Annotated in this window: 49 protein-coding genes (1 of these 49 running past the window's edge); 31 read left to right on the top strand and 18 right to left on the bottom strand. The window is 69.3% G+C overall.

Going from position 1 to position 56509, the window contains the following annotated elements:
* Positions 1-447: 447 nt before the first annotated feature.
* Together ML539_RS15725 and ML539_RS13805 are read right to left on the bottom strand one after the other, a co-directional pair.
* On the bottom strand, positions 448-3519 hold the full coding sequence (locus ML539_RS15725; protein WP_243324809.1) for a BamA/TamA family outer membrane protein: 3072 nt from the start codon (positions 3517-3519) through the stop codon (positions 448-450).
* A gap of 4 nt (positions 3520-3523) precedes the next feature.
* The gene (locus ML539_RS13805) at positions 3524-3853 is read right to left on the bottom strand and encodes an STAS domain-containing protein (protein WP_243294925.1); all 330 of its coding nucleotides are present in this window, start codon (positions 3851-3853) and stop codon (positions 3524-3526) included.
* 176 nt (positions 3854-4029) lie between these two features.
* Here ML539_RS13805 and ispG point away from each other — a divergent pair, with 176 nt between their 5' ends.
* The 4 genes from ispG (at position 4030) to ric (ending at position 8787) form a co-directional block, all read left to right on the top strand.
* Positions 4030-5136 (top strand): flavodoxin-dependent (E)-4-hydroxy-3-methylbut-2-enyl-diphosphate synthase, encoded by a 1107-nt coding sequence (gene ispG, locus ML539_RS13810; protein ID WP_243324810.1) that lies wholly within the window; start codon positions 4030-4032, stop codon positions 5134-5136.
* Between the two features lie 49 nt (positions 5137-5185).
* Positions 5186-5431, top strand: a complete 246-nt coding sequence (gene yidD, locus ML539_RS13815; protein WP_347710769.1) for a membrane protein insertion efficiency factor YidD — start codon at positions 5186-5188, stop codon at positions 5429-5431.
* A 42-nt stretch (positions 5432-5473) separates the two neighbouring features.
* On the top strand, positions 5474-7930 hold the full coding sequence (locus ML539_RS13820; protein WP_243324813.1) for an SIS domain-containing protein: 2457 nt from the start codon (positions 5474-5476) through the stop codon (positions 7928-7930).
* 140 nt (positions 7931-8070) lie between these two features.
* On the top strand, positions 8071-8787 hold the full coding sequence (gene ric / locus ML539_RS13825; RefSeq protein WP_243324815.1) for an iron-sulfur cluster repair di-iron protein: 717 nt from the start codon (positions 8071-8073) through the stop codon (positions 8785-8787).
* Between the two features lie 117 nt (positions 8788-8904).
* Here ric and ML539_RS13830 read toward each other — a convergent pair whose 3' ends face one another.
* Positions 8905-9123 carry a hypothetical protein gene (locus ML539_RS13830; RefSeq protein ID WP_243294919.1) on the bottom strand — a complete coding sequence of 73 codons (219 nt, stop codon included), beginning with the start codon at positions 9121-9123 and terminating at the stop codon, positions 8905-8907.
* Between the two features lie 45 nt (positions 9124-9168).
* Between ML539_RS13830 and ML539_RS13835 the strand changes: the two genes are divergently transcribed.
* Positions 9169-9915, top strand: a complete 747-nt coding sequence (locus ML539_RS13835) for a lysophospholipid acyltransferase family protein (protein WP_243324818.1) — start codon at positions 9169-9171, stop codon at positions 9913-9915.
* A gap of 4 nt (positions 9916-9919) precedes the next feature.
* Here the strand turns inward: ML539_RS13835 and ML539_RS15595 are convergent, their stop codons facing one another.
* The gene (locus ML539_RS15595; RefSeq protein WP_279341663.1) at positions 9920-12451 is read right to left on the bottom strand and encodes a serine/threonine-protein kinase; all 2532 of its coding nucleotides are present in this window, start codon (positions 12449-12451) and stop codon (positions 9920-9922) included.
* An 86-nt stretch (positions 12452-12537) separates the two neighbouring features.
* Between ML539_RS15595 and ML539_RS13855 the strand changes: the two genes are divergently transcribed.
* Entirely contained in the window at positions 12538-14103 is a 1566-nt protein-coding gene (locus ML539_RS13855; RefSeq protein WP_243324820.1) for a sigma 54-interacting transcriptional regulator, read from the top strand.
* A 30-nt stretch (positions 14104-14133) separates the two neighbouring features.
* On the top strand, positions 14134-14832 hold the full coding sequence (locus tag ML539_RS13860) for a YIP1 family protein (RefSeq protein ID WP_243324822.1): 699 nt from the start codon (positions 14134-14136) through the stop codon (positions 14830-14832).
* Here ML539_RS13860 and ML539_RS13865 read toward each other — a convergent pair.
* Positions 14792-15481: an enoyl-CoA hydratase/isomerase family protein gene (locus ML539_RS13865; protein WP_243324824.1), complete on the bottom strand. Its 690-nt coding sequence runs from the start codon at positions 15479-15481 to the stop codon at positions 14792-14794. The two genes, ML539_RS13860 and ML539_RS13865, sit on opposite strands and share 41 nt — an antisense overlap.
* Entirely contained in the window at positions 15478-16359 is an 882-nt protein-coding gene (locus ML539_RS13870) for an isopentenyl transferase family protein (protein WP_243324826.1), read from the bottom strand. The genes ML539_RS13865 and ML539_RS13870 overlap by 4 nt, the downstream gene beginning before the upstream one ends.
* 56 nt (positions 16360-16415) lie before the next feature.
* Between ML539_RS13870 and ML539_RS13875 the strand changes: the two genes are divergently transcribed.
* On the top strand, positions 16416-16811 hold the full coding sequence (locus tag ML539_RS13875) for a hypothetical protein (protein WP_243324829.1): 396 nt from the start codon (positions 16416-16418) through the stop codon (positions 16809-16811).
* Between the two features lie 132 nt (positions 16812-16943).
* Here ML539_RS13875 and ML539_RS13880 read toward each other — a convergent pair whose 3' ends face one another.
* Positions 16944-17279: a hypothetical protein gene (locus ML539_RS13880; protein ID WP_243324831.1), complete on the bottom strand. Its 336-nt coding sequence runs from the start codon at positions 17277-17279 to the stop codon at positions 16944-16946.
* Positions 17276-18061 (bottom strand): NRDE family protein, encoded by a 786-nt coding sequence (locus tag ML539_RS13885; protein WP_243324833.1) that lies wholly within the window; start codon positions 18059-18061, stop codon positions 17276-17278. Before ML539_RS13885 ends, ML539_RS13880 begins: the two co-directional genes overlap by 4 nt.
* 80 nt (positions 18062-18141) lie before the next feature.
* Here ML539_RS13885 and ML539_RS13890 point away from each other — a divergent pair, with 80 nt between their 5' ends.
* Positions 18142-18852 (top strand): hypothetical protein, encoded by a 711-nt coding sequence (locus tag ML539_RS13890; RefSeq protein WP_243324835.1) that lies wholly within the window; start codon positions 18142-18144, stop codon positions 18850-18852.
* A 6-nt stretch (positions 18853-18858) separates the two neighbouring features.
* On the opposite strand, the gene purF is transcribed toward ML539_RS13890, so the two are convergent.
* Both purF and ML539_RS13900 read right to left on the bottom strand, forming a co-directional pair.
* Positions 18859-20229, bottom strand: coding sequence for an amidophosphoribosyltransferase (gene purF, locus ML539_RS13895; RefSeq protein WP_243324838.1), 1371 nt, complete (start codon positions 20227-20229; stop codon positions 18859-18861).
* 95 nt (positions 20230-20324) lie between these two features.
* On the bottom strand, positions 20325-20939 hold the full coding sequence (locus ML539_RS13900) for a hypothetical protein (protein ID WP_243324840.1): 615 nt from the start codon (positions 20937-20939) through the stop codon (positions 20325-20327).
* Between the two features lie 23 nt (positions 20940-20962).
* Here ML539_RS13900 and ML539_RS13905 point away from each other — a divergent pair, with 23 nt between their 5' ends.
* A complete protein-coding gene (locus tag ML539_RS13905; protein ID WP_243324843.1) occupies positions 20963-21592 on the top strand; it encodes a haloacid dehalogenase-like hydrolase in 630 nt (209 codons plus the stop codon).
* On the opposite strand, the gene ML539_RS13910 is transcribed toward ML539_RS13905, so the two are convergent.
* Together ML539_RS13910 and ML539_RS13915 are read right to left on the bottom strand one after the other, a co-directional pair.
* Complete coding sequence (locus ML539_RS13910; RefSeq protein WP_243324844.1) at positions 21589-22845, bottom strand: hypothetical protein; 1257 nt, start codon at positions 22843-22845, stop codon at positions 21589-21591. The two genes, ML539_RS13905 and ML539_RS13910, sit on opposite strands and share 4 nt — an antisense overlap.
* 1 nt (position 22846) lies before the next feature.
* Positions 22847-23392 (bottom strand): TlpA disulfide reductase family protein, encoded by a 546-nt coding sequence (locus ML539_RS13915; protein WP_243324846.1) that lies wholly within the window; start codon positions 23390-23392, stop codon positions 22847-22849.
* A gap of 61 nt (positions 23393-23453) precedes the next feature.
* Between ML539_RS13915 and ML539_RS13920 the strand changes: the two genes are divergently transcribed.
* The 3 genes from ML539_RS13920 (at position 23454) to ML539_RS13930 (ending at position 26860) form a co-directional block, all read left to right on the top strand.
* Positions 23454-24296, top strand: a complete 843-nt coding sequence (locus ML539_RS13920; RefSeq protein ID WP_243324853.1) for a sulfurtransferase — start codon at positions 23454-23456, stop codon at positions 24294-24296.
* Between the two features lie 107 nt (positions 24297-24403).
* Positions 24404-25594, top strand: coding sequence for an MFS transporter (locus tag ML539_RS13925; protein WP_243324854.1), 1191 nt, complete (start codon positions 24404-24406; stop codon positions 25592-25594).
* A gap of 42 nt (positions 25595-25636) precedes the next feature.
* On the top strand, positions 25637-26860 hold the full coding sequence (locus ML539_RS13930; protein ID WP_243324855.1) for an ABC transporter permease: 1224 nt from the start codon (positions 25637-25639) through the stop codon (positions 26858-26860).
* Between the two features lie 3 nt (positions 26861-26863).
* Here ML539_RS13930 and ML539_RS13935 read toward each other — a convergent pair whose 3' ends face one another.
* Positions 26864-28498 (bottom strand): acyl-CoA synthetase, encoded by a 1635-nt coding sequence (locus ML539_RS13935; protein WP_243324856.1) that lies wholly within the window; start codon positions 28496-28498, stop codon positions 26864-26866.
* A 429-nt stretch (positions 28499-28927) separates the two neighbouring features.
* Between ML539_RS13935 and ML539_RS13940 the strand changes: the two genes are divergently transcribed.
* On the top strand, positions 28928-30772 hold the full coding sequence (locus tag ML539_RS13940) for a hypothetical protein (RefSeq protein ID WP_243324857.1): 1845 nt from the start codon (positions 28928-28930) through the stop codon (positions 30770-30772).
* Between the two features lie 84 nt (positions 30773-30856).
* Here ML539_RS13940 and rocD read toward each other — a convergent pair whose 3' ends face one another.
* Positions 30857-32065, bottom strand: a complete 1209-nt coding sequence (gene rocD / locus ML539_RS13945) for an ornithine--oxo-acid transaminase (protein ID WP_243324858.1) — start codon at positions 32063-32065, stop codon at positions 30857-30859.
* A 214-nt stretch (positions 32066-32279) separates the two neighbouring features.
* On the opposite strand from rocD, the gene ML539_RS13950 reads away from it, so the two are divergent.
* The 5 genes from ML539_RS13950 to ML539_RS13970 all read left to right on the top strand — a co-directional run bounded on the left by ML539_RS13950 (position 32280) and on the right by ML539_RS13970 (position 38180).
* Positions 32280-33020, top strand: coding sequence for a YIP1 family protein (locus ML539_RS13950; RefSeq protein ID WP_243324859.1), 741 nt, complete (start codon positions 32280-32282; stop codon positions 33018-33020).
* A complete protein-coding gene (locus tag ML539_RS13955) occupies positions 33021-34268 on the top strand; it encodes an efflux RND transporter periplasmic adaptor subunit (RefSeq protein WP_243324860.1) in 1248 nt (415 codons plus the stop codon).
* The gene (locus ML539_RS13960; protein ID WP_243324862.1) at positions 34268-35491 is read left to right on the top strand and encodes an ABC transporter permease; all 1224 of its coding nucleotides are present in this window, start codon (positions 34268-34270) and stop codon (positions 35489-35491) included. Before ML539_RS13955 ends, ML539_RS13960 begins: the two co-directional genes overlap by 1 nt.
* Positions 35492-35521: 30 nt before the next feature.
* Positions 35522-36880 carry an acyclic terpene utilization AtuA family protein gene (locus tag ML539_RS13965; RefSeq protein WP_243324863.1) on the top strand — a complete coding sequence of 453 codons (1359 nt, stop codon included), beginning with the start codon at positions 35522-35524 and terminating at the stop codon, positions 36878-36880.
* Between the two features lie 100 nt (positions 36881-36980).
* A complete protein-coding gene (locus ML539_RS13970; RefSeq protein WP_243324865.1) occupies positions 36981-38180 on the top strand; it encodes a VCBS repeat-containing protein in 1200 nt (399 codons plus the stop codon).
* A gap of 129 nt (positions 38181-38309) precedes the next feature.
* On the opposite strand, the gene ML539_RS13975 is transcribed toward ML539_RS13970, so the two are convergent.
* Positions 38310-38771, bottom strand: a complete 462-nt coding sequence (locus ML539_RS13975; protein ID WP_243324867.1) for an HSP20 family small heat-shock protein — start codon at positions 38769-38771, stop codon at positions 38310-38312.
* A gap of 192 nt (positions 38772-38963) precedes the next feature.
* Between ML539_RS13975 and ML539_RS13980 the strand changes: the two genes are divergently transcribed.
* The gene (locus ML539_RS13980) at positions 38964-40055 is read left to right on the top strand and encodes a trypsin-like peptidase domain-containing protein (RefSeq protein ID WP_243324869.1); all 1092 of its coding nucleotides are present in this window, start codon (positions 38964-38966) and stop codon (positions 40053-40055) included.
* Between the two features lie 9 nt (positions 40056-40064).
* On the opposite strand, the gene ML539_RS13985 is transcribed toward ML539_RS13980, so the two are convergent.
* From ML539_RS13985 to ML539_RS13995, 3 genes are all read right to left on the bottom strand, one after another.
* Complete coding sequence (locus ML539_RS13985; protein ID WP_243324870.1) at positions 40065-40499, bottom strand: AtaL-like protein; 435 nt, start codon at positions 40497-40499, stop codon at positions 40065-40067.
* 64 nt (positions 40500-40563) lie between these two features.
* Entirely contained in the window at positions 40564-41373 is an 810-nt protein-coding gene (locus tag ML539_RS13990) for an MqnA/MqnD/SBP family protein (protein WP_243324873.1), read from the bottom strand.
* Positions 41374-41411: 38 nt separating this feature from the next.
* Positions 41412-41933 carry a tetratricopeptide repeat protein gene (locus ML539_RS13995; protein ID WP_243317210.1) on the bottom strand — a complete coding sequence of 174 codons (522 nt, stop codon included), beginning with the start codon at positions 41931-41933 and terminating at the stop codon, positions 41412-41414.
* Positions 41934-41996: 63 nt separating this feature from the next.
* Here ML539_RS13995 and ML539_RS14000 point away from each other — a divergent pair, with 63 nt between their 5' ends.
* From ML539_RS14000 to ML539_RS14055, 11 genes are all read left to right on the top strand, one after another.
* A complete protein-coding gene (locus ML539_RS14000; protein WP_243324874.1) occupies positions 41997-43850 on the top strand; it encodes a tetratricopeptide repeat protein in 1854 nt (617 codons plus the stop codon).
* An 80-nt stretch (positions 43851-43930) separates the two neighbouring features.
* Positions 43931-45370, top strand: coding sequence for a Fe-S cluster assembly protein SufB (gene sufB, locus ML539_RS14005; RefSeq protein ID WP_243324875.1), 1440 nt, complete (start codon positions 43931-43933; stop codon positions 45368-45370).
* Positions 45371-45476: 106 nt separating this feature from the next.
* Positions 45477-46241, top strand: a complete 765-nt coding sequence (sufC, locus tag ML539_RS14010) for a Fe-S cluster assembly ATPase SufC (RefSeq protein ID WP_243324876.1) — start codon at positions 45477-45479, stop codon at positions 46239-46241.
* Complete coding sequence (gene sufD, locus ML539_RS14015) at positions 46238-47518, top strand: Fe-S cluster assembly protein SufD (RefSeq protein ID WP_243324878.1); 1281 nt, start codon at positions 46238-46240, stop codon at positions 47516-47518. The genes sufC and sufD overlap by 4 nt, the downstream gene beginning before the upstream one ends.
* A complete protein-coding gene (locus ML539_RS14020) occupies positions 47515-48762 on the top strand; it encodes a cysteine desulfurase (protein ID WP_243324879.1) in 1248 nt (415 codons plus the stop codon). The genes sufD and ML539_RS14020 overlap by 4 nt, the downstream gene beginning before the upstream one ends.
* Complete coding sequence (gene sufU / locus ML539_RS14025) at positions 48759-49208, top strand: Fe-S cluster assembly sulfur transfer protein SufU (protein ID WP_243324880.1); 450 nt, start codon at positions 48759-48761, stop codon at positions 49206-49208. Before ML539_RS14020 ends, sufU begins: the two co-directional genes overlap by 4 nt.
* A 121-nt stretch (positions 49209-49329) precedes the next feature.
* Positions 49330-49890 (top strand): NifU family protein, encoded by a 561-nt coding sequence (locus tag ML539_RS14030; RefSeq protein ID WP_243294882.1) that lies wholly within the window; start codon positions 49330-49332, stop codon positions 49888-49890.
* Positions 49891-50082: 192 nt separating this feature from the next.
* Entirely contained in the window at positions 50083-51837 is a 1755-nt protein-coding gene (locus ML539_RS14035; RefSeq protein ID WP_243287752.1) for a 30S ribosomal protein S1, read from the top strand.
* 225 nt (positions 51838-52062) lie between these two features.
* Positions 52063-53184 (top strand): exonuclease SbcCD subunit D, encoded by a 1122-nt coding sequence (locus tag ML539_RS14040; RefSeq protein ID WP_243324881.1) that lies wholly within the window; start codon positions 52063-52065, stop codon positions 53182-53184.
* A complete protein-coding gene (locus ML539_RS15600) occupies positions 53181-55973 on the top strand; it encodes an SMC family ATPase (RefSeq protein WP_279341664.1) in 2793 nt (930 codons plus the stop codon). The genes ML539_RS14040 and ML539_RS15600 overlap by 4 nt, the downstream gene beginning before the upstream one ends.
* A gap of 52 nt (positions 55974-56025) precedes the next feature.
* Positions 56026-56509: the start of a prolyl oligopeptidase family serine peptidase gene (locus ML539_RS14055; RefSeq protein ID WP_243324883.1), read on the top strand. 1880 nt of this gene lie beyond the right edge of the window; the window shows 484 of its 2364 coding nt (coding positions 1-484); its start codon is at positions 56026-56028; its stop codon lies off the right edge, out of view.

A 56509-nucleotide genomic window follows, 5' to 3' on the forward strand; every position in this document is an offset into this window, starting at 1 on the left:
GGCGATCGAAGGACTGGGTCATCCAGGACCGTGCGAATGGCCATGGAAGAACCCGAAACGAGGGTCGTCAATATGGGCCGCGACTCATCCTCATGCAGAAAAAAGAGGTGAACGGTTGATTTTGGCGGCCGAACGGTGATCTCCGCACCAGGCAGCCCGCCCCACCCGGACACAATGCTCAGCCCTCGCGACCCGTCAGGGCTTCGCCCCGGCGGTCGCATGGCATGACCTCCTCGCCGGGGCCCGACTCCGTGGATCCCCACCAGGCAGCCCGCCCCACCCGGACACGATGCTCAGCCCGACGGGGGCCCCGCTCGGAACGCTGCCTCGCAGCGTCCCTCGCGACCCGTCAGGGCTTCGCCCCGGCGGTCGCATGGCATGACCTCCTCGCCGGGGCCCGACTCCGTGGACGACATCAAGTCGTCCACTCCGTCACCCGGCGGTCGGTCAGAACTGGAATCCGGCCGAGATCAGCAGGCTCTTGAGCTGGGTGTCGCGTTCGTCCTGGGTGCGCGGGCGCCCCATGATGCGCTTCCAGTCGGCGGCGTACTCGAGCTTGAGGGGGATGCCCAGCTTCAGGATCAGGCCCACCCCGAGGGTGGTGCGGAGAGGCGGGAAGGAGGGCGGAATCCGCTGGAGGGTGACGGGATCGGTCTCGGCGGTGAGGCTCCGGTAGACCTGGCCGCTGTCGAGGAAGACCTCGGCCCAGACGCTCTGCATGCCGAACAGCGGAAAGCGGTACTCGAGGTTCACGACCGCCAGCCCCTGACCTCCGAGCGGGATGGGTTGGGGCAGCAGGTTGCCCAGGGAATCCGTGCGCCGGACGTCGCCCAGCATGTCCGGCTCCACGCCACGCACCGTGAAGGACCCCCCGCCGAAGAACCGCTCAGACAGCGGCAGGTCCTTGGCCGATTGCGCGGTGGGACGGGCCAGCCCCAGCCGGACGCTGGCCATGACCACCCCGTTCTCCGCATGGAAGCCCATGGGCCAGTTCCATTGGTGGCGCAGATCCAGCTTCACGAAGCTGCTGTTGATCGAGGTGCCGAAAACCTGGTTCGCCAGTTCCAGCCGGCCGAAGAAGAAGGTCCCCTGGGTGGGATCGAAGGGCTTGTCCCGGCGGTCCACGACCACCTGCAGGTAGGGGGCCGAGATGATGCTCCGGGCCGGCGTGCGCGCCAGGAGGAAGAGATCCTGGTCCGCGAGCAGGGGCACGCCGTTGCTGTCGGTGTTGGAGGCCACCTCCACGCGCTCGAAGCGGTAGCCGAGCTGCACGGATTGCACGGGGCTGATCTTCCACTCCAGGCTGGGCGTGAAGCGGCGCCGGCGGGCGAAGAAGGCCGCCTGGGCCTCCTCGATGTAGGCGCCCTCCGCCCGGAAGCGTGTGCGTGGGGCCAGCAGCGTGTCCAGCGAGCCGGGGAGGAACCATGGGTCGGTGTAGCCGATGCTGTAGCTGTCGACGGATCGCTTGATCTCACCCGTCGGGAAGGCCTTCCGCAGGAAGGGGCTGTCCAGGGTCTGGTCCCCGGCCCGCAGACCGAAGTCGAGGGCCCGGCCCATGCCGCCCACGTTGAGGCGTTGGGCATTCAAGCCGAAGTGGTAGCCCTGGGTCTTGTCGTAGCCGAAAGATTCGGTGAACACCCAGGGGCTGCGTTCCTGGAGGCGCAGGGCCAGATCCCCGCGCTCCCAGGGCTGGCTCTCCTGGCCCGGAAGGTCCTTCATGGTGAGCAGGTCCACCCGCTGGAAGGCCCCGAGGCCGCCGAGCTGGACCTGGCCCTCGTCCAGCTTCGCCGGGTTCAGGGGAATACCCGGGGCAAGCCCCGATTCGCGCAGCACCGCCTCGGCGCGGGTCCGGTCGCTGCCCTGCACGACCAGGCGGCGCGTGCGGTCGAGCGGCTGGGCGGGCACCTGGATGCGCACCACGGGGTGGATCTCATCGTCCTCGAAGGAGATCTTGGCCTGCGGGTTGGCCGATCCCACCGAAGAGAGGCGCTGGCGGAGGTCGGAGACCACCAGGGCCAGATCGTTGCGCACCAGGGGCAGCGAGGGTTTGAAGGTCAGGCGCGCGCCCTCGGGCGTGGTCTCGAGGGTGCCTTCGAATCCCTGGAGGTTCCTCCGGTCCGACCGGTAGCGTGGGGTGCCCCGGACGGACACCGGGTGGTCCGCCAGCGCGAGCAGCAGACTCCGTTCCAGGCGCTCCCTGGGAAAGGCGGGATCGGACGGAAGCTCCAGCACGAGGGCATCGAGGAACCGCCGGGATCCTTCTCGGATGATGAGGCGCACGTCCACCACGCCACCCTTCCCGACTTCGACGCGACGGCGGACCTGCACCTCGGGGAATCCGCGCTGGAGGTAGTGGGCCGTGAGGCGGTCCTCCAGAGCCTTCATGGCCTCGGATTTCGCGTGCGGCGGCAGGAAGAGGAACCGCTTGGGAAGACTCACGGCCCGCGACAGCTCCGCATCGGACAGCTCGTGGTTCCCCTCGAAGCGCACGGTGCCCAGGACGCGCCTGGGACCGGTCTCCACCGTGTAGGTGATGGTCACGGCCTCGGGCCGCTCGGCAGTTCCCGCCGTCACGACGCGCTCGTGGGACACCTTGACCTCGGGATAGCCCTGGTCCCGGTAGTAGGCGGCGATCCGCCCGTCTCCCTCGTCCAGCACGCTCGGCGAATAGCGCTCGGCCCGGGCCAGGGGAACGAACTCCAGCAGCCGGGGGCGCCCCCAGAGCACGGGGCCGAGCAGGTCCATCCCCTTGGCCTTCAGGGTGACCTTCGGTCCTGGCTTGATCTCCAGCACAAGGACGCTGCCCTCTCCGTCCGCGGGCGCGAGGCGGATGGAGCCCTCCATGCGGCGGTCCTTCACCAGCCGCTGGCGCAGGCGCCGCTGGGCCTCCCGCTGGACGATCGGGGTCCAGTGCGTGCGACCGGGCGTGATGCCCGCGACCTTCAGCAGGTATTCCCGTGTGTACGGTGCCGGATCGCCCTCCAGGCGCACCTCCTGGATGAGCCGCGGGGCCCCGAGGCTGAGGATCAGGTGAAGCTGCCGGCCCCCCTCGTCCACCACGGCCTTCACATCGGCCTGCCGGTACCCGGCCTCCCTCAGGCGCTGTTCAACGCCGCGTTCCAGCAACACCAGGCGCTGGGGCCCCAGCCGCTGCCCCTTCCGCACGTCCGGCAGGAGGGTCTTGCGCAGGTCGGCTGGCAGAGGATCCCCCTCCCAGCGCCAGGTCTCCATGGGCAGCAACGGGTCCAGGCGCAGGAGCACCTCGCCGTTCCCGCCGAAGGTCCCTTCCACCGTGCGGTAGCGATCCACCAGGCGCACGGCGGCCAGGGCCTGCTGGAAGGTCGCCGGATCCACCATCTGCCCGGGCTTCAATCCCAGGGCGGCCTGCGCGAAGCGCTGGTCATCAGCGCTTCCCCCCTCGATCCGGATCGTCGTCACCGCGCGGGCGGACGCAGCCTCCTGACCCACGAGGGGAGCCAGGGCCAGGAGGCTGCACCCGAGGGCGGCGCGGGGACGCACCGCCTCAGAATCCGGCCAGGGCCTCTTCCTCGGTGTCCTTCACTTCGAAGACCGAGTGCAGGCTGGTCATCTTGATGAGGCTGAAGATCTTGCCGCTCATGCCGCAGATGCGCAGCTCGCCGCCCTTGCCCTTGATGGAGGTGTAGCAGCCCACCAGCTCGCCCACGCCTGAGGAATCCAGGTAGCTCACTTTGCTGAAGTTGATCACGATCTTGCGGGAGCCATTGGTAAGCGAGGTGCGGACCGCTTCGCCCAGTTCCTGATCGCCATCACCCAGGGTGATCTTTCCCTCGGGGTATAGGATCAGCACGTCGTTGTGATTGCGTGAGTTCATGATCATGAGAGCCTCGGGGTGAGGGGCCAGTGTAGCAAGCCTTCCAAGGCTCAGCGCAAGCCCACGGGCGCATGGAATCCTCCGGCATGGGGCGGCCCCGGGCCTCCAGCACTGTCCCGGGCCGGGCCCGGAGGGTGCATAGGTGGGTACACTGGATTCTTTGACCTCGAGGCCCCATGTCCGACCAGGAACTCCAGCCCCTCGCCCCCCGCCGGAAGACCCGCCAGATCCTGGTGGGAAAGGTGCCGGTGGGCGGGGACGCCCCCATCACCGTCCAGAGCATGACCAAGACGGACACCCGGGACGTGGAGGCCACGGTCCAGCAGATCTACAACTACGCCAACGCCGGCTGCGAGATCGTCCGCGTGAGCGTGCCCACCAAGAAGGCCGGCGAGGTCTTCCACGAGATCTGCGACCGCAGCCCCATCCCCGTGGTGGCCGACATCCACTTCGACTACCGCCTGGCCCTGGTGGCCGCGGACGGCGGCGCCGCCTGCCTGCGCATCAACCCCGGCAACATCGGCGGCCAGGACCGCGTGAAGGCCGTGGTGGACAAGGCCGGGTCCAAGGGGATTCCCATCCGCATCGGCGTCAACGGCGGCAGCCTGGAGAAGGACCTGCTGGAGAAGTTCGGCACCGCCACGCCCGAGGCCATGGTGGAGAGCGCCCTGCGCCACATCGAGGTGCTGGAGCGAGAGGGCTTCCGCGACATCAAGATCAGCCTCAAGGCCAGCGACGTCATCCGCACCGTGCAGGCCTACCGACTGCTGGCGAAACAGGTGGACTACCCCTTCCACCTGGGCATCACCGAGGCCGGCACCCCCTTCGGCGGCACCATCCGCTCCAGCGCGGGCATGGGCATCCTCCTGGCCGAGGGCCTGGGCGACACCATCCGCGTCTCGCTCACCGGCGACGGCGAGGACGAGTGCCGCGTGGGCCACGAGCTGCTGCGCTCCCTGGGCCTGCGCACCGGCGGCTTCCGCATGGTGAGCTGCCCCAGCTGCGGCCGCGTCCAGATCGACCTCAACCGCGTGGCCAATGAGATCGAGGAGGGCCTCAAGGCCATCAACCACGAGAACATCACCTACGCCGTCATGGGCTGCGTGGTGAACGGGCCCGGCGAGGCCAAGGACGCCGACCTGGGCGTGGCCGGCGGCGCGGGCGAGGGCCTCATCTACCGCAAGGGCGAGCTCATCCGGAAGGTGAAGGAGGAGGACCTGGTCCCCGCCTTCCTGGAGGAAGCCCGCAAGGTCAAGGCCGAAGCGGATGCGGCGAAGGCGTAGCTTGGACTGGCTGGCGGCCCACCCACTGGCGGCCTTCGGGCTCTACCTGATGCTGGAGGCCTTCCTGCCCGTGCGCTTCCAGCCCTCCGCCTGGGTCTGCCGGGGCGCCATCCGCGCCTACCAGGCCACGCTGTCCAGCCACCTGCCCACCCAGTGCAAGTACACCCCCACCTGCAGCCACTACGGCCTGGGCTGCATCCAGAAATACGGAACCCTCCGCGGCGGGCTCCTCACCACCTGGCGCCTCATCCGCTGCTCGCCCCTGACGGATGGCGGGATCGATCCGGTTCCCTAAACCCTCCGTCCATCTCAGGATGGAGGGTTGGGAGGCTCCGTCATGTGTGGAATCGTGTCGCTCTGCTATGCGTCTGAAGTCGCGGCCATGGGCCACGAGGCCGGGGAGCTGCTGAAGCGGCTGGAATACCGTGGCTACGACTCGACGGGCGCCTCCTTCATCGGCGCGGACGGCGCCATCACCCTCCTCAAGAAAGTGGGCGCCCCCAGCCGGGTGGTGCCCGAGCTGGGCATCGACCGCCAGCCGGGCCAGCGCTTCATCGGCCAGGTGCGCTGGGCCACCTACGGCGCCGTGACCGACGTGAACAGCCAGCCCCACCATGTGCGCTGCAAGGTGGAGATGGTGGGCGCCCACAACGGCAACATCTCCAACACGGACGCGCTGAAGCCGGCCCTCACGGCCCAGGGCCATGCGGTGAAATCCGACAACGACGGCGAGATGATCACCCACCTCACCGAGGACGCCTACGCCGCCAACCTGGCGGACCCCGGTCCAACCCTGGCCGCCTGCCGCGCGGCCTATGCCGCCGCGGGGCTGACGGAAGGCATCCCCGACGGCGCCTTCCTCCTCATCGATGCCGCCCGCAAGGCCGACGCCCGAGCCGAAGGCTCCTACGCCGCCGCCTTCGCCGATCCGAAAGTACCCGGCGTGGTGGCCGTGAAGTCGGGCTCGTCCCTCTACGCGGGCATCGGAAGCGACGCCCACGGCGACTTCGTGGTGGTCTCCAGCGACCTGACTTCCGTGCTCTCCAAGACCCGCATGCTCATCCCCCTCTCCGAGGGCGAGGGCCTCTGGTTCACGGAGCGCGAGTACCTGGTGTTCACCCTGGGGAAGGAGCTGGCCTTCTCCATGCCGCGGCCCAAGCGCTCCAAGCTCAACGTGCGCGACACGGGGCTTCGCGCCCCCTACCACTACTTCATGGAACAGGAGATCGCCTCGGCCCCGGACAACCTGGACGAGGTGCTGCGGTACTACTTCCGCGATGCGGGGACGGAGGGCCTCTTCGCAGCCTTCGAGGACCGCCAGGACCTCTGCAAGGCCCTGGTGGCCAAGGTCCTGGCCCTGTACGAGGCGCCGGAGGAGGCGGCCCTGCGGAAGGCCTTCGAGGCCCTGCTGGCGGATCCCGTCCACCGGGAGCTGGCCGCCCGGGTGGAGCCCCACGCGGACGTCCTGCGCGCCCACGGCCAGCCGGTCTCCGACGAGCGCCAGCTGCTGGTGGACCTGGGCCGCCTGGAGCCCTCGGCCGCCTCGGCCCTGGCCCTCTATGACCTGCTCTTCGTGTGGAAGAAGCGGCGCCGGGTCACCCGCCACCTCCAGGAGCTGGTGCAGGCCATCCGCGAGTCCCAGAAGGAGGGCGGGCGCGTCTTCCTGGTGGCCTCGGGCACCTCGTACCACGCGGCCCTGGTGGCGGCCACCTTCTTCAACAACCTGGCGGGCGTGGCCGTCTTCCCCTGCAACCCGGGGCAGTTCCGGTCCATGTACCTGAATGCGGTCCAGCCCCACGACCTGCTCATCGGCATCACGCAGTCCGGCGAGACCAAGGACCTGGTGGATATATTCCAGGACGTGCTCGCCCGCGTACCGGCCCTGCGCCGCATCGCGCTGGTGAACAACGAGAACAGCCGCATCCCCCAGGAGCTCTCCGAGTTCTACCTGCCCATCCTCTGCGGCCCCGAGATCGCCGTGGCCGCCACGAAGAGCTTCCTGAACCAGGTGGCCATCCTCTACGTGCTGGCGGCCTCCTTCTCGCTCACCGAGCGCAAGATCGCCGCCAACCTGGAGCGCGCGAAGGACCTCATCGCCGAGACCCTGCGCCGCTGCGAGGCCGATGTGGAGGACGCCGCCCGGCGCCTCTACCTGGAACCGTCGCTGCACATCCTGGGCACAGGCCTCATCGGCCTGGCCCGGGAGGGCGCCCTCAAGATCCGCGAGGTGGTGCTCAACCACGCCGAGGGCTACGACGCCGCCGAGTTCAAGCACGGACCCAACACCATCCTCGGGAAGAACACGCTGTTCTCCATCCAGGACCTGGCGGGCCTGCTGGAGGTCTACGAGCAGCACCGGGACGGCCGCCCCTTCGCCGGCGGCATCGAGGCCCTCCAGGCCTGGCCGGAGCTGGTGGAGACGCGCTTCTCCAACTACCCGCTGCTCTTCGTGTGCCCCGCCGAGGAGCGGGACGTGCGCATCACCATCAGCCAGATCCACACCCACAAGATCCGCGGCGCGGACATCCTCCTCATCGCCGAGAAGAACCCCGAGCTGGCCCTGGCCGTCTCCGGCAAGCCCATGGGCCAGGACCGCTACTGGTCCAAGTACATCGAGGTGCCCCCCAACGGCGATGCCAACCTCTTCGTCTTCGCCGCCACCGTGGCCCTCCAGCGCCTGGCCTTCCGCATGTCCGTGCTGAAGATGGAATACCTGGACCGGCTGGCCGTGGCGGACCATGGCGTCCACCCCGACGCCCCGAAGAATGTGTCGAAGTCCATCACGGTGGACTAAATAAAACACAATCAACATTTTGAATGTGACGTTCGAGTTATTTAAGAAAATTTGACCTTTTTAGTCAAGATGTGACTTCCCTCACGGCCCGGAGGCCCCATCTTGGGAGCCAGGGGAGGGTCCCCGCCGGAGGAGCCGTCATGAACGTGGAACTGGACACCAAGGTGGGCGAGCTGGTGATGGCGCGTCCCGAGACCATGCGCTACTTCGAGCGTCTGGGCATCGACTACTGCTGCGGGGGCCACCGCAGCCTCGGCGAGGCCTGCGACCTGGCGAAGCAGGATGCGGCGAAGGTCATGGCGGACCTGGCCACCCTCGAGCCCCCCGCGGCCGGCGTGCCCTCCTTGCAGGACTGGACCCGGGCCTCCCTGGCGGAGCTCATCCAGCACATCGTGACCACCCACCACGACTACCTCCGCGAGGAGCTGCCCCGCCTGGACATGCTCATGGGCAAAGTCCTGCGGGCCCACGGTCCAAACCACGGCGAGCTGGCCCGCGTGGGCGAGATCTTCCAGGCCCTGGCCGCGGACCTCATGCCCCACCTCATGAAGGAAGAGCAGATCCTCTTCCCCTACATCACCCAGATGGAGCAGGGTGCCTCAGGCTCCTCCTGCTTCGGGAGCGTCCAGAGCCCCATCCGCGTCATGGAGATGGAGCACGAGGCCGTGGGTGCCCTGCTGGCCGAGCTGCGGGAGCTCACGGACAGCTACACCGTGCCCGCCGACGGCTGCAACACCTTCCGGGCCCTCTACGACGGCCTGGAGACCATGGAGCGGGACCTGCACCTGCACATCTACCTGGAGAACCAGGTCCTCCATCCCCGCGCCTTGGCCATGGAGGCTGGCGTCCAGGCCTGAAGTCCGTAAAAGAGCGTTTCACCACCAAGGCACCAAGACCACCAAGAATCGCCTTCTCTTTTCTTGGTGCCTTGGTGCCTTGGCGGTGGCCCTTTGCTATTTGGGCGTGGAGCCGGATCAGTGCGTGTCTTCGAGGCTCCACCGGTCCGTGCAGCCGTGGCTTTCGACCACCTGTCGGGCCTTCCGCAGTCGCAGGGTGTGCTGGACGTTCTGCATGACGGTGAAGAGGCGGTCGTGGATGCCCAGGCGCGCCAGGTCTTCCGCGGTGAACCAGGTGACGCCGTCGTGGTCCTTCCGCGTGGCGTGATCAGCCAGGATCTGCTCGGTGATGCCCACGGGAAACCTCCGGAACTGATAGGTTGAATATCACGGAGGGGCATCGTGGCCAACTGGCGAAACACAGGATGGGGCGCAGTTGTGATGGCGGTCTGGGGCATGGTCCTGGTGCCGGTCGTCGTCCTCGGCATCCTGCTGGCCGTTCCCTTCCTCGGGCGCCGCCGCGCCTTTTTCGGCATCGGGCCGCTCTACGCCAAGGGGTTGGGCTGGTTCTGCCGGATCCCGCTGGCCCTGACGGGCTGGGACCGGCTGCCGGAAGCCGTCCGGGAGGGACGCCAGCCCGTGATCTTCATGTCGAACCACGAGAGCCAGCTGGATCCCCCGGTGCTCATCGGAATCCTGCCGGTGCCGGCGGTCTACATCGCCAAGAAGGAGGTGAAGTACCTCCCCTTCGTGGGCTGGGCGGCCTGGGTGGCGGGCGTGATCTTCATTGATCGCCGCGACCGGGAACGGGCCATCAGGAGCATCCGCGAGGCCACCGAGGAGATCCGGGGTGGCAAGAACGTGGTGATCTTCCCGGAAGGCACCCGCAGCCGCACCGGCGAGATGCTCCCCTTCAAGAAGGGCGGCTTCGCCCTGGCCATGGACGCCGGCGTGCCCATCGTGCCCATGGCCACTGTGGGCGGCCGGGAAGTGCTGCCGCCGGGAAGCCTCCGCCTCCGCCCGGGCAAGTACGTGGTGGCGTTGGGCGAGCCGGTGGATCCTGCGGCGCTCGCCGACCGGGAGGCCCTCATGACTGAGGTCCGCGGCCGCATCGAGGCGCTCATGGCCGAGGCCAGGAAGGCGCTCTGACCGCTCAGCGGAAGACGGGGTCCTGCTGGGCGACCCGGCGCTTGCCGGGATGCAGGCGGTCCGCCAGCTCCAGGAGGCCCCGGGCCTCGGCCGCGTTCCCCAGCTTCGCGGCCATGCGGGCCATGAAATAGAGGTTCACCGAGAGCACCCGCCGCTCGTTGTGCTTCTTGGCCAACAGATCCGAAGCGAGGACTTTCTGCCGATAGGCTTCGAATCCCGCCAGGGCCACGGCACCCTCCCCGGCGAGGGCCTTCTTCAGCCCCGCCAGCAGGACGGTGTTGGAGTGGTCCGGAGGCCAGGCCCCTTCCAGCTCCCGCAGGTAGCCTTCGGCGGTGCCGGTGTCCTGCAGGTCCCAGGCCGCATAGACCATGAGGCTGCGCAGCACGTTGGAGCCCGGCACTTCCCGGAGGCCCGCCCGCAGCCGGAGCTCGGCCTCCGCCGACCGGCCCATCCACAGCAGCGCGTCGGCGGCGGTGACATAGGCGTACTCGGCCGCGGGACGCAGGGCGATGGCGCGATCCGCGTGCTGGAGCGCCGCCGCCAGGTCGCCTTCGTTCTGCAGCAGCACCCCGTAGCGATGGTGGGCCTGCCAGCCCTCCGGGAAGAGCTCCAGGGACTTCTCGAAGTAGCGGCGGGCCGCAGCGTGGTTGTCCGCCCCCTCCAGCCCTGCGAAGACGTCTGCCAGCACGTCGTAGGCGCGGTGGTCGGCGGGATCGAGGCGCACGGCCTGGAGCGCCGACCGGCTGGCGCCCTCCAGATCCCCCAGGCGCAGGAGGATGGAGCCCAGCGCCCGGTAGGCCTGCGAGGCGCCGGGATCCAGGGTGATGGCGGCCTCGGCGGCCGCCTTCCCCTGGCGCAGCAGGGCCTGCCCCTCCGCGAAGCGCCCCTGGCTGAGGGCGCGGGTGGCGCCCAGCTCCGCCAGGGTCCAGGCATACTCGGCGCGCGCCGGCGCATAATCCGGCTCGATCTCGATGGCCGATTGCAGCAGCGAGTTGGCCAGCTGGACCGAATCCTGGTTGCCCTCGGTGAGCACCTGCTGCGCCTTGGTATAGAGCTCACGGGTGCGGGGGTTCCGGGCCTGGATCCTGGGCGCGCCAGCCTCGCCCGCCAGGCCCATCTCCTGCGGGAGGCGCTGCTGCAGCTCGTCCTCGATCTTCAGGAGGTCGCCCACGGGACGGTCCAGCTGGAACTGGTGTGTGGTGGCCCCGTGGACGGCGTCCACCACCCGGACGCCCATGCGGATCTGCCCACCCACCACCTGGAAGCTGCCCAGCACCAGCAGCTCGGCCTTGAGCTGGCGCCCCAGCTCGCCCAGGGCCTTCGGGGCCTGACCCGGCGTGTCGCCCAGCTGGTTCATGGCCTCCACCACCCGCAGGCGGTCCACCACCAGCATGTCCTCCCGCCGGACGAGCCCGTAGGCCATGGCGTCGGCGAAGCTGTTGCTGAGCCAGGCATGCTCCGCATCGGGCTGCAGCTGCTCCAGGGGCAGGATGGCCACCACGCGCCGGCCCCTGGTGAAATCCACCCGGGAGGCCCGCCGCGCTTCGCCCAGCCCCGTGGCCAGGGCCCGGCGCACCAGCAGCCCGCCGACGACCCCTCCCACCACCAGCACCAACGCGGCCGACACCAGCAGCCGTCGGCGCCGGGTCCGCTGGATCCGCACCGCCGACAGGCTGAGGTGCGGGACCGTGGCAGTCGGGTTGTCCTCGGCTAGTCCGGCGGCCAGCGCCTGCAGGCTGGGGAAGCGGTCCTTGGCGGACTTGGCCATCAGGCGATGGATGGCGTCCTGGAGGGTGCGAGACAGGTCAGGCCGCAGGTCCGACAGGGGCCGAGGCTCATCCCGCGTCACCGCGTAGAGCGTGTCCACCAGGCTGGCCCGGCGGAAGGGGTGAGTCGCCGTGGCCAGCTCGTAGAGCACCACGCCCAGGCTGAACTGGTCGGACTGGCCCGTGAGCGGCTGGCCGTTGGCCTGCTCAGGGCTCATGTAGGCTGGCGTCCCCTGGCTGTAGCCCGGCGCCGTGCTTTCCACCAGGGTCATGTGGTGGGAGGTCTGGCCCACGGGGAGGTCCTCGACCCCGCGACGCGCGATGCCGAAGTCCAGGATCTTGAGCTGGCCGTCGTCCGTGAGGAGCATGTTCTCGGGCTTGATGTCGCGGTGGACGATCCCCTTCTGGTGGGCATGGAAGAGGGCCGAGGCCGCCTGGCGCGCCAGGTCCTGGAGGGCGCCCCCATCCAAGGGGTGGCCCACCAGGGTGCGGAGGGTCTGCCCCTCCACCAGCTCCATGGCGATGTAGGGGATTCCGTCCACCTCCCCGGCGTCGTAGATGTGGGCAATGTTGGGGTGATTGAGCTGGCAGGCCAGCTTGGCCTCGCCGATGAGCGCCTTGCGGCGCAGATCGTCGGCATCCTTGAGGATCTTGAGGGCCACTTCCCGCTCGAGGCGCAGGTCCAGGGCCTTCCAGACCTCGCCCATGGCGCCTTCGCCCAGCCGGGCCAGCAGACGGTAGGAACCGAAATGAGAGGCGTCAGGGGTCAAGCGCGTCCTTGCGGAGGTAAGGCAGTATACCGATCGGACTAGGCGAGGGATTAGCCCCAGGTCGGCGGCTTGACTGGATTCTCGAAATGTCGAGAATCAAACGGGAGGTGCCCGTGGCCGCACTGGATCTCGAGACCGCCCTCACCGGAGCCCGGCTGGTGGAGGAAGCAGGTGCCCTCCTCACCCTCGGCGAGGAGCCGGAGCGCATGGTGGCCCACGCCTTCGAGCGTCTGGGCCAGCTGGTGCCCTTCGATCTGGCCACTGTCCTGCTCCGGGAGGGGGAGGTCCTCCGGGTCGCCTACGCCGTGGGTCCCCTGGCCACGCCCCAGCTCGCGAAGGCCCTCATCCCCGTCCGGGGCAACCTCCGCCTGCTGAGCGCGCTCAAGGCCCGGTCCAGGCCCGCCACCTTCGAAGAGGATGATCCCGGCGAGGACACCTTCCATGGCCTCATCGACATGCCCCGAGGCCACAGCTGCCTGGTGGCCCCCCTGCGCAGCCAGGGCGAGACCTTCGGCCTCATGACCCTGGATGCCATGGTCTGCCGCCAGTACCCCGAGAGCGTGCTGCACCATGTGGGCGTCTTCGCCTCGCTGCTGGCGCTGGGCATCAAGCAGGCTGAGTACCTGGGCCGCCTGGCCGAACGGGAGCGGAGCCTGGCCGAGGAGGTCAGCTACTTCCGGGAGGTCCAGCGCCGGGATGTCCTGCAGGAGCCCCTCCGGGCCGAGAGCCCCGCCATGCGCGCCATCCTCGACCAGCTGAGGCAGGTGGCCCCCACGGTGACCACGGTGCTCGTCACCGGCGAGACCGGCACCGGCAAGGAGAAGGTGGCCCAGACCCTCCACCATCTCTCGCCCCGCCGCGAGCGGCCCTTCATCAAGGTAAACTGCAGCGCCCTCCCCGCGACGCTCATCGAGTCCGAGCTGTTCGGCCACGTGAAGGGGGCCTTCAGCGGCGCCGCGGCCGCGCGGAAGGGGAGGTTCGAGCTGGCGGACGGCGGCACCCTCTTCCTGGACGAGATCGGCGACCTGCCCCTGGACCTCCAGCCCAAGCTGCTGCGGGCCATCCAGGAGAAGGAGATCGACCCGCTGGGCGCCGAGAAGCCCCGGAAGGTGGACGTGCGCCTGGTGGCCGCCACCCACACGGACCTGCGCAAGGCCGTGGCCGAAGGGCGGTTCCGCGAGGACCTCTTCTATCGCCTCAGCGTGTTCCCCATTCACCTCCCGCCCCTGCGCGAGCGGCCCGGCGACATCGCCGCCCTGGCGGAGAGCTTCCTCGACAAGTTCGCCCGGGAGAACCGCCGCGCGGCCATCCACCTGCCGGCCCCGCTCCTGGAGCAGCTGCAGGCCTACCCGTGGCCCGGCAACGTGCGGGAGCTGAACAACGTCCTCGAGCGGGCCGCCATCCTCTCGACGGGCCGGGAGCTGCGGCTGCCCCCCGGCGCCCTGGCCGCGCGCGGAGGCGCGGAGAGAGCTGGGCGCCCCCACACCTGGGAGGCCCAGGAGCGGGCCTATCTGGAGCGGCTGCTCCACCACACCCGCGGCAAGATCGCCGGCGCCGACGGCGCGGCGGCGGTCGCCGGCCTGGCCCCCTCCACCCTGCTCTCGCGCCTGGAGAAGCTGGGCCTCAGGCCCAAGGACTTCAAGGAATCGTGATAGGTTAGGCATCCCCTTCCGGAGCGACGGATGAGCGAGATCCCCGGCACGACTGAAACCCTGCCCCCGGAGGCGCCGGCCCTCCGCCCCATCCCCTTCGAGGACCTCGAAGCCATCCCGGGCTTCTGGGCCCGGGTGGGCGCCATGTTCCGGCTGGTCTTCAGCAACCCCATGGAGCTCTTCGACCGGGTTCCGACCACCGACGGCCTCGGCGCGCCCTGGCGCTTCCTCCTCCTGATGTCGGTCCCCGTCTTCCTCATCACAGCCCTGCTGTTCTTCCTCCTCGGCATGGGCATCATGGTCGCGGCCCTGGAAGAGGCCGGAAAACCCGAAGGCCGGGCCATCGCCGCCGCCATGCCCCTCGTCTTCGGCGCCTTGCTGCTGCTCATGCCTCTCTTCACCTTCCTGGGCATGGTGGTCTTCGGGGCCTTGAGCCACGCCTTCCTCTGGATGTGGGGCGGCCTCAAGCCCGGTGTGGGCGTGGGCCAGAGCATCCGCGCCTACGGCTACGCCTCGGCCTTCATCCAGCTCGGCGCCTGGATTCCCACCCTCGGCTTCCTGATTCAGATCGCCGGCCTGGTCGTGATCGGAATGGGCCTGGCGAGGATGCACAAGACAGAGGCCTGGCGCGGGATCTGCGCCGTGCTGACGCCGCTCCTGCTCATCTGCTGCTGCGGCTTCATGCTCATCATGGCTGTCCCTGCGGTCCTCGCGGCGGTGGGGCGGTAGCCTCAAGCCAGGCCCTCACGGCCGGGCCGACCGCATCGGCCTCCAGGACGCGATGGATCGCGCCGGCGGCCAGGGCCTCGGCCGCGCCCCAGGTCTCGAAATGCCGGAACAACCGGTCCGCACCCTCGCGGCCCAGGATCTCCGGCAGGCGGACGGTCCCGCCGAAGCCGGTCAGGATGCCATGCTTCGCCGCCGGGTGGGCCAGGCGGAGGCCGCCCTTGCCCGTGATGGGGTCCGCCGCCACTGCCCAGCGTTCCTGACCGTGCAGGGCCAGGTCGCAGCCGCCGCCCATGGCCACGCCCGAAATCAGCGTGAGGGTGCGCCAGCCGGGCCAGAGCAGGTGACTCATCACGCGCTGGCCCCGACGCGAGAAGGGCTCCGCCGACATGGGGTCCAGGGCCCCCACCTCGTGGAGGTCCGCACCGGCGGTGAAGTGGTGGCCCCGGCCCGTCATCCAGGCGGAGCCGCTGAGGGCCACCCGACGCACGCCGCCTCCCCGCAGCTCGATGAAGAGCCGGTCCAGGGCCACCAGCAGGTCGCTGTGGAGGCGGTTGAGGCCATCGCCGGAGCGCAGCCCGACCCAGGCCCAGTCCGCGCCGCGCAGCAGGTCCAGGGAGGTGCGCCCCTCGTGCCAGACGGTCGGAGTCATGCCAGCCCCAACCGGGTGAAGGCCGCCTCCAGGGGCTCGGCGTCGGGATCCCACGCGGGCGACCCGGGCAGCTGATTGCGGAACCAGGTGGCCTGCCGCTTGGCGTAGGCCTGGGTCTCCTGCACCACGGCGGCCTGGATGGCCGCGGGATCGCCCCCGGCCATCCAGGCCGCGTAGCCCAGGGGTCTCAGGGCCTCGAGGTCGCCCGCGCGGCCCGCGGCCACCAGGTCCGCCACCTCGCGCGGCCAGCCCGCGGCCACCTGGGCGGCCACTCGCGCGGCGACGCGCTCCCGCTGGCGCTCGCGGCCGGGCAAGACAACCAGCACCCGCCAGCCCGCGGGAACGCCCGTGTCCGGGCCGGACAGGAAGCTCGAGGGGGCTTGGCCGGAGGCGAGATGGAGGGCCAGGGCGCGCTGGACCCGGGCGCTGTCGTTGGGATGGAGGGCCGCGGCCCGGGCCGGGTCCACCGCCGCCAGGAAGCGGTGCAGCGCGGGCATGCCCAGGATCGCGCCCCAGCGCCGCACGCGGTCCACCAGGACGGCTGGCACGTCCGGCAGGTCACTGAGCTGGCCCCAGATGCCCCGCAGGTACAGGCCCGACCCAGTGACCAGCACCGGCTCGCGGCAGGCCGAGAGCCTTTCCCGCACCCAGGCCCCGAAGGCCGTGGGGTTGGGGCGGGTCGAAAGAGGCAGCTCCCCGTAGCCCAGGTGGGGCACCCCGCCCCGCTCCGCTTCATCCGGCTGACCGCTGCCAATGGTGAGGCCGGCGATGGCCTGGTAGGGGTCCCCGTTCACCACGGTGCCGCCGACGCGCCGGGCCACGGCCACGGCCACGGCGGACTTGCCGGAGGCCGTGGGTCCGAGGATCGCGATGGGCATGGCTTCAGTCTACTGAGTCGGGGAACCTCCGCCTCCATGCCCTCACCCCAATAGTCATGCGCCACCTGGTCTGCCTCTGCCTCGCCTCCAGCCTCCTGGCTGGGGGGAAGCCTGCCTCCGAGGTGCCCGAGCCCGGAAAGAACCGGGCCTTCCTGTCGCGGATCACGGGCGACAGCGAGGGCGGGGCCCGGCCCTGGCATACCTACAAGGCCCCCCCGGAATCGGCTTCCGCCGTGGTGGAAGTCATCGGCGAGCTCACCCGGGAGGAGCTCCGCCAGGTCGCCTTCCAGGAGTTCATCGTCTGGTTCCGGGAGGATCTCCGCCGCTTCCTGAAAGCCCACGGCGGCGTCCTGCCCGAACCCACCAGCCTGGCCTCCGCCACCCTTCCCCTGGACCGGTTCGGCGGCAACCCCGTGCCCCGGAACGTGCCCCTGGGACGCGTGGGCTTCTGATCGCCGCTCCCGTAGGAGAAGCGGAACGCGAAGGGCGCGAAGCCGCCTCCGGCGGAGCGAAGAACTTCCCCATTTTGAATCACCCTTCACGTCCTTAGCGCCCTTCGCGTTCTTCATTTCTGTTCGGGCCGTCTACTCCATGAGCCTCGGCAGCAGCAAGGCGGCCTGGTCGCGGGCCAGGCGGGCGGCCTCCAGGGCGTTGCGGGCCGCATCTTCGGGGGACTGGCGGGGGGTGAGCAGGGCCTCGAGCTGGCCCCGGAGGCGGGCAGTCTCCCTTTCCGGGTCGGGAAGGTGGCGCTGGGCCGCCGTCTCGAAGACAGCCAGGAAGCACTGGATGGCATCGCAGGCTGCGGAGACGATGGCCCCGCTGTGCCGGCGGTCGATGTCCAGGGCCAGGGCCGCGGCCAGGAAGCGCAGGCCGTCCTCGAAGCGGTCCTGGGAGGGGTTCGAGGGCCCGGATCCGCTCATGGCCGACCGCCTGCGGGGGCCGCGGCCCAGTGGGTGTCCGTGCGCCCGGCAAGCTGACCCGCGGGATCGAAGCGCCATTCCGTAAAACGTGCCGCGCCATCCCTTCGCAGGGTGGCGAGCGTCGTGCAGCGGGTTCCGTAGGTCGGATCGACGATGAAGGCCGGGGACAGCTTGCGTTCGAGTTCCAGGCCCACGCCCGTGTCCGGCAGCTCGGCATCGGCGGCAGGCGTCGGATCCGCCAGCGCGGCCAGAAGGGGCGCCTCGTCGCCATGTCCGGAGGCCACCCAGGCCGCCATGGCCCGCCGGAGCTTCTCGGTCTTGGGCCACGGCGTGTCCAGGTCCGCGTTGGAGACCACATGCACCCCTGGCGGCACCTCGCGGGAGAGGAACCGCGGGTGGTTGTTCAGGTAGCGCAGGTTTGTCCCGTCCCAGAGCAGCAGGTTGAACCCTGCGAAGGCCATGGCCCGCTCGCGGAGTTCGTCGGAGAAAGCCCCGGCCGGCTGCCGGCCGCGCACGAAGGAGGCCACCAGGCCGCCCCGCGACGGCGCGCCGGGGTCCGGAGCGACCATGCGCCTCACGTTGGTGACGCAGGCCAGGCGACCGCGCTTCGAGAGGGCCAGCCAGCTGCCGCCCTGGGACAGGTCGCGGCCTCCGAACACCTCGGGGGCGTCGTCCCAGGGACCGGCCGGTGCCGTGGGACGCGCGTGGTACTCGTCGCGATTGGCGGCGATGACGAGCTCGAAATCGGGGTGGGCGCGGTAGGCGAGCGCGATGAGGCACATGGCTCCCCATCATAGGCCCCATGCCCCCGGCTCAACCCTCGGGGGGAATTCCCCGTAGCCCTCCCGTCCGAGGTGACCCCATGCGTCCTGGCCTGCCCCTGCCCCTGGCCCTGCTGCTCTGCGGCGCCCTGCTCCGGGCCGACGGTCTCTCGGACCTGAAAGCCGCGCTCAAGGGCCTGCCGGCCCCGGCGAAGGTCAAGGTGAAAGTCGAGGCGGAGAGCCTCGAACGGGAGTCCGGGAAGGACAGTACGGAATGCCGGACCACCGTGGTGGAGGATGGCTCTGAGGGGACGCGGATCCTGGAGGACAGCCGCGCCGCAGCCACCCCGGCCAAGGCGAAGGGGGGCACCCGGGCCCCGGGAGCGGCAAAGAAGGGCTCCGGCGAGTTCCACGACGAGCTTCGGCCCGCCGAGGGCCTGCTGGAGCAGCTGGAGAAGGCGCGGCTGCTGGAGGAGAGGGCCGAGGCCTACGAGGGCCGGCCCGCCCGCCGGCTGCGGCTGGCCATGGACCTGGACCTGGACGCGGAGGCCCGCAGCCACCTGAAGAAGGCCGACTACGAAGCCACGGTCTGGATCGGGTCCGACGGCCTGCCCCTGGCCATGGATCACCACATCGAGGTCCGGGCGCGGGTGCTGCTCCTCGCCAGCGTCTGGACGAAGGTCGACATCCGGCGCCGCTTCCAGCGCGTCCAGAACCGGCTGCTGGTGCTCGAAGAGCATGCGGACGTCCAGGGCGCGGCCCTGGGAAAGTCCTTCAGCGCGAAGGAGACGACCCGCTGCACCGTGCTGTGAGCGGCGTTACGGCTTGGTTTCGGGCACCACAGGGTAGTCGCCGGTGAAGCAGGCGTAGCAGTACCCGCGGCCGTCGTCGCCCATGCAGGCTTCCAGGTCCTTCAGGTCCAGGTAGCCGAGGCTGTCGGCTTCCACGAAGCCCTCGATCTCCTTCAGCGACATGTACGATGCGATGAGGTGCTGCCGCTTGGGCGTGTCGATGCCGTAGAAGCAGGAGTGCGTCGTGGGCGGGCAGGCGATGCGCATGTGCACTTCCTTGGCGCCGGCCTCGCGGACCATCTGCACGATCTTCTTGCTGGTGGTGCCGCGCACGATGCTGTCGTCCACCAGCACCACCCGCTTGCCCGCCAGCAGGTGCCGCACGGGGTTCAGCTTCACCTTCACCCCGAAGCTGCGGATGGTCTGCTTGGGCTCGATGAAGGTGCGGCCCACGTAGTGGTTGCGGATGATGCCGAAGTCGAAGGGGATGCCGGACTGCTCGGAGTAGCCCAGGGCCGCGCTCACGCCGCTGTCGGGCACGGGCACGATGAGGTCTGCCTCCACGGGATGGCGCAGGGCCAGGAGCCGTCCCATCTCGCGGCGGGCCACCATGACGCTCTTGCCGTACACCAGGGAATCGGGGCGGGCGAAGTAGATGTGCTCGAACACGCAGGGCTTCGGCTGGACCTTGGGCAGCGGGAAGACCGACCGGATGGGGGAGCCGTCCCGGGGCACCATCACCACCTCGCCGGGCGCCACGTCACGGATGTAGGCCGCGCCCACCAGGTCGAAGGCGCAGGTCTCCGAGCTGAACACGGTGGTGCCGTTCATGTGGCCCATGGCCAGGGGCCGGAACCCATGCGGATCCCGGGCCGCGATGAGGGTGTGGTCCGTGAGGATGAGCAGGGAGTACGCCCCTTCGGCCTGCCGCAAGGCCGAGACCACCGCGTCCTCCAGGGTGTCCGCCTGGGCCCGGTTGATGAGGGCCAGCAGCACCTCGGAATCCGAGGGGCTGGTGAAGGTGTGGCCGTCCGCGATCAGGGCTGCGCGCAGCGTCTCCGTGTTGGTCAGGTTCCCGTTGTGGCAGAGGGCCACCTGGCCGAAGCGGCCGTGGATGAGGAAGGGGTGGGCCGCGGAGGCCACGTTGCCGCCGGTGGTGGAATAGCGCGTGTGGCCGATGGCCGCGTCGCCCGGCAGGGCATCCAGCACCGCTTCGGAGAACACGTCCGCCACGTAGCCCAGGGCCTTGTGCAGGTGCAGCCCTTCGGCGTCGCCGGAGCAGATGCCGGCCGCCTCCTGCCCCCGGTGCTGCAGGGCGTAGAGGCCCAGATAGGTCTGCCGCGAAGCTTCCGTCTGGGGACAGATCCCGAATACCCCGCACTCGTCCCTGAACGGCATGACCCCTCCGAGCCTTCCAGATTAAACCCTGGGGGCCCGAACACCCAGATCGGATGCCGAAGACCACGACCCTCAGTGGGATGCGTCCACCCCCGTCAGCGGACCGTGCTGCCGTCCTCAGGCTCCTGGCGGGCCTCCTGGGCCCAGCTCCTCAGGGTGCTGAGCAGCACGGTCCCGGCCTCGGCGGGCGCCAGGGAACCAGCACCGTCCAGGCTCTCCAGGTGCAGCTCGATCCGGGCCAGGTCGCCCTGCTCGAAGTGGGCGCTGAGGTCGCAGAGGGCCAGCAGGCCCGGCGCCACCTCCACCAGGACCGTGGAGGCGTGCAGCTCCTTGGGCATCTCCAGGCTCCAGACCGGCACGCTCCGGGGACCGAAGCGCAGGGCGATGGGCTCCGCGTGGGTCTGCGGCGAAGGGCCTGCGAGATAAAGCAGGCGCTCGGCCCGGCCCAGCAGGAGCGCCTGGGAATAGGGCGTACCCTGGCCGCGGTCCGCCTCCAGCCGCCAGCCGCCCATGCGGGGCTTCTTCACGCGGTTGTGGCTGGTGGTGCCTTCCGTGGCCACGAGGCGGAACCGCGTCTCCAGCGGCGCGGCCTCGCCGCGCAGCCACATCTGCATGCGGTACCGGAGCCCTTCCTGTGCCGCCGCGGGAAGGGAGAGAGCCAGAAGGAGCGCCAATCGGATCAAGGAACCACCATCCTCACCTTCGAGCATGCCATCTCATGCGATCCTGGGCCATGCCGCTCTGCTTCGACCTCGACGGAACCCTGGGCCACTTCAGTTCCGGGTTCGTGCTGCTGAGGGAGGCCCTGGGCGATCTCTGGGGCGCGCCGCCCAGCGCGGAGGACCTGGGCCGCTGCTCGGGCTCCACCGACTGGGAGATCGTGGACGAGCTCCACCGGATGCGCTTCGGCCGGGGGCTGGACGAACCCGGCTACGAGGCCTACCAGACCGCCTGCGTGGACCGCTTCCGGGCCGCTTTCGCGCCCGGCGGACGTGAGGCCGTGGCCTATGCCGGCATCCTCGACGCCCTGCACCGCCTGGCGGAGCGCCACGCCGTCTGGGTGGTCTCGGGGAATGCGCCGGAGCTGCTGGCTTTCAAGGCCGACGCCCTGGGCATCGACCCGGCCATCCCCCGCCTGGGCTCCCTGCCCCGCCATGACCGCGCAGACCTGCTGAAGCGCGCCCTTCGGCACTGCCCCGGCCCCCACCTCTACGTGGGAGACCGCCCCCATGACCTGGCGGCCGCCGAGGCCGCGGGCCTGCCCTTCCTGGGCGTGGGGCCCGCCGTTCCAGGGGAGCACCCGAGCCTTTCCGTGGACGCGGGCATGGACCAGGTCCTCGCCTCCGTGGCGGCCCTGATCTAGGTCGCCCCGGAAAGGTCCTCTCGGGCGGCGGCTTCCGCCCACCGGGCCGCCTCCCGCGGGTCCCTCACCACCCCGTGGCCGCCCAGGTAGGCCTGGGCCATGGCCCGCATCGCGTCCCGGTGCCCGGCCTCCGCCGCCCGGCGGAACCAGGACACGGCACCGGCCTCGTCCCTGGGCAGCTGGGACGTCCCGCTCCGGTAGCTCAGGCCCAGCCGGTAGCAGGCGTCGGCATCTCCCGCCTCGGCGGCCTCCCGAAGCCGGTCCCGGCCCCTCCTGGGACCCTCGCGCCGCAGCCGCCAGGCCTGCCAGGCCAGCATCAGGCCCGGAGGCAGGAGGACCAGCAGCGGCATGAAGAAGAGCCCCGCGGCCCCCGCCAGGAAGAACGTGACCGCCACTCCCAGGAGCAGCCCTGCAAGCAGGACCGCACCCACGCCCAGGACCCAGCGACCGGCCCAGTGGGCGACCAGGCGCCCCGCCAGGGCATCGGCGTGCCGCGCCACCCCCGCCCCGACCCTCACGAGGGGGTCCTCTGGCGCGGCGTCATGACGGAGGGGGCTCCGGCTCAGCGGCGCGTGGGGTCGGAGGCGCTCGGAGACCTGAGCCCAGCGGCGGGCCAGATCCGGATCCTGGAGGGCCCCGTCCCCCGAAGCGCAGGCCTGGGCCAGCCAAGCCGCGGCAGGGCCGAATCCCGCCGTGGCGGCCCGCTGGTACCAGAGCAGGGACCCGGCGGGGTCCCGGAGGCAGCCGCGGCCCGTGCGCAGCGACTCCGCGTACCAGAAGGCCGCCTCCGCATGACCCTTTCGCGCCGCACCGGCCAGGCGCTCCGTGCCGGCGATCTGGCCCCCGGCGCCGAAGCCGCCGTCCAGCCAGGCCAACCCCTCCTGGAAGAGCCCCTCGGACCCGCCCAGACGTGCGGCCTGATCCAGGCACCACCGGGCCTGGACGGACCGGTGGGCCTGCCGGGCCCAGTGGATCCACAGGGCCTCGGGACCCGGCGCAAGCCGGGCGACCCAGCGGCGGAGGAGGCGCTCCAGGCCCAGGAGGACCGAAGCCTCCGAGCCGGCGAGGGCCCCGATGAAGGCCAGAACGCCCATGGTCCAGAAGGTGAGAAGGAGCAGACCGGCCCAGCCAACCGCCACCCGGGCGAGGGGGGTCGGCAGCAGGAGCAGAGGTCCCAGGAGGATCAGGGCCAGGAGCGCCAGGGGGCGGCCCCAGACAGCCGGGCCCGCCACCGGCGCCTTCGGGGGGGCCACGTCACCGCCCCTGGAGCGCCTCGTCCAGGGCCCGCTTGGCCATGCCTTCGCCATAGCCCGACCAGCGCTTCACCACCCGGCCCTCGCGGTCGATGATGAAGGTGGTGGGTATGCCGCGGACTTCGCCCAGGGGTTCCAGCCCCCCCCTTCCGTCGGGCACGAAGGCCTTGAGCCCCAGCTGGGGATTTTTTGAGAGGAAGGGCGTCACGTCGGCCCAGCCGTTCCGGTCCACCGAGATGGGCAGCACCACGTAGCGGTCGCCGCCGGCCTTCTGGAGCTCCGCCACTTCCGGCAGGGACTTGCGGCAGGGCGGGCACCAGGTGGCCCACACGTCCACCAGCACCACCTTGCCCTTGTACTCGGCCACGGTGTGGCGCATCCCCTCGGCGTCCAGGAAGGCCACCCGGCTCACATCCGTGCCCGCAGAGGCGCCATCCCCGCGGAGGGTCCGGAAGCCCATCACCCCCGCCAGCAGCAGGCCGCCGCCCACCAGGGCCACCGCGGCGACCGTGCGCCAGCGCGATTCGGGGACGTAGGCATCGGACATGGGAACTCCCGCCAGCAAGTCTTCAGGGTACTGTCCCGCTCCGGGACTTCATACTGGTTCGATGCCGCTGATCTCCGCTTCCGACCTCCGCGACCGCTTCGCCTCGATCCGCCTGCTGGACGCCCGCCAGGATCCCGCCGACTACGCCTCCGGCCACCTGCCTGGAGCCTTCCACGCGGACCTGAACCGCCACCTCAGCACCGCCTGCGATCCAGGCCACGACCCCGCGCAGGGCGGGCGCCATCCCCTGCCGCCCCTGGCGCGCTTCGCCGCCCAGGTCGGCGCATGGGGCATCGGACCGGACACCGAGGTGGTGGCCTACGACGCCGCGGGCGGAAGCAACGCCGCGGCCCGGCTCTGGTGGATGCTGCGGGCGCTGGGGCATGAGCGGGTCGCGGTCCTGGACGGAGGCCTGGCCGCGGCCCTGGAGGCTGGCTTGACACTGACTGTCGACATTCCTGCCGCGAGCACCCTTCCGCCCCATCCCGCCGACCGCTGGCGCCTTCCCCTCGCGGATGCGGAGGCTGTGGAAACCCTCCGGCACGATCCCTCCCGCAGGCTGATGGACGCCCGCTCCCCCGAACGCTGGCGCGGCGAGAACGAGACCCTCGACCCCGTCCCCGGCCACATACCCGGTTCCGTGAACCTCTACTGGGCCGACAACCTGGGACCTGACGACCGCTTCAAGTCCCCGGAGGCCCTGCGGGTCCAGTACGAGGCGGCCCTGGGCGGCGTGTCGCCGGACCGCCTGGCCATCCACTGCGGCAGCGGCGTCACTGCCTGCCACAACCTGCTGGCCATGGAAGTGGCGGGTCTGCGCGGGGCCGCCCTCTACGTAGGGAGCTGGAGCGAGTGGTGCCGGTCTCCCCGGGAGAAAAGCGGATCCACGAAGAGCACGAAGTAAAGAAGGCATGGCCGCGAAAAAAGGCCGACGCCGCCGCTCCACCCGACCCAATCTCCTTCGTGTTCTTGATTCATGTCCTGGTGCCCTGCGTGGAGATCCTTAGATCCATGAACCCTTGGAAAGGCCTCCGGGGCCTCCCCCGCGAAGTGTGGCTGGTCTGCGCCAGCACGCTGGTGAACCGGCTGGGCACCATGGCCCTGCCCTTCCTGGTGCTCTACCTCACGGAAGCCCGCCGGTGGACGCCGGAGCAGGCGGCCTTCGGCATGATGGTCTACGGCACCGGCGCGCTGACGGCGGGCCCCTTCGCGGGCCGGCTGGCGGACCGACTGGGCCACGTCCGGGTGCTGAAGGCCAGCCTCTGGATCTCCGGCGCGCTGATGCTGGTGCTGCCCTTCGCCGGTCCCCGCCCCCTGCTCTTCGTGCTCATCTTTCTCTGGGCGGCCTTCACCCAGGCCTTCTGGCCCAGCGCCATGGCCCTGCTGGCGGACCTCGCCGCGCCGGAGCAGCGCAAGGCGGTCTACGCCCTGCACCGACTTTCCGTGAACCTGGGCATGGCCGTGGGCCCGGCCCTGGGCGGCGTCATCGCCCACCACAGCTACACCTGGGTGTTCTGGACCGACGGCCTCAGCACCCTGGCCGGCGCCGTGCTGCTGGGCCTGCTGTTCACCGCGACCCCGCGCCCCGCCGCTCCCCAGGGGCATGCGCCGGGCGCGAGCCCCTGGCGGGACCGCCGCCTGGCCTTCCTGCTGCTGCCCTTCATCCCCATGCTGATGGTGTTCTTCCAGATCGAGGGAACGCTGCCGCTCTGGGTGGTGCGCGACCTGGGCCTGGGCAGCCGCTTCTACGGCCTGCTGTTCACGGTGAACACCCTGCTCATCGTGGCCCTGGAGGTGGCCCTCAACCTGGCCATGGCCCGCTGGTCCCACGGGCGGCAGCTATTTCTGGGCTCGCTGTTCCTCGCCTTCGGCTTCGGCCTCACGGCCTGGGCCACGGGACACGCCACGCTGATCCTCACCACGATGATCTGGACCTTCGGCGAGATGACCCTCTTCCCCGCCATGAGCGACGCCGTGGCCACCCTGGCCCCGCCGGACCGCCGAGGCGAGTACATGGGCCTGCTCTCGCTCTGCTTCGCCATCGGGCTGGCCTTGGGCCCCTGGCTGGGCGTACTGGCCTATGCCAAGGCCGGGCCGCGGGCCCTGTGGATCGCCACCTTCGGCGTCTCCCTCGCCGCCGGCCTGATGCTGGCGAGGTTCCGGACGCCGGCGGCCCAGAAGGCGCCTGGACCGACCGGCTAGAATGGTCTCCAGCAGGAAGGCAGCGGAATTCGGGAGGCGCCCATGGGGGTTCTCGAATTGCTCAAGGAAGCCCTGGCCGCCACGGCGCGGAACAAGCTCCGGGCCATCCTGACCATGCTCGGGATCATCATCGGCGTGGGCGCCGTCATCGCGATGATCGGCATCGGCGAGGGTTCCAAGCGGGCCTCCGTCGCGATCATCCGGAACATGGGCTCCAACATGCTGACCATCTTCCCGGGAGCCCCCGGCACCCACACCCACCATGGGCCGCAGGCCATGGGCAGCGGCGAGATCCTCAAGGAGGACGATGCCGCGCTGATCCAGGCGGAGCTGCAGGACTCCAGCGTGCGGGCCGCGACGCCCCAGGTCCAGACCACGCGTCCGGTGATCTACCAGAACGCCACCTTCATCACCCACGTCCAGGGGACCGGGCCCGAGTTCCAGACCATCCGTGCCTGGGAACTGGAGGCCGGACGCTTCTTCACCGAGGGCGAAGTGAGGGGCCAGGCCCTGGTCTGCGTCATCGGCCAGACCGTCAAGGCCACCCTCTTCCCGTACGGGGATGATCCGCTGGGGCAGACCATCCGGGTCGGCACGCTTCCCTTCCAGGTCGTCGGCCTGCTGGAGCGCAAGGGCGCCGGCATGTGGGGCGACCAGGACGACCTCGTCGTGGCCCCCTACACGACGGTGATGCGCAAGGTCATGGGCCGGACCACCATCCAGCGGATCGTGGTCAGCGCGCACGAAGGCGAAACGGGCCTCGCCGAGGCGGAGATCACTGCCCTGCTCCGGCAACACTTGAAGGTGCCCCTCAGCCAGGTGACGCCCTTCAACATCCGGAAGCAGGACGAGATGGTCCAGGCCATGGAGCGGCAGGCCAGCATCCTGACGGCCCTACTCGCGGTCGCCGCGAGCATCTCCCTGGTGGTCGGCGGCATCGGGATCTCGAACATCATGCTGGTGAGCGTGACCGAGCGGACCCGGGAGATCGGCATGCGCCGGGCCGTGGGCGCCACGAGACGGGCCATCCTCTGGCAGTTCCTCTCCGAGACCGTGGCCCTCGCGGGGCTGGGCGGAATCCTCGGCGTCGCGCTCGCCTTCGTGGCCATCGCCCTGCTGGCCCGCCTGCAGGTCCCGGCAGTCACCGAGGGATGGGCCATCCTGCTGGGGCTGGGGTTCAGCGGCGGGGTCGGCCTCGCGGCGGGCCTCCTGCCTGCGCTGAAAGCCGCCCGGCTGGACGTGATCGATGCGCTGCGCTATGAGTAGCTCCTAGAGGGCGTCCGTCGACTTCATCCGCTGCCGGAGGACGTACTTCTGGATCTTGCCCGTGGAGGTCTTGGGGATGGGGCCGAAGACCACCATGGGCGGCACCTTGAAGCGCGCCAGGTGGGCCCGGCAGTGGGCGATGATGTCCCCCTCCTTCGCCGTGGCGCCGTCCTTCAGCTCCACGAAGGCGCAGGGAACTTCGCCCCACTTGGGGTCGGGCTTGGCCACGATGGCGGCCACCAGTACGTCGGGGTGGCGGTAGAGCACGTCCTCCACCTCCAGCGAGGAGATGTTCTCCCCGCCCGAGATGATGATGTCCTTGCTGCGGTCCTTGATCTTCACGTAGCCGTCGGGCTCCAGCACCGCCAGGTCCCCGGTGTGGAACCAGCCGCCGGCGAAAGCCTCCTCCGTGGCCGCGGGGTTCTTGAGGTAGCCCTTCATGACGATGTTGCCGCGGAACATGATCTCGCCCATGGTCTGGCCGTCGGCGGGCACCGGCGTCATCGTGGCCGGGTCCATCACCGTCATGGCCTCCTCCATCAGGTAGGGGATGCCCTGGCGCCCGTTCAGCCGGGCGCGCTCCGCAATGGGCAGGGACTCCCAGGCCTCCTGCTTCGCGCAGACGGCGGCGGGGCCGTAGGTCTCGGTGAGGCCGTAGACGTGGGTGATGCTCACGCCCAGCTTCTCCATGCCCTCGATGATGGCCGCCGGCGGCGCGGCTCCGGCGATGAGCGCCGACACCGGATGCCCCAGCCCTTCGGGGATGAGATGGGCGGAGTTGATCAGCATTCCGTGGACCACCGGGGCCCCGCAGAAGTGGGTGACACCGTGGCGCTGGATCAGCTCGAAGATGGTCTTCGGATCCACCTGCCGCAGGCAGACGTTGACGCCGGAGAGGGCGGCCACGGTCCAGGGGAAGCACCAGCCGTTGCAGTGGAACATGGGCAGGGTCCACAGGTAGACCGAGTGGGGCGGCATGTTCCAGCTGAGGATGTTGGCCACGGCGTTGAGGTAGGCGCCCCGGTGGTGGTAGACCACGCCCTTGGGGTTCCCCGTGGTGCCCGAGGTGTAGTTGAGGGAGATGGCGTCCCACTCGTCCGCCGGCAGCTGCCACTCGAAGTCGGGATCGCCCTCCCGGATGAGCTGCTCGTACTCGAGGCGGCCCAGCAGGTCGCCCTTGGCCGCCGGATCATCCACGTCCACCACGAGGAGCTCCTGGCCCTCCAGCAGCTCCAGGGCGCGGCGGATGGTCGGGGCGAAGTCCCGGTCCGTCAGCAGCACCTTGGCAGCACCGTGCCTGAGCATGAAGGCGATGGATTCCGCGTCGAGGCGCGTGTTGAGCGTGTTGAGCACCGCCCCGGCCATGGGCACGCCGAAGTGGGCCTCGAACATGGCCGGCACGTTGGGGAGCATCGCGGCCACCGTATCGCCGGGCTTCACGCCGCGGCGGGCCAGGGCCGAGGCCAGGCGGCGGCAGCGGGCGTAGGTCTCGGACCAGGTGAGCGTCCGGTCCCCGTGGATCACGGCCAGCTTCCGCGGGAAGACCATGGCGGCGCGGGCCATGAAGGTGAGCGGGGACAGGGGGACGTGGTTGGCCGCGTTTTCGTCTAGTCCCGTGGCGAAGGGGCTCTGGCCCATGGCGTCCTCCGTGGTGCAGATGGGTGATGGGATGTGGAAAGGTCTGATCCAGCCTACCTCTGGGAAAGACGGCTTCACAACGCCATCCCTTGTCGCCCCTTGCTCCTCATCTGGGGACGCCCTCACTCACGCGGAAAGAGTCTCATCATCACTCGGCTTTCCTGACTGCCGACGATTGAACCTGCCCCAGAGTCCCTTGCCATTGGCGCCCGCCGACACGCCCCCCGCTCCCTCGGTTCTCATCTGCTGGGCAGGAGTCTCATCTTGCCTCGTGATGATATGCTCAAAGGCTCCCAACCCCAGTGAGGACATGTGATTCCAGTTCTGAGAACCTTCTGTGCCGTCCTGGCCATGACCGTCCTGATGGGTTGTGGTGGAGGAGGGGGATCTTCCCAGGCTCCGGGCCCCACAAGTGCTTCCATCACGGACATGGGAGATCGCCAGACCCTCTACCTCTCGTGGATCCGCCCAGCCCAGGGCGCGGACAGCTATCAGATCGAGCAGAGCGTGGGAGGCGGTTCCTTCACGGTCCTCAAGACCGTCTCCGGTGCCAATTCCGATTCATTCATCTCGACCTCGTCCTATCCGGACGATGGCCAGATCAACTTCCGGGTCTGCGGCATCAGCGGTTCGGATCGCACCGCCTACTCCAATGTGGCCTCTTTCCGCATGTGGGTCCGTGCCCCCGGGAATGTCAACGCCTGGGCGGGACAGGATCAGGCGGCGGATGGGACCATCGCGAACAAGGTCGAGCTCACCTGGACCCGGAACGCCCTCACCTCCACTGGCGTGCGGATCGACCGGATCATCAGCGGCAGCGGGACCACGACTGTGGCCACCCTTGCCCCGGGATCCACCTCCTGGCGGGACCTGGCCCCCGTCGAAGCGAGCAGCACCAGCTACACAGTGACCAATCTCTGCGGCACCGCCGCCAGTGACCCCGCCTGGTCCAACAGCCTGATCGTCCCGGTCATCCAACCCGTGATCGCCTCCGTGGTGCCCTCGGGCGGCACCCTCACCCTGACCTGGAGCAAGTCGGGCGCGCCTGCGGACCAGATGGCCGTCCTCTTCAAGACGGGGCTCGACAGCACCTACCTCGACAGCTACTCGACCCTCGCCACCTTGGCAGGGGACGCCACCACCTACACGGCTGCCGGTCTTCCCGCAGGCTACCTCTCCATCCGCGTGAAGGCCTTCAAGGATGGCCAGTCCGGCGTCTCCAAAGCCTGGAGCTACGCCCCTGCCCCGACCGTGCCTGGCACCTCCTTCGGCATCACCAGCTGGTCCTTCCCCTCCGCCAACATCTTCGCCCTCTCATCCTCCGGGCGCTGCCTCGCCCAGGACACGATCGTGAGCCCGCCCCGCGTGTTCGAGGTGGAGAACGGCTCCTACGCGTCGAACTTCACGCCGCAAGGTGGCGATTCGATCGCATCGGCCGCGGCCTTCGATAGCAGCCAGGAACCGCACTTCTTCCTCTGGCGCCCCTCCTCGAGTGTTTCGGGCCAGTGGGACCTCCTGCATCTCCGGCGACAGGGAACGGCCTGGTCCTCCGAACCTACGGGCCGGAGCACCACCACGCCCAGCACGGGTGTGGCCCTCATGGACGCCTCGAACAACCTCCACTTCATCTACCCCGCGGGTTCCACCTATCAGCACCTCACGAACGCATCGGGCAGCTGGGCCTTCTCCGATACCGGCCTCGCGTCCGGAGGCAGTGCGCCCTGGGCGGCCTCCCTCGACGGCACCGGGCTGGTGCGCATCTTCGCGGGCAGCACCACGGCTGGGACCACTGCGGGTCGCGTGGCGGCACGCAGCGCCGGAGGCAATTGGACCATCGAGACCGTGACGATCGCGTTCCAGTCGAATCGCACCTCCAGTGGGGACATGGTCGCCCTGCCCAATGGCCGCCTGGGCCTGGCGGCCCTGATCGCCAATGCGGCCTCGACCACCGAGTGCTGGTGGTTCGAGCGCGAGACGGACGGCACCTGGAGCGCCGGCCAGAAGCTGGGCACCTACGGGTCGATCTACTCGGGCGCTGCCTTCATGCTCGCGGCCTCGCCGGACGCTTCCCGGGCCGCGGTCTTCCTGAACGACTCGCTCTTCCTCCGCGATGCCGCCGGCACCTGGACCAGTGGGACCTTCTGCCCCATCGGCTACCAGACTGGCCCCCTGACCCTCGCCTTCACCACCCAGAACAAGCTGAAGGTCCTCTGCAAGGGCGGATCCGCAGGCTACTACTTCCTCCAACCCTACCTCCTCTACGAGGAGCAGTAGGCATCCGCCCCCTGTGAAGGGGCTGTCTCGCAAGAAGGGCCGGATCAGCTCGATCCGGCCCTCTTTGAATCCGCGTAAAAAGGCCTACGCCAGCACGGCCTCGAGCTGGTCCACGGCCCAGTCGATCTGCTCCCTGGTGATGACGAGGGGCGGGGCCAGGCGGATGGTGTCCACGTGGGTGTCCTTGCAGAGCATGCCGCGGTCCTTGAGGGCGTAGCAGTACATGCGGGCGCCGCCGGCCTCGGGCTTGAGCTGCACGCCAGCCCAGAGGCCGATGACGCGGACCTCCTTGAGCTTGTCGGTCTTCATGGTCTTGAGGCGGGCCTCCAGGTGCCTGCCCAGCTCGGCGGTCTTCTCCACGAGCTTCTCGTCCACCAGGACATCCAGCGCGGCGCTGGCCACGGCGCAGGCCAGGGGGTTGCCGCCGTAGGTGCTGCCGTGGATGCCGGGGGTGAAGACGTCCATCACTTCGTCATTGGCCAGGAAGGCGCTGACAGGGTAGTAGCCGCCGCTGAGGGCCTTGCCGATGGTGACGCCGTCGGGGCGAATGCCCTCGTGCTCGAAGGCGAAGAGCTTGCCCGTGCGGCCCAAGCCGGACTGGATCTCATCCAGCACCAGGAGGAGGTTGTTCTGGTCCGCCACCTCGCGCAGGCCCTTGAGGAAGCCCTTGGGCGGAATGATGACGCCGCCCTCGCCCTGGATGGGCTCCATGAAGATGGCGCAGGTGTTCTTGTTGACGGCCTTCTTCACCGCCTCCAGATCGCCGTAGGGCACGATGACGAAGCCGGGCGTGAAGGGGCCGAAGCGGCTGGTGCTGTCGGGATCCGTGCTGAAGCCCACGATGGTGGTGGTGCGGCCGTGGAAGTTGCCGTCGGCCACGATGATCTCGGCCTTGCCGTACTCGATGCCCTTCTTGTCGTAGCCCCACTTGCGCATGGCCTTCAGCGCCGTCTCGACCGCCTCGGCGCCGCTGTTCATCATCAGGGCCTTCTGGAAGCCCGTCAGCTTGCAGAGCTTCTCGAGCAGCGGCGGGAACTGGTCGTTGCGGAAGGCGCGGCTGGTCAGCGCCAGGGTCTTCACCTGGGCGATCATGGCCTCGCCGATCTTCGGGTGGTTGTGGCCCTGGTTCACGGCGGAGTAGGCGGCCAGGAAGTCCATGTACTTCTTGCCGTCCACGTCGGTGAGGAAGACACCCTCGCCCTTGGTGCAGACCACGTCCAGCGGGTGGTAGTTGTGGGCGCCGAACTGGTTCTCCTGCTGGATCAGGGCTTCGGATTTGGTGAGGGTGGCCATGGGACCTCCGGATGGGAAACGGAAAAAAGGCTCGAATGGAAAGGAATCATTCTAATCCCCGCCCCCGGCCCCGCCAGGATTCCCGCAGCGCCTTGACGAAGTGTCATTCCTGAGATGGCCCGGCCCCACTTTCTGTCGATGCGGCCTGTAGCCATCGCAAGAAGAGGTGGGACAATGCGGTCTTCTATCCTGCCGCCATGCCCCGGAGACTCCCATGACCGAGCAGCCCTCCTCCCTGTACGGCACCCAGCCCGAGCCGCCCCGGCCCGCGCCCCCGGGCCTGGTGGACCAGATCGCCGGCGTGTTCACGGCCCCCGTGGAGCTCTTCCAGCGCCTCAACAAGGCCCCCAGCTGGGGCTGGGCCCTGGGCGCCATCATCGTCCTGAGCCTGGTGATCGCCGTGGTCTGGGGGCTGAAGGTGGACGTGGACGAGCTGATGCGACCCGCCCTCGAGCGCAATCCCAAGGTCCAGGCCGCCCAGATCGACACGATCATCGACGTCTACAGGAAGTTCATCCTGCCTGCCGGCGCCGCGAGCGCGTTGTTCATCACGCCCGTGATGATGGCCGTGCTGGGCTTCTTCTACTGGCTGGTGGGCAAGGCCCTGCCCCAGGACCAGCCTCCCACCTACCGCCAGGCCCTCAGCGCCGCGGTGGTGCCCGGCCTGGTGAAGCTGCCCCTCATGCTCCTCATCGCCGCGATCTGCCTCATGCGGCCCATCGGCGGGCTCCCACCCGATCGGATCGCCCCGACGTCCCTGGGCTACTTCCTGCGCCCGGAGAGCCTGCGCCTCCAGGCCGCCCTCTTCAATGTGGAGCTGTTCCGGCTGGCCGAAGCCGTCCTGGCCTTCCTGGCGCTCCGCTACCTGGTCCGCATGAAGACCGCCGGCGCCCTGATCTGCGTCCTGCTGCCCCTGTGCCTCGGCATCGGGCTGAGCATGATGAGGGCCCAGTAGATGGCCTCCAGGAACACCAAGCTCCTCCTCGGCGGCGGTGCCGCCCTCGTGATCCTGATCGTCCTGGGCCTCGCCTTCGGCGGCGCCCGGGACGAGGACAGCGCCTATTCCTGGGACGCCATCGGCCGCGGCGACATCCGCGAGACCATCAGTGCCAGCGGCGAGATCCGCGCCAAGACCCAGATCAACATCGGCACGTCCGTGGCCGGGGAGATCAAGGCCATCCACGTGAAGGACGGCCAGGACGTGAAGGCCGGCGACCTGCTCGTGACCATCGACCAGGAGCGCCTGCGGCAGGGGACGGTGCAGGCCCAAGCGGCCGCGGAGGCCGCACGGCAGGACGCCTCCCGCCTGGAGGCGGCCATGCGCCGGGCCGTGGACAGCTTCCCCCGCTACGAGGCCCTCCGCCAGCAGGGCCTCATGTCCGACGAGGACTTCCGCCAGCAGAAGCTCGCCAAGGAGAGCGCCGTGCTCTCCTACAACAGCGCCCGGGCCAATGTGGCCCAGAGCGAGGCGAACCTGAAGGGCATGCAGGACGGCCTGTCCAAGGCCACGCTGCGCGCCCCCATCACAGGCCGCGTCACGAGCCTCAAGGCGGAGAAGGGCGAGACGGCCATCCCCGGCATGAGCAACCTGCCCGGCGCCACCCTGATGATCATCTCCGACATGAGCGAGATGCAGGCGGAGATCAAGGTCAACGAAAGCGAGGTCGTCCGCACCAAGGTGGGCCAGACCGCCCAGGTGACGGTGGAATCGCTGCCCGGCAAGCTCTTCCAGGGCTCGGTCATCGAGGTGGCCACGGGCACCGAGAAGACGGGAACCGACGCCAACCTCTACAAGGTGAAGGTGGTGCTCCAGGGCCGTCGGGAGGACCTGGACAACCTGCGGCCCGGCATGAGCGCCCGCGCCGTCATCCTCACCCACGAGGTCAAGGGCGTCCTGCGCGTGCCCCTCCAGGCCGTGCTGGAGCGGGAAGGCAGCCTGGAGGAGGCCCAGAAGCAGGGCCTCCTGGCCCCGGCGTCGCGCAACATCGTGATGGTCTTCCGGAGCGGCAAGGCCGAGGAGCGCACCGTGCAGGTGGGCATCGCCAACACCCAGTTCTTCGAGCTGAAGGAGGGGCTGGCCGAGGGCGACAAGGTGCTCACAGGCCCCATCCGCAAGCTGAAGGAGCTGAAGGACAAGGCCTCCGTGAGCCTGCGGGTCAGGTCCGACAGCGAGCTGGCGAAGACCAAGGACACGAAGAAATAATGGACGTCCGCGAACCCCTCTCCGCCGCCATCCGGGCCCTCAAGGCCAACAAGCTGCGCTCGGCGCTCACGACGCTGGGCATCATCATCGGCGTGGCCGCGGTCATCGTGGTGGTGAGCCTCGTCCAGGGCCTCAAGACCAGCGTGCTCAAGCAGGTGGAGCGGGCCGGCAGCCAGACCATCTTCATCCGGCCGGTCTTCCCCATGGACATGCCCTTCGCCGAGTACACGAAGATCAAGAACAAGGACATGACCCTGGACGAGATGCGCCGGCTGGCCCGCTCCGTGCCGCAGATCACCCAGGTGACGCCTCTCTTCTTCAACGGCACCGAGGTGAAGGCCGAAGGCCGCAGCGCCAACGTCAACCTGATCATGACCGACGAGACCTACCTGGAGCTGAACAGCATCGCCCTGGTGGCGGGCCGCAACTTCGTGCCCTCGGATTTGCGCCTGGGCAACAAGGTGGCCATCATCGGCCCCCGGGTCATCGAGAAGCTGGGCCTCAAGGGCAACCCCCTGGGCAAGATCATCAGCACACCGACCCTCAGCCTCGAGATCATCGGCGTGCTGGAGGAGCAGGGCGCCCAGCTGGGCAACGACCCGGACCAGAACATCCTCATCCCCCTCACCACCGGAATGGCCCAGCTCACGGAGGCCCAGCGGCGGCAGCTCTTCTTCCAGGCCCGGGTGGATCCCCGCCTCAGTGCCGACGACGGCGCGGAACTGGTGGAGGAGTCCCTGCGCCGCATCAAGGGCCTGCGCGGCGCCGAGCCCAGCGGCTTCAAGGTCTTCAGCCCCAAGCAGATCACCGGCATCATCAGCGGCATCACCGGCACCATCACCGCCGTGGCAGGAGGCATGGTCTCCATCGCCCTGCTGGTGGGCGGCATCGGCATCATGAACATCATGCTGGTGAGCGTCACCGAGCGCACCCGCGAGATCGGCGTGCGCAAGGCCGTGGGCGCCAAGCGCCGGGACGTGATGCTGCAGTTCCTCATCGAGGCCGCCTTCCTCTGCATCCTGGGCGGTGCCCTCGGCGTGGGCCTGGGCTTCATCCTGGGCGCCGCCATCGGCAAGGCCCTGCTGGGCACCATGGGGTCGGTCCCCCTCTGGGCCCTCGTGAGCGCCCTGGCCGTGCCCGCCGGCATCGGCCTCCTCTTCGGCCTCTACCCCGCCGCCAAGGCCAGCAAGCTGGATCCGATCGAGGCGCTCCGGTACGAGTAAGCTGGAAGTCCGTCTCGATCGGAGCTGAATATGTCGAAGGTTGTGCGCATTGCCAATGGGCAGGGTTTCTGGGGGGACAGCATCGACGCCCCGGTGCGGCTGGTGGAGGCGGGGGGGATCGACTACCTCACGCTCGACTACCTCGCGGAAGTGACCCTCTCCATCATGCAGAAGCAGCGACGGAAGGACCCGCAGCTGGGCTACGCCACGGATTTCGTGGACCTCATGAAGCGGGTCCTGCCCCAGCTCAAGGCCAAGGGCATCCGCGTGGTGGCCAACGCCGGCGGCGTGAACCCCGAGGCCTGCCGCGCAGCGGTGCTGGAGGTGGCACGGAAGCTCGGCGTGAAGGGCGTGAAGATCGCCACAGTCACCGGCGACGACGTGCTGGCGCGGCTCCCTGAGTTCCGGGCCCAGGGGCTGAAGCTGGCCAACATGGACACGGGCGAGGGCCTCTTCGATGCCCCCCGGGAGATCCTCAGCGCCAACGTCTACCTCCAGACGCAAGCCATGGTGGAGGCCCTCGACACCGGCGCGGACATCGTCCTCACGGGCCGCTGCACGGACCCCGGTCTCACCCTGGCGCCGCTCATCCACGAATTCGGCTGGGCCGCGGATGATTGGAACCGGCTCGCCGCGGGCACCGTGGCCGGTCACATCCTCGAGTGCGGCGCCCAGAGCACGGGCGGGAACTTCACCCGCTGGTGGGAGGTGCCCGAGCTCTGGAACGTGGGCTACCCCATCGCCGAGGTCTCGGAGGACGGCACCTTCGTCATCACCAAGCACGCGGGAACCGGGGGCATGGTCACCGTGGACACCGTCAGCGAGCAGCTGGTCTACGAGATGGGCGATCCCCAGAACTACATCACGCCGGACGTGGTCGCCGATTTCACCAGCATCCGCCTGGAGCAGGCTGGCCCGGACCGGGTGCGCGTCTTCGGCGTGACCGGCAAGCCCCGCACGCCCTTCCTCAAGGTGAGCGGCGCCTACCTCAAGGGCTACAAGGCCTCGGGCCAGCTGACCCTGTGCGGCCCCCGCGCCCTGGAGAAGGCCCGGCTCTGCGCCGACATCGTCTGGAAGCGCCTGGAGGCGGCGGGCTTCGTCTACGAGCACACGGACGCGGAGTTCCTGGGCGCCAGCACGGTCCACGCGGGCATCGCCCCCGCCCCGGAGAATCCTGCCGAGATCGTCCTGCGCTTGAGCGTGAAGGACCTGGATCGGAAAAAAGTGGAGCGCTTCGGCCGCGAGATCGCACCCCTGGTCACCGCCGGCCCCGCGGGCGTCACCGGCTTCGCCGGGGGCCGGCCCAAGGCCCAGGAGATCGTGGCCTACTGGCCGGCCCTGCTGCCCCGGGAGCTGGTCGAGTGGAAGGTGAGCGTCGAGGCGGTCTGAGGGCTCAACCGCGGGGTCTCTCCCGGGGTCCATTCTCCAGCCTTCTTGCAAGTCCGTGGTTCATCGCACATCTTTGTTCCCACAGGTTCACGGAGCCGCCATGCGCCTACTCCCATCCTTCCTCCTCGGCTCTCTCGGCCTGGTTGCCCTCATGGGCTGCTCGGGATCCGACTCCAATGGAGGCCCCACGTCCGGCTACCTGGTGAATGCCATCGCCGTGGCGGACATCGATGCCAATGGGCAGCCCGACATCCTCGGCCTGGTCTCCACAGACCTGGGCGGTGTGCCCACCCAGGGCTATGTGTCGACCCGCCTCCAGGGGCCCACCGGCACCTTTGTCCTCCCCACCCGCTTCGGCGTCGGCACCGAGCCGGCCAACCTGGTGGTGACGGATGTGGACGGGGACGGCCGGCCCGATCTCGTGGTGGCCAACGCGACGGACCAGACCGTGAGCGTGCGGCTCGCCGATCCCGCCAGGCCCGGGTTCTTCCTGCCCGCCGTCCTGCTCGCCACGCCTGGCCGCACGCCTCTGGACGTGGCGGTGGGTGACCTGGACGGTGATGGCAGGATGGACATCGCGGTGGCGGCCAGCGGCGCCAACAACGTCATGGTCTTCCTGCAGGGGTCCACCTCGGGGACCTTCCTCGCCCCTGTCACCTTCCCCGTGGGCGGCGATCCCCAGGCGGTCACCGTGGCAGATCTGGATGGCGACGGCCGGCCGGACATCGCCATCGCCACGGCCGCGAACACCGTATCTGTCCTTTGCCAGATCCAGTTCTCCCCGACCTTCGTCGCCCAGAGCGCCGTTGACTACGCCACCGGCGTCCAGCCTGTGGCCATCAAGGCAGCGGACCTGGACGGCGATGGCAAGCTGGACCTGCTCACCGCCAACTGGGGCGCCGCCACCAATCCGGACACCCAGGGCCTGAGCGTCCTCCTGCAGGGAGCGACGGCCGGCACCTTCCAGGCGCCCGTCCACTACGCCACCGGCTACCGCTCCGCCGCCCTGACCGTGGGCGACCTCAACGGGGACGGCAAGGTGGACGTGGTGGTGGCCAACGCCGGGCTGCCGGGCGACCCCGGCAGTGTCTCCGTCTTCCTGCAGGATCCGGCGACCGCCGGCGCCCTGTTGACGCCCACGAACTACCGGGGCGCCTGGGGCCCCATGGGCGTGGCCCTCGGCGACATGGACGGGGACGGCCTCCCGGACCTGGTGCTGGCGGACGGCGACATCGTGGTGCGCTTCAACAACGCGGCCGCTCCCGGGACCTTCGGTCCCCCCCAGTTCTTCTACAACTGACACGAAAAGGCCCCGGAAACCGGGGCCTCATTTTGTCGTATAAGGAAAGCACAGGCCCGGGGGTGTGCGCGCCAGCGCGACCTCAGATCCTCGCAACGCTCGCGTTGCGAGGAGAACCCCCGGACAGCATCACCCCAGGTGGACACTGATCTTGCGGGGCCGCACCTCGGGACGCTTCGGCACCATGAGGGTGAGCACGCCGTTGCGGAGTTCGGCCACCACCTTCTCGCCCTCCACGTCCTCCGGGAGGGTGAACGTGCGGCTGAAGCGGCCGTGGCTGCGTTCGGCGAGATGGATGCGCTCCCCTTCCTTCACGGCCTCCTCATCACGCTTGCCGGCGACGGTGAGGCGGGTGCCTTCGAGGCTGATCTCCAGGTCCGCCTCGAGGATGCCGGGCAGGTCTGCCTTGAACTGGTAGGCATCCGGGGTTTCCTTCACGTCGAAGCTCGGCATGAAAGCGGCTGCCGGGGCGCCGAGGTCGTAGTCCCGGAGCGGGTCCCAGCGCATGAAGTCCCGCATGAAGCGGAAGGGTTCCAGAGAGGCGGCCGTAGCCGGCAGCGCCTGGGGGTTGCGGGTGCGAAGGATGGTCATGAGTTCCTCCTATGAACGTGGATCCGCCGGCCCATGTGCCTGAGATGCAGGCCATGATGGCGTTACCGAATAAAATCTTAGTGCTTATTAATCATGTGTCAAGCGCCTGACCTGAAAAATCATAAACCCTTGATTACAAAGGGTTGACCCACACCCGGAAGCAGGTAGATTGAGTTCCGCCCTGGAGGTCCCATGCGCCGGAACGCCCTCATCCTCGGCTTGCTGTCCGCGGGCCTGCTCGCCGGTTGGTGCGGGCACGCCCTCACGCCCAGCCTCTCCAAGCCCCGGCCCGTGGAGGCGCGGGGGGCCCTCTACGAGTGGGAGAAGATCCAGGTCCAGCGGTTCAAGGAGGCGGCGCCCAGCGTCGTCTACATCACCACCACCGAGGAGCGGGCCCGGGACTTCTTCGGGCTCGATGTGGTGGAGGTTCCCGCGGGATCCGGCACGGGCTTCATCTGGGATGCCGAAGGGCATGTGGTGACGAACTTCCATGTGATCCAGGGCGCGGCCCGGGCCTTCATCACGCTGGCGGACGGCAGCCGCCACGAAGCCGCCTACGTGGGAGGCGCCCCGGACAAGGATCTGGCCGTGCTTCTCATGACGAAGACCCCGCCGAAGCTGCGGCCCATTCCCCTGGGCACCAGCGCCGACCTCCAGGTGGGCCAGGCCGTGCTCGCCATCGGCAACCCCTTCGGCCTGGACCAGACGCTGACCACCGGCGTGGTGTCGGCCCTGGGCCGGGAGATCCAGAGCGTCACCCAGCGCCGCATCTCCGGCGTCATCCAGACCGACGCCGCCATCAACCCAGGCAACAGCGGCGGGCCGCTGCTGGACAGCGCCGGCCGCCTCGTGGGCGTGAACACGGCCATCCAGAGCCCCAGCGGCGCCAGCGCCGGCATCGGCTTCGCGGTACCCGTGGACACCGTGAACCGCGTCGTCCCGCAGCTCATCGCCCGCGGAAAGCTGGAGCGGGCGGACCTGGGCTTCGAGCCCGTGGCGCCCCGCCTCGTGGAACGCGCCTTCGGCCCCCAGAAGGGGGTGATGGTGGGGAAGGTCTACCGCGGCGGCCCAGCCGCCCGGGCGGGCCTCCAGGGCGTGGGCGCCGAGGGCCGCCGCGTCTTCCCTGGCGACCTCATCCAGGCGGTGAACGGCAAGGCCGTCGAGGACTGGGATTCCCTGCTGGACGCCGTCGAGGCCCTGCCCCTGGGCGGCTCCGCCCAGCTGGACATCCAGCGCGAAGGCCGGCGGATGCGCGTGCCCATCCGACTGGAGGCGGCGCGGTAGCTGGCGTCTTCAGCGGCCGTTCTCAAGCGCCTCGGCGATCCGCTTGGTGTGCATCACCGAGCTGCGGATGAGGGCCAATGGCTCCTCGGGATCCCGATCGTCCACACAGCCCGCTCGGGCCGTCCAATCGAGCTCGAAGGCCAGCTCCACCTCGCCCCCCGGCGAGACCTGGAGCTCGTTCACCACCGTCCCCTCGTAGACCGGGTGGTCCAGCAAGGTGAAGGTGACGGTCCGCCTGCGGGAATCCGCGGTGATGCGCTCCCGGAAGGCCACGCCTCCGGGCAGCACCAGCTGCCGCACCACCCCCGAGACGCCCCGCTCCAGGATCTCGGCGTCCAGCGCATCCTCGATGTAGCGCTGGGGATGTTCCATCTTGTCCAGGAGGACCGCCCACACGGTCTCGGGCGAGGCGTCGACGCGGCTGGTGACCCGGTACCTGGGCATGGCATCCCCGGAAGGGACCCCAGGCTACGCCCGCCGGTCTTCCCGTGCCAGGGCCTGCCGGATCTTAGCCCTGGATCCACACGGGCTCGAGACCCAGCAGCTTCTCCACGGCCTCGCGGCCTCGGGGGCCGGGATCGACAGTGAAGTCGTTCACCCAGGCGTTCACGTAGCGGCCGATCATCTCGCGGTCCATGCCGCGGCCAAAGGACTGGCTGTAGTCCACACTCTCCCAGTGGCGCGCACGGGCCATCTCCACGCTCCTGCGCATGAGCAGGGCGAAGCGCTGCTTCACCTCCGCAGGCAAGTCGCGCCGGATGGCGTTGCCGCCCATGGGCAGGGGCAGTTCGTAGGCGTGCTTCCACCAGGCGCCCAGATCCACCACCAGGCGCAGGCCGGCGTCGTGGTACATCAGCTGGCTCTCGTGGATGAGCAGGCCGGCCTGGAAGCGGCCCTCGGCCACGGCGGGCAGAATCTGGTCGAAGGGCACCAGCTCGACCTTGGGCTCGAAGCCCAGGGATTTGCACCAGATCCGCATGGCCAGGTAGGCGCTGGTGCGCCGGCCGGGAATGGCGATGGTGAGCCCCTTCAGCCCTGCGGGATCCATGGGCTTCCCGCTCACCACCAGGGGGCCCGTGCCCTCCTGGATGCTGGAGCCGGCCGTGAGCAGGTCGTAGCGGCCCATCAGCTCCGGGTAGGCGCCGAAGCTGATGGCCGTGACGTCGTAGCGGCCCTCCGTCGCCTCGGCATTGAGCGTCTCGATGTCCTTGCGGACGAAGGTGATCTCGAAGTCTTCCGGATCCAGCCACCCCAGGGCCAGGGGAGCCATCATGTAGGCGTCGTCGGAATCCGGGCTGTGGGCGATGGTGAACTTCATGGCGTCTCCGGCATCCAGTTCACCATACATCGGCCCCCTCAGCCGATCGTCTCCGGATCCTTCGGCGCCAACTTGCCCTTCACCCGCTCCACGGCCTTGGCGGCCAGGGTGTAGCGGGGGTTCTCCTCCAGGGCCTTCCGGTAGTGCTCCAGGGCCTTGTCCAGCTGACCCTTGGCCTCGTACACCCGTCCCAGGTTGAAGTGGGGGAAGCAGTAGCTCTCGTAGCGCTTGGCTTTCAGGGCCATGCGCAGCCAGGGGATGGCCTCGTCGGGCTCCCCCTGCTCCACGTAGTAGGCGCCGATGTCGTTGTAGGGGTTCCCGAACTCGGGATCCAGGTCGATGGCCCGGTGGCAGTCCTCGATGGCCGAGGCGTAGTCCTTCTCGAAGGACCGCGTCCAGCCCCGGAAGGTGTAGGCCTCGGCCGTGGGGCAGATCTCGATGGACTTCGTGTAGAGGGCGAGGGCCTTCTGGATCTCCCCCTTCATCTGGAGCTGGTAGGCCTTGCCCACCCACTCCATGGCCTCCTGCCGCTTGTCCTGGCGTTCCTGCTCGTCGCTCATGGGCCGCCCTCGCGGGCATCAGGATAAAACCTTCAGCCCCCTGGGGCCAGCTATCCTGGATTCATGGCCAACGACCTGCCCGGTTCCTATTGCCAGAACTGCCTGACCTGGAACCCCGGGGATCGGGAGACTTGCGTGAAGTGCGGCACCCGCCTGCTCATCCTTGCCGGGGACCAGACCTGGGAGGACGAGCCCGAGGAGACGGAGGGCGGCGAGGACCTGGAGGAGCACCTCCTGGAGCGCATCACGGGGCTGGAGGAGACCCTCCGCCGGGTGGAGACCTACCTGGAGACCGTCTCCGACCAGCTGGGCAAGCTGGAGCGCAGCGAGGTGATGCTGCGCAACGGCCTCATGGCCCTGGTGCAGGAGATGGAGCAGAAGCGCCAGCTGGACGCCCACGCCTTCTCGGAGCGGTGGGAGAGCCTCGTCGAGGAGAACCTGCACCTCATCAGCGCCCGGGAGCTGTTCACCCGCTACCGGGCCCGCATCCTGCCCATCGCCCGGCCCAAGTCCATGTCCCAGCTCAAGCGCGCCCTGCTGGAGACCACGGCCCTGCTGGAGGCGGCGGACCTCCCCGGCGCCGCCCAGCGCCTGGGGCAGGCCCTGCCCCTGGATCCCAAGAACTACGAGCTGATCTTCACGGCCGCCTCCCTCCACGAGGCCGCCCAGAACTTCGAGGAGGCCGAAAGCCTCGCCCGCAAGGTCGTGGGCCTGAGCCCCCGCCACTTCGAGGCCTGGATGCTGCTGGCCAAGCTGCTCCAGGAACTGCCCGAGCACGCGGACCAGGCCATCGAGGCCCTGCACCAGGCCTCGGACCTGCGGCCCGAGGATGCCGAGCCCCGCATGCTGCTGGCCGAGCTGCTGCTGGATGAGGAGGATCTCCAGGGCGCCCTGGAGGCGGCCCAGGAGGCCGTGGCCCGCCGCAAGGACGGCGAGACCCTGCTGCTGCTGGGCCAGGTCCATCTGGCCCGGGGCGAGAGCGGCATGGCCGTCCCCGCCCTCAAGGAGGCCAGCTCCTACCTGCCCGGCGACCTCCACGTGCGCGAGTCCCTGGCCGAGGCCTACCTCCTCCAGGGCGACCGGTCCAAGGCCTTCGCCATCCTCCAGGAGCTGCTCACGCAGAACCCCGGCGATCCCCACCTCCTCCTCATGGTGGACGCCGAGGACCACCTCCAGCTGCGCGAGGCCCGGGACGGCAAGGCCGGCACCCAGGTGCTGCTGGACGAGGCCGAGACTTTGCTGGACGAGAACCAGCTGGAATCCGCGGCCATGCTCCTCAAGCGCGCCCGGCGGAAGGGGAAGAGCCAGCGCTCCGAGTGGCTGGACCTGCGCCTCTCCTTCCTCCAGGACCCGGAGAAGACCCTGCGCTCCGCCCTGGCCTTCGCCTGCTCGGACCGCCACCCGCGCCTCTGCTTCCTGGCCCTGCGCCTGGCCCTGGAGCACCTCATGGCCCAGAAGCGCGAGGCCGAGATCGCCCGGACCCTGGACGCCTTCCTCACCCGCCACCCCAAGAGCACCGGCGCCTGGGAGGCCGCCCTCATGCGGCAGGCCTACCGCCTGATGAACGGCCAGGCCACGGAGCAGGACCTGATCGAGGTCCACCGCCTCCACGCCCATCCCCTGCCGGGCATGGAGCCCCGGGCCCGCACCCTGCTGGGCCAGTACCTCCTGGCCCTCAAGCGGCACCAGGAGGTGCTGGAGCTGATCGATCCCCTCATCGAGAAGGAACCCACCCTCATCAACCACTTCCAGCTCGGCGCCGCCCTGGCGGGCCTGGGCGAGCGGGAGGAGGCCCGGGTCCTGCTCAAGGCCGGACTGGACGCCGAGCCCGGCGATCTCAATGACACCCAGGCCAAGGGTGTGAAGAATCAGATCCGCGGACTGTTGAAGGAACTGAACGGGGCCGGCGAAGCCTGAGCAGGCGTGACCAACCGCACCCGGTATTAAGTTGACAATTTTAGTCGAGATTCCAGAATGGGATGTCTCGGGAGTGGTGTATGACCTCGACCTTCAACGTGGTCACCAGTCAGGAATACAAGTACGGCTTCGTGACCGACATCGAGGCGGACAGCGTCGCGCCCGGCCTCAGCGAGGAGGTCATCCGCTTCATCTCGGCCAAGAAGGGTGAGCCCGACTGGCTGCTGGAATTCCGGCTCAAGGCCTACCGCCACTGGCTGACCATGTCCGAGCCCGAGTGGGCCAAGGTCGACTATCCGAAGCCCGACTTCCAGAAGATCGTCTACTACAGCGCCCCCAAGCCCAAGAAGCCCCAGTACGCCTCCATGGACGAGGTGGATCCCGAGCTGCGGCGCACCTTCGAGAAGCTGGGCGTGCCCATCCATGAGCAGGAGGCCCTGGCGGGTGTGGCCGTGGACGTGGTCTTCGACTCCGTCAGCGTGACCACCACCTACCGGGAGAAGCTGGCCGCCGTCGGCATCATCTTCTGCAGCTTCAGCGAGGCCGTGAAGTCCCACCCCGACCTGGTGAAGCAGTACCTGGGCAGCGTGGTGCCCTCCTCCGACAACTTCTACGCCGCCCTCAACAGCGCGGTGTTCACGGACGGCAGCTTCGTGTTCATCCCCAAAGGCGTGGCCTGCCCCATGGACCTGAGCACCTACTTCCGCATCAACAACAAGGAGTCGGGCCAGTTCGAGCGCACCCTCATCGTGGCCGAGGAAGGCGCCAGCGTGAGCTACCTGGAGGGCTGCACCGCGCCCCAGTTCGACACCAACCAACTGCACGCCGCCGTGGTGGAGCTGGTGGCCCTGGACCGGGCCTCCATCAAGTACAGCACCGTGCAGAACTGGTATGCCGGCGACAAGGACGGCAAGGGCGGCATCTTCAACTTCGTGACCAAGCGCGGGCTCTGCAAGGGCAAGGCCTCGCACATCAGCTGGACCCAGGTGGAGACCGGCAGCGCCATCACCTGGAAGTACCCCAGCTGCGTGCTGCTGGGCGACGACAGCATCGGCGAGTTCTACAGTGTGGCCCTCACCAACCACAAGCAGCAGGCCGACACCGGCACCAAGATGATCCACATCGGCCGCAACACCAAGAGCACCATCGTCAGCAAGGGCATCAGCGCCGGCGACAGCTCCAACAGCTACCGCGGCCTGGTGAAGGTGCAGCCGAAGGCCGAGGGCGCCCGCAACTTCAGCCAGTGCGATTCCATGCTCATCGGCCAGTCCTGCAGCGCCAGCACCTTCCCCTACATCGAGGTGCAGAACCGCAGCGCCCGGGTGGAGCACGAGGCCACCACCAGCAAGATCGGCGAGGAGCAGCTGCTCTACTTCCAGCAGCGCGGCATCCCCGCCGAGGAAGCCATCAGCATGATCATCAACGGCTTCTGCAAGGACGTGTTCCGCGAGCTGCCCATGGAGTTCGCCGTCGAAGCCACCCGCCTGCTCTCCCTGAAACTCGAAGGAAGCGTGGGCTGAAAAGATGGAACCGCGAATGGCGCGAATGTACGCGAATCAAAAGCCAGCTTTCCATTCGCGTACATTCGCGCCATTCGCGGTTGCTCTTTTGTTATTGGAGTACTGAATGCTCTCGATCAAGAACCTCACCGCCTCGATCAACGGCACGCCGGTGCTGAAGGGGATCGACCTGGAGATCAAGGCGGGGGAGATCCACGCCATCATGGGCCCCAACGGCTCGGGCAAGTCCACGCTGGGCAAGGTGCTGGTGGGCCATCCGGCCTACGAAGTCACCGGGGGCGAGGTCCTCTACGAGGGGCGGAACCTCTTCGAGCTGGCGGCCGACGAGCGGGCCCGGGCCGGCCTCTTCATGGGCTTCCAGCACCCCATCGAAGTGCCGGGCGTGAGCAACGCCGCCTTCCTGCGTCTGGCCTACAACAAGAAGGCCGAGGCCGAGGGCCGCGATGAGCTGGATCCGCTGGAATTCGACGACTTCATCCACGAGAAGATCAAGCTCGTGTCGATGAAGGAGGAATTCCTCGACCGCAGCCTGAACGAGGGCTTCAGCGGCGGCGAGAAGAAGCGCAACGAGATCCTCCAGATGGCCGTGCTGGAGCCCAAGCTCGCCATTCTCGACGAGCTGGACTCGGGCCTCGACATCGACGCCCTGCGCGTGCTGGGCGAGGCCGTGAACAAGCTCCAGCGCCCGGACCGCGCCCTGCTGATCATCACCCACTTCCCGCGCATCCTGGAGACCATCCAGCCCCAGTTCGTTCACGTGCTCTCCGGCGGCCGCATCCTCAAGAGCGCCGGCAAGGAGCTGGCCACCGAGCTCGAGGACCGCGGTTACGACTGGGTGCTGGAAGAGGCCGCCGCCGGGGGCGCCCGATGACCACGATGGCGGTGGGTTCCAGCCTGCTGACCGATCTGCTCAGCGCGCCTCGGCCCGCCGAGTGGGCTTCGCTGCGCGAGGCGGCCGAGCTGCGGCTGGCCGGACGCCAGCTGCCCGCGACCCGGGACGAGGACTGGAAATACACAGACCTGAAAGCCCTGGCCGCCGGCGCCTTCGGGGCCGCCCCCAAGGCCGCCGTGGACATCTCAGGGCACCTGCTTCCCGAGATGGTGGGCACGCGCCAGGTCTTCGTGAATGGGCACCACGCCCCCCACGCGAGCTGCGCCTCCGCCGTGCCGGCCGGGGTGCGCTACTTCCCCATGTCCCATGCGAGCGAGGCCTGCCACGCACTGGGCAGCGTCGGCAACGGTGCGGCGAAGGGCCTCTTCGAGGACCTGAACACTGCCCGCTTCGAGGATGGCGCGGTCATCCTTGTGCCCAAGAACCTCAAGGTGGCCCTGCCTCTTCACCTTCTCTTCGTGACGAAGGCCGAATCTCCTGTGGCCGTGTTCCCCCGCCTCCTGGTGGTGTTGGAGCGGGGCGCCGAGCTGGAGCTGGTGGAGGAACACCACGGCGAAGGCCCCTACCTCAGCTGCCCCGTGGTCGAGGTGCATGTGGCCGAAGGGGCCGTCCTGCGCCATGAGCGCGTGCAGCGCGAGAGCCCCGAGGCCTTCCACCTCGCCACCCTCAGGGCCGAGGTCGGCAAGGGCGGCCAGTACCATTCCCGCACCCTCAGCTTCGGTGCCCGCCTCTCCCGGCAGGAGCCCCGCGTGCGGCTGGCCGAGGGTGCCGAGGCCACCCTCGACGGCCTGGCCCTCCTGGACGGAACCCAGATAGCCGACACCCACAGCTTCCTGCATCACGCCGAGCCTGGCGCCATCAGCCGCCAGCTGCACAAGTGCATCGTGGACGGGCGGGCCCGCGCCATCTTCAACGGCCAGGTCCTCGTGGCCAAGGGCGCCCAGGGCACGGACGCCCAGCAGCAGAGCCGCAACCTGCTGCTCTCCGAGGCCGCCCGGGTGGACACCAAGCCCCAGCTGGAGATCTACGCCGACGACGTCAAGTGCAGCCACGGCGCCGCCGTGGGCCAGCTCGATCCCGAGGAGCTGTTCTACCTCCAGAGCCGCGGCATGAACGCCGACGACGCCCGCAACCTCCTCACCTACGGCTTCGCGGCGGACGTGCTCACCCACGTCCCCGTGGCCAGCCTGCGCCGGAGCCTCCGCCAGCTCGTCATGGCCCGCACCCAGGCCGGCTCGCTGGGAGACTTGGCATGACCTCCCCCTCGAACATCGGCCTCCAGCCCCTCGACGTCCAGGCCATCCGCCAGGACTTCCCCCTGCTTTCCCGGGTCTTCCACGGCAAGCCCGTGGTCTACCTGGACAGCGCCGTGAGCGGCCAGATGCCCGCGCATGTCATCGAGCGCATGGCGAAGTACGAGCGCGAAGAGCACACCAACGTCCACCGGGGCGTCAGCACCCTCAGCCAGGAGGCCACCGACTTCTACGAGGCCGCCCGCGAGAAGGTGCGGAAGTTCCTCGGCGCCGCCTCCGCGCGCGAGATCGTCTGGACCCGCGGCACGACGGAGGCCATCAACCTCGTGGCCCAGACCTTCGGCCGCATGACGGTGAAGGAGGGCGACGAGATCCTCCTCTCCGCCATGGAGCACCATGCCGACATCGTGCCCTGGCAGATGCTGGCCCAGGAGAAGGGCGCCACGATCAAGGTCATCCCCATGAACGACGCTGGGGAGCTGATCCTGGAGTCCCTCGACGAGCTGATCACCGATCGCACGAAGCTCCTGGGCGTGGTGCATGTCAGCAACGTCCTCGGCACCATCAACCCGGTGAAGGAGATCATCGCCCGGGCCCACGCCAAGGGCGTGCCCGTGCTGGTGGACGGGGCCCAGGCCGTGCCGCACCTCAAGGTGGACGTGCAGGACCTGGACGCGGATTTCTACGTCTTCAGCGGCCACAAGCTCTCCGGCCCCACAGGCATCGGCGTCCTCTACGGCAAGCTGGCCCTCCTGGAGGCCATGCCCCCCTGGCATGGCGGCGGCAGCATGATCCGCTCCGTGAGCTGGGAGAAGACCACCTACCTCCCCGCGCCGGGCAAGTTCGAGGCGGGCACGCCGCCCATCGCCGCCGCCATCGGCCTCGGCGCCGCCATCGACTACGTGACGGCCCTCGGGCTGGACCGCATTGCCGCCCACGAGCACGAGCTGCTGGCCTACGCCACCGAGAAGCTCGCCGCCATCCCCGGCCTCCGCATCCTCGGCACCGCCAGGGACAAGGCCAGCGTCCTCTCCTTCGTGGTGGACGGCATCCACCCCCACGACATGGGCAGCCTGCTGGACGGCGAGGGCGTCGTGGTCCGGGCTGGCCACCACTGCGCCCAGCCCGTCATGACCCGCTTCCACGTCCCCGCCACCACCCGCGCCTCCTTCGCCTACTTCAACACCCGCGAGGAAGTGGACATCCTGGTGTCGGCCGTCCTCAAGGCCATCGAGCTGTTCAAATGACCGACCCGCGCGAGCTGTACCAGCAGGTGATCCTGGAGCACAACAAGAAGCCCCGGAACTTCGGGAAGCTGGCGCCCTGCACGCACCACGCGGAGGGGCACAACCCCCTCTGCGGCGACCAGCTGGACTTGACGCTGGTGGTCGAGGACGGCGTGGTGCGGGACGTGAAGTTCGAGGGCAGCGGCTGCGCCATCGATGTCGCCAGCGCCAGCCTCATGACCGGCGCCATCAAGGGCCGGCCCGTGGCCGAGGCCGAGGCCATGATCGACCAGTTCCGCGGCATGGTGCGCGGCGAGCTGGACCCCGCCACCCAGACGCCCCTGCTGGGCAAGCTCACCCTCTTCCAGGGCGTGAAGGACATCCCCAGCCGCGTGAAGTGCGCCATCCTCCCCTGGGCCACCCTCCACGCCGCCCTAAAGGGCGAGGAAGAAGCCTCAACTGAATAGGAACCGCGAATGGCGCGAATGTTCGCTCATGAAAGCCGAATCACTGTAGGGGCCATCGCTGGAGGCCCATGTTCTTCTCCATTCGTGCCCATTCGCGTCATTCGCGGTTAAGGGTTTTCAGATGCCGAAAATCGCCGAGATCGAATACACCCCCAACCCCAACGCCGTGAAGTTCGTGCTGAAGGAGCCTGTGGCCCTGGGCTTCCCCAAGTCCTTCCCCAACGCGGAGACCGCCGAGCAGGACGAGCTGGCCAAGGGCCTCTTCGCCGTGGGGAACGTCACCTCGGTGTTCATGCAGGACAAGTTCCTCACCGTCACCAAGACCGACGACAAGGGCTGGCCTGAGATGCTGCCCCTGCTGGCCGCGCCCATCCGCGCCGCGGCTGGCGCGGGCGGCGGGCAGGCCCCACCGCCGGGCGGGCCGAGGGTCTTCAGCAAGGTGGATGACGAGAACGACCCCATGCTCAAGGACATCCGCATGGTGCTGGAGAGCGCCATCCTGCCCGCCCTCGCGGCGGACGGCGGCGGCCTGGAGCTCATCGGGCGGCATGAGAAGCAGGTGATGATCCGGTACATGGGCGCCTGTGGTTCCTGCCCCGCCAGCCTCACCGGCACCCTCGTCGCCATCGAGGGCATGCTCCAGAAGGAAGTGGATCCGGAGATCGTGGTCATCTCCGTCTGAGGCCTTCCACGGGAAAAACAGACGCCAACCGCGGTGAAACAGCCTTTTGAGATCTCCTCCCTGGCCGGACCCTTCGGATATTTCATGGTTTCCGCGGGTTTTCTGGGCTAATCTAGGCGTTCTGCCGGACTTCGCGTGCCGGGATTCCAGCGCACCGCCAGAGAGCGGGCGCAACCAAACGAGGTGGACTTCATGTCCAAGCTAGAAGCAATCATCAAGGGCCAGGCCCGCAAGCAGGTGGGCCGCATCAGCGTGCTCGACGCGGCGTTCGAAGAGGACAGCCCAGAGAACCAGGAGTTCCTGGCCGCGCTGCAGGGTGAGACCCGAGGCCTCCGCGAGGAGGAGGTCGTCCGTGGCGTCGTCGTGGAGATCCGCGGCAAGGACGTCATCGTCGACATCGGCTACAAGGGGTCGGGCACCGTCAACCTTGACGAGTTCAACAATCCCGACGGCACCCAGGGCGTCCAGGTGGGTGACGTGGTTGAAGTGCTGCTCGAGATGCTCGAGGACGCCCACGGCAACGTGCGCCTCAGCCGCGAGCGCGCCGAGAAGATGAAGATCTGGGACGAGGTCGAGAAGGCCTTCCGTTCCAACATGACCGTGCACGGCACCGTGCTCGAGAAGGTCAAGGGCGGCCTGGCCGTGGACATCGGCATCCGCGCCTTCCTGCCCGGCAGCCAGGTGGACATGAAGCCCGTCCGCAACCTGGATCCCTACCTCGGCAAGTCCTTCGACATGAAGGTCATCAAGGTCAACCGCCGCCGGGGCAACATCGTCCTGTCCCGCAAGCTGTTCCTCGAAACCATCAACGCGAGCCTGAAGGAAGAGACCCTGGCGGGCCTCGAGGAAGGCAAGCTGGTCGAGGGCACCATCAAGAACATCACCGAGTACGGCGCCTTCGTCGACCTCGGTGGCGTGGACGGCCTGCTGCACATCACCGACATGTCCTGGGGCCGGCTCAACCACCCCAGCGAGATGTTCCAGGTGGGCGACAAGGTCGAAGTGGCCGTGCTCAAGTACGACAAGGACACCGAGCGCGTCAGCCTCGGCTACAAGCAGAAGTTCCCGGATCCCTGGCTCTCCGTCGAGGAGCGCTATCCCATCCAGGCCACGGTCAAGGGCAAGGTTGTCTCCATCACCGACTACGGCGCATTCGTGGAGCTGGAGCCCGGCATCGAGGGCCTGGTGCACGTCTCCGAGATGAGCTGGACCAAGAAGGTCAAGTCCGCGAAGGGCATGGTCAACCTGGGCGACCAGGTCGAGGCCCTGATCCTGCAGGTGGATTCCGAGAACCGCCGCATCAGCCTCGGCATGAAGCAGATCACCCCGAACCCCTGGATGGCCATCGCCGAGAAGTACCAGCCCGGCATGATCGTCACGGGCACCGTGCGCAACATCACGGAGTTCGGCGCCTTCGTGGAACTGGAAGAGGGCATCGACGGCCTCATCCACGTCTCCGACTTCAGCTGGACCAAGAAGATCAAGCACCCCGGCGAGATCGTGAAGAAGGGCGACAGCGTCACCGCCAAGGTCCTCAACCTGGACCCCCTGGCCCAGCGCATGAGCCTCGGCGTGAAGCAGATGGAGCCCAACGTCTGGGAGATCTTCTTCGAAGGCCACCACGTGGGTGACGTCCTCACCGGCAAGATCGCCCGCCTGACCGACTTCGGCGCCTTCGTCGACCTCGGCGACGGCATCGAGGGCCTGGTCCACGTCTCCGAGCTCTCCCGCAAGCGGGTGGAGGACATCCAGAAGGAGTTCGCCGCCGGCCAGGATCTCACCATGAAGATCGTGAAGCTCGATCCCACCGAGCGCCGCATCGGCCTCTCCGTCAAGCAGCTGGAGCAGGACCAGGAGCGGGGCGACATGGAAGCCGCCAAGGCCCGCCAGCCCGAGTTCAAAAAGGCGACGCTGGCCGACGCCTTCAACAAGGCCGAGCGCGAGTAGTTCTTCTTCCGACCTGCAGACGAGGCCCCCGCAAGGGGGCTTCGTCGTTGTCAGAGAGGTCTGAGCATCCCGCAGAGATGCGAAGAAGAAGGCCACCCTGGCTGACGCCTTCAACAAGGCCGAGCGCGAGTAGCGTTCCTTCAACTCACCACGACGAGGCCCCCGCAAGGGGGCTTCGTCGTGGTGGGATGCGATACTCGGAACCACGCCTTCCTCCGGACCCCCATGCGCTTCCTCCACACCTCCGACTGGCACCTCGGCAAGACCCTCTGCAATGCGAACCTCCTGGAGGACCAGGCCCACGCCCTGGACCAGGTGGCGGCCATCGCCAAGGAGACTCGCGCCGAGGCCCTGGTGGTGGCCGGGGATCTCTACGACCGCGCCGTGCCGCCCAAGGAGGCCGTGGCCCTGCTGGATGATGCCCTCCATCGCCTCGTGCGGGGCCTGGGCGTGCCCGTGCTCCTCATCGCGGGCAACCACGACAGCCCCGAGCGCCTGGGCTTCGCCTCCGGCTTCCTTCGGGCCCAGGGCCTCCACGTGGCCGGGGCCCTGGGGCTGACGGAGCCCGTCCTCATCGGCAACGCCGCCTTCCACCTCCTGCCCTACGCGGATCCCGTCATGGCCCGCCACGCCTTCCAGGACGAGGGCATCCGCACGCACCAGGACGCCCTGGCGGCCCAGCTGGCCCAGGCCCGGGCGGCCCACCCCGAAGGCCACCGCTTCGTGGCCGTGGCCCACGCCTTCGTGGCCGGGGGCGAGAGCTCAGATTCGGAACTGGGCCTGGCCGTGGGCGGCACGGGCGAGGTGGACGCCACGCTCTTCCGGGACTGCGACTACACGGCCCTCGGGCACCTCCACCGGCCCCAGGCAGCCGGATTCCCCCACGTACGCTACGCCGGCAGCCTGCTCAAGTACAGCGCCTCCGAGGCCTCCCACGGCAAGGCGCTGACCCTGGTGGAGCTGCCGGAGCGCGGCCCCGCCCACACGGAGTCCCTGCCCCTCACGCCCCGCCGCGACCTGCGGCGCCTGCGCGGGCGCTTCGACGACCTCCTGCGCGGGACCCAGGGGAACCCCGACGACTACCTGTTCCTGGACCTGCTGGACGAGGGCCCGGTGCTGGATGCCATGGCCCGCCTGAGGCAGGTCTACCCGAACATCCTCGGCATCCAGCCCGCCCCGCCGGCGGCGGCGCCCCAGGAGGCCGCGCGCGCCGCGGACCGCGACCTGGATCCCGCGGCCCTCTTCGAGGCCTTCTTCCAGGACACCGCCGGCCGCCCCATGGACGGCGAGGAGCGGGCCCTCTTCCAGGACGTGGCCGGACAGCTGCTGGCCGGAGAGGCCGAATGAAGCCCCTGCGCCTCAGCCTGGAAGCCTTCGGCCCCTACGCGGGAAGGCAGGACCTCGACTTCGCGGACCTGGGGGACCAGTCCTTCTTCCTCATCCACGGCCCCACGGGCGCCGGCAAGACCAGCATCCTGGACGGCATCAGCTACGCCCTCTACGGCCAGACCAGCGGCGGCCTGCGGGAGACCCGCGACCTGCGCAGCCACTTCGCCGCCGCGGACACGCCCACCCGCGTGACCTTCGACTTCGCCCTGGGCGCGAAGACCTACCGGGTGGAGCGCACGCCAGAACAGCAAGTTCCCAAGGTGCGCAGCGGCGGTACGAAGAAGCAGCCCTACGCGGCGCATCTGTGGGAGCTGGCGGGGGGCGCCGAGGTGCCCCTGGCCACGGAGAAGCCCACGGTGGTGGACGCGGCGGTGGCGGATCTGCTGGGCTTCCGGGCCAGCCAGTTCCGGCAGGTGGTCCTGTTGCCCCAGGGCCGCTTCCAGGAGTTCATGCTGGCGGGCTCCGCCGACCGCCAGGCCATCCTCCAGACCCTCTTCCAGACCGGCCGCTACGCCGCCCTCGCCGAGGCCCTGGGAGAGCGCGAGAAGGCCCTGCGCGAGGCCCTCCTCGCGGCCCAGGCCGAGGAACGCCAGCTCCTCGCCCAGGCCGGCGTGGCCGCCGCCCGGGAGCTGCCGGACCGCCTCGAGGCCACGGCCCAGCTGGTGGAGGCGCGGGTCCGCGAACAGGCCGAAGCCCGCCGGACCTTCGACCGGGCGGAGAGAGTCCTGGGCGAGGGGAAGCATCTGGAGGAGGCTCTCGCGCGGGTCCAGCTACTGGAACGGGAGGAGGTCCGCCTGGCGGAGGCCAGCGAGGCGCGGGCCCGGGCCCTGGCAAAAGCCGAAGCCGCCCTGGCCCACGAAGAGGCCCGGGAACCCCTCCGCGAGGAGCTGCGCCGCGCCATCGCCCGCCTGGAGGAGCTGGAGCCCAAGTTGGTCGACCTCGAGCAGGCCCGGAAGGAGGCCGAAGGCGCAACCCAGGAGGCCCGGCGCCTCCAGATCTCGGCCGACGAGGACATCCGGCGCCGCGACGCCGCCGGGCTGGAGGCCACGCACCAGAGAGCTCTCCTACAGGAGCTGCGGACCGAGGCCTCCCAACTGGAAGGCCGTGATGGCCTGCTCCGTCTGGCCCGCCAGAGGCGGACACAGCGCGAGCAATTCGATCAGGCGAAGCAGCTGGTCGAGCGCGCCTCGGCCGTCCATGATGCCGCCCATGCCGGGTTGAAGGCCGCCGAGCAATCAGTCCAGGCAGCCCGCACCTGGCTCCGGGATCTCCAGGAACGGCACCTCGCCGCCCAGGCGGCCCATCTGGCCCAGAACCTGAGCCCCGGCGAGCCGTGCCCCGTCTGCGGCAGCGAGGCACATCCCCATCCCGCGGCGCCTTCCTCAGACCAGCCGGACGAGCAGGCCCTCCAGCGGGCCCGGGCCCAGCAGGACGAGGCCGAGGCGGCCCTGGGCCAGGCCCAGAAGTCCGCTGCCTCGCGCTTCGCGGATCTGGAAACGGCCCGTGCCCGCCGCGAGGATCTCGCCCATCACCTGGGCGAGGACGCGCATGCGGATCCCGCCGCCCTGGAAGCCGAGGAGGCGCGCTACCTGGAGGCCCTGCAACGCAGCCGCCAGGCCGAGGCCAGCCTGTCCCGGATCGAGCGGAGCCTGGCTGAAGCTGAGGCGGTCCAGCAGCAGGCGGAGGCCAATCTTGCCGCCACCACCCGTCGGCAATCGGAGATCGCGCTCCTGGAGGCCGGGGCCCAGGCCCGGATGAAGGTCCACGTGGCGGCCCTGCCCGAGGAGCTGCGCGCCCCCGGGGCGCTCGCCGCCCAGCAGAGGGAGGCGGAAGGGGAGCTCGCCCGGTCCGAGGCCGGACTGAAGGCGGCCCGCGAGGCCCGAAATGCGGGCCAGGCTGCGGCCATCGAAGCCGAGGCCGCGCTCCGGTCGCACCGGGCCCGCCTGGAGGCCAGCCGAGCCGAGGGACGGAGGGTCGAGGCTGAGTTCGCTGCGGCCCTGGAAGCGGCTGGCGGCGAGCCTCCATCCGAGGTATCACCCGTCCCGGACCTGCCTGCCCTCCAGGCGGCGCGGGATGGCGCCCAGGCGCGGTTCGCCCGGGCCGGCGAGGCCCTGGGCCACGCCCAGTCCGAGCGGGCCGCCCTCCAGCGCCTGGAGGCGTCCCTGGCGGAGCTGGGGGCCCGGCAGGGCGTGGAGGAGCGCCGCCACCGGGCGGCGGCAAGCCTGGCCCGGGTGGCCCGGGGCGAGGACGGCGCCCGGGTCTCCTTCGAGCGCTACGTCCAGGGCACCCTCCTGGACGAGGTACTGGTCTCCGCCTCGGAACGCCTCCGCCGCATGAGCAAGCAACGCTACGCCCTGCGGCGGGCCACCACCGGCGGCGACCTGCGCCGGGCCGGGGGCCTGGAGCTGGAGATCACGGACGCCCACACCGGTCGCGCCCGGGCCGTGAGCTCGCTCTCGGGGGGCGAGGGCTTCCAGGCCAGCCTGGCCCTGGCCCTGGGCCTCTCGGACGTGGTGCAGCGCCATGCCGGCGGCATCCGGCTGGACACGGTGTTCATCGACGAGGGCTTCGGCAGCCTCGATGCCGAGGCCCTGGACCTGGCCCTCCGCACCCTGGAGGAGCTGAACCAGGGCGGCCGGCTGGTGGGCCTCATCAGCCACCTGGACGACGTGAAGGCGCGCATCTCCGCCCGCCTGGAAGTGACGCCCGGTCCTGGCGGCAGCCACGCCCGGTTCCGGGTCGATTGAGGGATTACCTCGCAAGAAGTGGTATGCTCCTGGACATCCTCCCGGAGTTTCCATGCGGCGCGCCTTCGCTCCCTTCCTGTGCCTGGCGCTCACCGCCCAGCCCACGCCCTACCAGAAGGCGCCCAAGGCCATCGAGCGGGTGCTGGACGCACCGGGCACCCCCTCCCTGCTGGCCAGCCCCACGGGCGACCGCTTCCTGCTGGCGGAGTTCGAGCGCCATCCGCCGATCCGGGCTCTGGCCCAGCCCATGGCCCGGCTGGCGGGCCTGCGGCTGAACCCCCGGACCCGCGGCCCCCACAACCCGCCGCGGCTGAAGGCCCTGGCCCTCCAGGACGTGAAGGGCGGCGCCGCCCGGCCCCTCACGCTGCCGCCTGACGTGGCCCTGGGCCAGCCCCGCTGGTCGCCGGACGGCGCCCGGTTCGCGCTGACCGGGACTGCCGCCGGGGCCACGGAGCTGTGGATCGGGGAGGCCGCCACCGGGAAGCTCCGCCGCGTGCCGGGCCTGAAGCTCAACGCCGTGCTGGAGGATCCCTTCG

The sequence above is a fragment of the Geothrix sp. SG200 genome, assembly GCF_022808935.1.
GTDB classification, from domain to species: domain Bacteria; phylum Acidobacteriota; class Holophagae; order Holophagales; family Holophagaceae; genus Geothrix; species Geothrix alkalitolerans.

What these genes read in the sequence shown, in the direction of transcription:
- ML539_RS13805 (WP_243294925.1), bottom strand. Translation starts at nt 3,853, where the DNA reads ATGAACTCACGCAATCACAACGACGTGCTGATCCTATACCCCGAGGGA.
- ispG (WP_243324810.1), top strand. Translation starts at nt 4,030, where the DNA reads ATGTCCGACCAGGAACTCCAGCCCCTCGCCCCCCGCCGGAAGACCCGC.
- yidD (WP_347710769.1), top strand. Translation starts at nt 5,186, where the DNA reads ATGCTGGAGGCCTTCCTGCCCGTGCGCTTCCAGCCCTCCGCCTGGGTC.
- ML539_RS13820 (WP_243324813.1), top strand. Translation starts at nt 5,474, where the DNA reads ATGTGTGGAATCGTGTCGCTCTGCTATGCGTCTGAAGTCGCGGCCATG.
- ric (WP_243324815.1), top strand. Translation starts at nt 8,071, where the DNA reads ATGAACGTGGAACTGGACACCAAGGTGGGCGAGCTGGTGATGGCGCGT.
- ML539_RS13855 (WP_243324820.1), top strand. Translation starts at nt 12,538, where the DNA reads ATGTCGAGAATCAAACGGGAGGTGCCCGTGGCCGCACTGGATCTCGAG.
- ML539_RS13860 (WP_243324822.1), top strand. Translation starts at nt 14,134, where the DNA reads ATGAGCGAGATCCCCGGCACGACTGAAACCCTGCCCCCGGAGGCGCCG.
- ML539_RS13865 (WP_243324824.1), bottom strand. Translation starts at nt 15,481, where the DNA reads ATGACTCCGACCGTCTGGCACGAGGGGCGCACCTCCCTGGACCTGCTG.
- ML539_RS13870 (WP_243324826.1), bottom strand. Translation starts at nt 16,359, where the DNA reads ATGCCCATCGCGATCCTCGGACCCACGGCCTCCGGCAAGTCCGCCGTG.
- ML539_RS13875 (WP_243324829.1), top strand. Translation starts at nt 16,416, where the DNA reads ATGCGCCACCTGGTCTGCCTCTGCCTCGCCTCCAGCCTCCTGGCTGGG.
- ML539_RS13880 (WP_243324831.1), bottom strand. Translation starts at nt 17,279, where the DNA reads ATGAGCGGATCCGGGCCCTCGAACCCCTCCCAGGACCGCTTCGAGGAC.
- ML539_RS13885 (WP_243324833.1), bottom strand. Translation starts at nt 18,061, where the DNA reads ATGTGCCTCATCGCGCTCGCCTACCGCGCCCACCCCGATTTCGAGCTC.
- ML539_RS13890 (WP_243324835.1), top strand. Translation starts at nt 18,142, where the DNA reads ATGCGTCCTGGCCTGCCCCTGCCCCTGGCCCTGCTGCTCTGCGGCGCC.
- purF (WP_243324838.1), bottom strand. Translation starts at nt 20,229, where the DNA reads ATGCCGTTCAGGGACGAGTGCGGGGTATTCGGGATCTGTCCCCAGACG.
- ML539_RS13900 (WP_243324840.1), bottom strand. Translation starts at nt 20,939, where the DNA reads ATGCTCGAAGGTGAGGATGGTGGTTCCTTGATCCGATTGGCGCTCCTT.
- ML539_RS13905 (WP_243324843.1), top strand. Translation starts at nt 20,963, where the DNA reads ATGCCGCTCTGCTTCGACCTCGACGGAACCCTGGGCCACTTCAGTTCC.
- ML539_RS13915 (WP_243324846.1), bottom strand. Translation starts at nt 23,392, where the DNA reads ATGTCCGATGCCTACGTCCCCGAATCGCGCTGGCGCACGGTCGCCGCG.
- ML539_RS13920 (WP_243324853.1), top strand. Translation starts at nt 23,454, where the DNA reads ATGCCGCTGATCTCCGCTTCCGACCTCCGCGACCGCTTCGCCTCGATC.
- ML539_RS13925 (WP_243324854.1), top strand. Translation starts at nt 24,404, where the DNA reads ATGAACCCTTGGAAAGGCCTCCGGGGCCTCCCCCGCGAAGTGTGGCTG.
- ML539_RS13930 (WP_243324855.1), top strand. Translation starts at nt 25,637, where the DNA reads ATGGGGGTTCTCGAATTGCTCAAGGAAGCCCTGGCCGCCACGGCGCGG.
- ML539_RS13935 (WP_243324856.1), bottom strand. Translation starts at nt 28,498, where the DNA reads ATGGGCCAGAGCCCCTTCGCCACGGGACTAGACGAAAACGCGGCCAAC.
- ML539_RS13940 (WP_243324857.1), top strand. Translation starts at nt 28,928, where the DNA reads ATGGGAGATCGCCAGACCCTCTACCTCTCGTGGATCCGCCCAGCCCAG.
- rocD (WP_243324858.1), bottom strand. Translation starts at nt 32,065, where the DNA reads ATGGCCACCCTCACCAAATCCGAAGCCCTGATCCAGCAGGAGAACCAG.
- ML539_RS13950 (WP_243324859.1), top strand. Translation starts at nt 32,280, where the DNA reads ATGACCGAGCAGCCCTCCTCCCTGTACGGCACCCAGCCCGAGCCGCCC.
- ML539_RS13955 (WP_243324860.1), top strand. Translation starts at nt 33,021, where the DNA reads ATGGCCTCCAGGAACACCAAGCTCCTCCTCGGCGGCGGTGCCGCCCTC.
- ML539_RS13960 (WP_243324862.1), top strand. Translation starts at nt 34,268, where the DNA reads ATGGACGTCCGCGAACCCCTCTCCGCCGCCATCCGGGCCCTCAAGGCC.
- ML539_RS13965 (WP_243324863.1), top strand. Translation starts at nt 35,522, where the DNA reads ATGTCGAAGGTTGTGCGCATTGCCAATGGGCAGGGTTTCTGGGGGGAC.
- ML539_RS13970 (WP_243324865.1), top strand. Translation starts at nt 36,981, where the DNA reads ATGCGCCTACTCCCATCCTTCCTCCTCGGCTCTCTCGGCCTGGTTGCC.
- ML539_RS13975 (WP_243324867.1), bottom strand. Translation starts at nt 38,771, where the DNA reads ATGACCATCCTTCGCACCCGCAACCCCCAGGCGCTGCCGGCTACGGCC.
- ML539_RS13980 (WP_243324869.1), top strand. Translation starts at nt 38,964, where the DNA reads ATGCGCCGGAACGCCCTCATCCTCGGCTTGCTGTCCGCGGGCCTGCTC.
- ML539_RS13985 (WP_243324870.1), bottom strand. Translation starts at nt 40,499, where the DNA reads ATGCCCAGGTACCGGGTCACCAGCCGCGTCGACGCCTCGCCCGAGACC.
- ML539_RS13990 (WP_243324873.1), bottom strand. Translation starts at nt 41,373, where the DNA reads ATGAAGTTCACCATCGCCCACAGCCCGGATTCCGACGACGCCTACATG.
- ML539_RS13995 (WP_243317210.1), bottom strand. Translation starts at nt 41,933, where the DNA reads ATGAGCGACGAGCAGGAACGCCAGGACAAGCGGCAGGAGGCCATGGAG.
- ML539_RS14000 (WP_243324874.1), top strand. Translation starts at nt 41,997, where the DNA reads ATGGCCAACGACCTGCCCGGTTCCTATTGCCAGAACTGCCTGACCTGG.
- sufB (WP_243324875.1), top strand. Translation starts at nt 43,931, where the DNA reads ATGACCTCGACCTTCAACGTGGTCACCAGTCAGGAATACAAGTACGGC.
- sufC (WP_243324876.1), top strand. Translation starts at nt 45,477, where the DNA reads ATGCTCTCGATCAAGAACCTCACCGCCTCGATCAACGGCACGCCGGTG.
- sufD (WP_243324878.1), top strand. Translation starts at nt 46,238, where the DNA reads ATGACCACGATGGCGGTGGGTTCCAGCCTGCTGACCGATCTGCTCAGC.
- ML539_RS14020 (WP_243324879.1), top strand. Translation starts at nt 47,515, where the DNA reads ATGACCTCCCCCTCGAACATCGGCCTCCAGCCCCTCGACGTCCAGGCC.
- sufU (WP_243324880.1), top strand. Translation starts at nt 48,759, where the DNA reads ATGACCGACCCGCGCGAGCTGTACCAGCAGGTGATCCTGGAGCACAAC.
- ML539_RS14030 (WP_243294882.1), top strand. Translation starts at nt 49,330, where the DNA reads ATGCCGAAAATCGCCGAGATCGAATACACCCCCAACCCCAACGCCGTG.
- ML539_RS14035 (WP_243287752.1), top strand. Translation starts at nt 50,083, where the DNA reads ATGTCCAAGCTAGAAGCAATCATCAAGGGCCAGGCCCGCAAGCAGGTG.
- ML539_RS14040 (WP_243324881.1), top strand. Translation starts at nt 52,063, where the DNA reads ATGCGCTTCCTCCACACCTCCGACTGGCACCTCGGCAAGACCCTCTGC.
- ML539_RS15600 (WP_279341664.1), top strand. Translation starts at nt 53,181, where the DNA reads ATGAAGCCCCTGCGCCTCAGCCTGGAAGCCTTCGGCCCCTACGCGGGA.